We start from the raw sequence: 57,671 nt of genomic DNA on the forward strand, positions 1-57,671 counted from the left end.
AGAGTCTTTCGGCGAGATTGCGCCGCGCAGACGAATTGCGGGAAGCCGATCAGGCAATCAACCGCTTGATTCTTCTGATTGCCTTCTTCCATCCCGTCAGTGCAGTGGGTACGGATTGAGGGCTGCGCCTGATCCAGAAAACCTCATTCTGCGGTTCGAGTCTGAACCTGGTTCGACTGTCCGCAGCGGTGTAATAGTGGAATACCAGCGATTTGCGAGTGCGACGGACATCATTGATCGGACCGCCGCCGTGAAGCAAATGTGCGTGCCAGATGAACACGTCGCCTTTCTTCGCGGCGAAGCTTTGTTTCGTAAGCCCGCGCTCTTTCAACTGCGCGTCCATGTACGCGTGCCACGCGCCCATCTCTTCAGGGACCGAGTGATAGGTTCCGTTGCTGAATTTCCACTGCGGGATCAACTGGCTGCCCGGGTAGTATTCGAGCGGGCCGGCGTCTTCATGCACGTCTTCCAGCGCGACCCACGACGCGAGTAGATGTCCGTGCGTCTGGGGCGTCATATAGATCGCGTCGACGTGGGGCGGCTGGGCGCTTCCTTTTTCGAAATACAGGCTGTTGCAAAGCGCTATCGGCGTGCCCATGCAATCGGAAAGGATTTTCGCGAGATCGGTGTCGATCGCGATATCCCGCACTGCCGGTGTGTTTAGATAAAGGTCGTTGACTTTCATGCGCGTCGTGCGGATCTGCTCAGGCGTGAGGCTGGAGAGCAGCTTACGTTCGTTTGTGTCGAGAACGTCTACGACGACATCGCGTGGGCGCGCCGCGATTTTTGCTTTAACTGCCGCTTGCACCGCGTCGATACGTTGTTCGGCAAAGAATTTCGGAAGAACCAGAAATCCGTCCCGTTCGAAGGTGGCTTTGTAGTTGGTCATATGTGGATATTATTTTGTGGTCGCGCGCAGTTTACCCGATCCGGGCCGCGTCTGTCCGGGTGTGCAGGCGTGTCGTGAACGCTATTGGTTAATCGCGCCTGGCGCCAGATAAGCCGCTCGTGGCTACGTCATATTCCGGCGATTCGGCGGATATTTTCGTCTGTACGTGAGTTGCTAATTTTGAATTGTGACGGGCGTGTGGCAATTGGCAATTGACCAGATCGCGGGTATAGCGACGGACCGTATGGCGCCAACGAATCCGCGACGCTCGCAAAAAGAGGCCGCATGAAGCGGCCTCAAAAAGATTTGTCACTTCGCGAGGCTGATATTGCCGGTGACGTTGATACGCTGCGACGAATGCAGGCTACGGCGCGTTAGCGCCCGTGACCACCGCCTCCGCCGCCGTGTCCACCTCCATGCCCACCGCCGCGGCCGCCTTCCCAGCGTCCGCGCCCATGGTCCCATCCTCCATGGTGGTAGTCGCCGTGGTGGTAACCGCCGCCGCCACCACCGGCCCAGACATTGATAGTGCCATAGCCGTACGCCGGACCATAGTCCGGCCCGTAGGCGTATCCGGGATCGGCGTACCCGTAGCCGGCGGGATAGGCGACGCAACCCGATAAAACGGCCGCCAGACCAATGACTGCAATGAGCTTGAGCATGGTGTACCCCCTTAAAAGATCAGAGTGGGGACATGCGTCGAAGTTCGAGGGCAATTGTGTCCGCGGATTACCGCCTGTGAAGGCGCAGGCACGGACACTGCTGATATGTCAAAATTTTTCGGGACATTACAGTGCCGGCTCAAAAAATCGATTCGCTTACGTCGTTGCGGTTTTTTGCTGCGGGCATGGTGGTTGTTTTCCACACCCGCCGCGAATTCGGCTATTTCGGCCTCGCTGAACACCTGGCGCTCACGCAAGCCGTGTCCCTCTTTTTCGTTCTGTCTGGCTATATCCTCGCCCACACCCACAGAACGATCACCTCAAGGTCGGATCTCTACATCTTTTATATCAAGCGGTTGGCTAGGATTTGGCCTCTTCACCTCGTCGGCGCCGCGGCGGCAGCGTGGCTGATCCATTACGAGGGTGGGTCGGTTGGCAGCTCTGCGGCAATCCTCAACGTGCTGCTGCTGCATGCATGGTCACCCGACATCGCCACGTACTTCTCTTTGAATGGAGTCTCATGGAGCTTGTCCGATGAGGCCTTTTTCTATGCGGTTTTCCCATTGCTGATCTGGCGGGTGAATGCCACGTGGGCGGTCAAGCTCGCGGGAACGATACTCGTCACGGCTGCAATGCTGGTCGCCTTCGAGAACATGGGCCGCCCGCTTATGCTGTGGTCCGCGTACATTTCGCCGATAACCAGACTGAGCGAATTCATGATGGGCATCGCTGCCTATCAACTACGGGGCACACTTCGGAATGCCATTGAAGGTGGTTGGCGCGCGAGCGCGTTCGAGATCGGCGCTGTGCTGATTGCCGTGTCAGCGATCTGGGCAGCCGATCTCAGGGTTGTCTCGGATCTACCCTTCCCTCTGAGCAAGCCCGTTGCAATCTGGCTTTCCAATTGTGGTGCGGGTGTTCTGTTTGCTCTGCTGATAGCCGTGTTCGCGCTGGAAGACGGCGGCCTGTCTCGCCTTCTTCAAGCGCGGCTTCTCATTTATCTTGGTGAGATCAGCTTTGCTTTGTACGTGGTGCATCAACTCGTCTTGCGGTTTGCGGAGGACCACGGGTATATGGCGCAGAGCTACCCGGTTGCGGCCAAGGCTGCCTTGTACTGGTTGGCGGCTATCGCGGTCGCGGCAGCGGCTCATCATCTGATAGAGATTCCCGTCCAGAGACTGGTCTTGTCGCGGCTCGCAATCCGGCGCGGCGTGGTGGTGTAGGCGGCTATCGTCTGATTGTGTTCGGCGTGCGCGGGGTATGGATTGACGATGCCGCGGCGATTACTTTTCGACGATTGGTTCAAGTTCCCATTGACCGCCGAAGCGATGGATGATCCTGGCTTCATATTCCTCTTTCGTGTCCGAAGGTTCGGCCATTTTCAACACGCGATCCTTATGCATCCGCAGCGCTCATGTCCCGATGTGGTTTAAGAACGGAAAGAGGTTTTTTCGGTGGGCTGACGTAAATGTTTGGAACTGCTTTGATCAGAATACTTTTGGGCGCAGGCAGCGTGATGAAATCGATAGCAATGATAGACGCGAGCGTGATCGCGAGAATCAGTTTGCTGCGATGCAAATCGAGGCCGAGCGGCAAGGCAGGCCTGGCGTGCGGTAGCTAAGCGGCACTTCTGGGGATATCCGTACCGATATCCCCAACTAGTCGGGCTTGTGTTGGGCGAACGGGGGCAACGACGACAGCAAAAAGCCCCGCAGCGCAAGGCATACGGGGCTTTTCTGGGCAAATCTGGGTGACGCTGGGAAGCTTCTTGGTCCCCCTGACAGGAATCGAACCTGTATCTAGCGCTTAGGAGGCACTTGTTCTATCCATTGAACTACAGGGAGAGGACCAAACCGCAATAATCGCCGCAATCGCGCTGCCGGACAAGCTCCGCGAGGATCGGGAGCAGTCCGGATTCACCAGCGAGCGCAGAGTATATCAAACACGCCCGAACGCGAGGAGGGCTGCATTCGGACTGCATGCGCCACCCGAATCCCACAAACCAAACGGCCCAGCAAGCATATAGCCTGCTGGGCCGCGCGAACCGCCGGCTGCGCAAACCATCAACGCCGCGCTCCGGCAACCCGATCAGTGCGCCTCAGAACTCCACCACCGCAAATTCGGCTTTGCCCACGTCGCACAGCGGGCAGCGCCAGTCTTCGGGAATCGCGGCAAAGCGCGTGCCTGGCGCGATGCCTTCCTCTGGCAGGCCTTCTTCCTCGTTGTAGATCCAGCCGCAAATCAGGCAGACCCAGCTCTTATATTCAGTCACTTCAATTACTTCGCTCACGACGTACTCTTTTCCAGTTCAATGCAATGATCCGCCCAGTCTGCCCCTTTTTTGGGCGCGGCGGCGACCCGCAATATTACCGGAATTTGTCAATCCGGCAGAAAACTACCCACGCGGCAGCGCCGCAAACCGCCCGGCACGTCCGGGGATAAACTCGGAATCCAGTAGATGAACCGCGTCACACACTGCGTGTATGCTCTGATCCGCTGCTGATCCCTTGGACCGGCGCTCCGGGCGCCCCGCATGAATTGCGACGATCGGCCTCAGCCTACTGAGGGCGCCGTCGTCGCCAGCATGGCTCGCGCATGACTCTCGTTTCCCAACAAGGAGAAAAACGATGTTCAAAAACACATGGTTGGCCGGTACGGTACTGGCCGGATTGCTCGCCGTATCCGGCGTGGCGCAGGCGGCAAGCGTGTCGTTCGTCCAGCCGGCGGACGGCGCGACCGTCAGCAATCCCGTCCACGTCGTGTTCGGTGTCGACGGCATGAAGATCGCGCCGGCAGGCACGATGACGGAAGGCACGGGCCACCATCATCTGCTGGTGGACGGCAAGCCGCTGCCGAAGGGCGAGGTGATCCCCGCGAACGACAAGTCGCTGCACTTCGGCAAGGGCCAGACCGAGACCGATCTGACGCTGCCGCCGGGCGACCACACGCTGACGCTGCAATTCGGCGACGGCGCACATCGTTCGTATGGCCCGGAAATGAGCAAGACCATCACGGTGCACGTGAAGTAATCCGCCGCACGAGACGGCCGGGCGCGCGCGAAGGCGCTCCGGCCGGGCCAGCAGGCTTCTGCGCCATCCGCACCGGGTTTATCCGTGTCCGGCAAGCCAGCCATTCGGCCTATCTCTTCCGGCAGACAGGCAGCCGCCCCTGCGCCCGGTACAATGGGCAGTTCCGACTCATCGCTGTCTTCTCCAATTCTCCATGTCGCTTTACACCATTACCGGAGCCCAACTGGCCTTCGGTCACGTCGCGTTGCTCGATCACGCGGATTTTTCTCTCGAAGCGGGCGAGCGCGTCGGGCTGATCGGCCGCAACGGCGCGGGCAAGTCGTCGCTGCTGAAGATCGTCGCCGATCTGACCCGGCCTGACGACGGTCTCGTCACGCGCCAGCAGAACCTGACCACGGTTTACGTGCCGCAGGAGCCGGAGTTCGATACGGACGACACGGTGTTCGACGCGGTCGCCGCCGGCCTCACGCACGCTCGCGCGTTGCTGGACGAATACGACGCGGTCGCCAACCAGCTTGCCGACGAGCCGGAAGGCGCGGAGCACGACGCGCTGATGGCGCGCATGAACACGCTGCAATCGGCGCTGGACCATTCGGACGCCTGGAACTGGAGCACGCGCGTCGCAACCACGTTGCAGCAGATCGGTCTGAACGGCGAGGCGCGGGTGGGCTCGCTGTCGGGCGGCATGCAAAAGCGCGTCGCGCTGGCGCGCGCGCTGGTCGTGCAGCCCGACGTGCTGCTGCTCGACGAGCCGACCAACCACCTCGACTTCGACGGCATCCGCTGGCTCGAAGACCTGCTGGTTTCACTGCGCGCGGGCCTGCTCTTCATTACCCACGACCGGGCGTTTCTCGATCGCGTCGCCACGCGCATCGTCGAACTGGATCGCGGGCGTTTGCTGTCGTATCCGGGCAATTTCTCGGCTTACCAGACGCGCAAGGCGCAGCAGCTCGAAGTCGAGCAGGTGGAAGCGGCCAAGTTCGACAAGCTGCTCGCGCAGGAAGAAGTGTGGATTCGCAAGGGCGTCGAGGCGCGCCGCACGCGCAGCGTCGGCCGGATCGCGCGGCTCGTGGAAATGCGCAACCAGCGCGCGGAACGCCGCAACGTGCAGGGCAACGTCAAGCTCGACGTCGGCCAGGGCGAGAAGTCAGGCAAGATCGTCGCCGAATTGACCGACGTCACCAAACGCTACGGTTCGCGCACGGTGGTCGACAACTTCACGGCCACCGTCATGCGCGGCGACAAGATCGGCTTTGTCGGCCCGAACGGCGCGGGCAAAACCACACTGCTCAAGCTGATTCTCGGTGAATTGGCGCCGGACGAAGGCACGGTGCGTATTGGCACGAACCTGCAGGTCGCGTATTTCGACCAGATGCGCGCGCAGCTCGATCTGGAAAACAGCCTCGCCGACACCATCAGCCCGGGCAGCGAGTGGGTCGAAGTCAACGGCCAGAAGAAGCATGTCATGAGTTACCTCGGCGACTTCCTGTTCGCGCCGGAACGCGCGCGTTCGCCGGTCAAGTCGCTGTCGGGCGGCGAGCGTAACCGTCTGCTGCTCGCGCGCCTGTTCGCGCGCCCGGCCAACGTGCTGGTGCTGGACGAGCCGACCAACGACCTCGATATTCCCACGCTCGAACTGCTCGAAGAACTGCTCACGGAATACGACGGCACGGTGCTGCTGGTCAGCCACGATCGCGCGTTCCTGGACAACGTCGCGACGTCGGTGATCGCGTCGGAGGGGGGCGGCAAGTGGCGCGAGTACGTCGGCGGCTTTACCGACTGGCAGATCCAGCGCGACCGCTCGCAGCAGATGGCGCTGGACGCGCAGAAAGAAGCCGGCAAGGAAGCGGGCAAAGACGCGGCGCCGGGCAAAGACAGTTCCGCGGGCCGCAATACGCAACGCGCCGCGAAGCTGTCGTTCAAGGAGCAGCGCGAACTGGAGGCGCTGCCGGGGAAGATCGCCGCGCTCGAAGCGGAGCAGAAAACGATCGGCGCGCAACTCGCAGACGGCTCCGTGTTCGCCAAAGACGCGCAGGAAGGCACGCGCCTGACCGAACGCTACGCCGCGATCGACGAGGAACTGCTGATCGCGCTCGAGCGCTGGGACGAGCTGGAAAACCGCCGCAAGTGAGGCGCCGGCGCGGCGCGGGATCGAGCGGCGCCGCGGCCGCGCCTTATCCGGACGGCCAATCCCACGTGTCGTGAATTGCCGCGCGGATCGAAATCAGTAAAATACCCCGCGAACAGGCTTCCCCGGCGTTCGCACCGGCGTCGACGTTGCCCGCACTGGCTTCACGCAGGGCCGGCTTCGGGCCGCCGTCGAGCGCGCCACCGGGAAGCCATGCGACAAACAGCTTGCCCGCACCACGGGCACCCCACCTAACCCCATTGTTTCGTTTCGCTTTTTTTGAAAACTCAACGCATTGTCCACGGACCTGTCCACAGCTCCTGTGGACAACGATGAACCGACGCACCCGAGTCAACCATGTCTACGAAAAAGCCAAACGCCGCGTATAGCGAAGCGTCGATCAAGGTGTTGAAGGGTCTGGAGCCGGTCAAGCAACGGCCCGGCATGTACACCCGCACCGAGAATCCGCTGCACATCATTCAGGAAGTCATCGACAACGCGTCGGACGAGGCCCTCGGCGGTCACGGCCGGCAAATCACGGTCACGCTGCACGCGGACCATTCGGTCTCGGTGGAAGACGACGGCCGCGGCATCCCGTTCGGCCTGCATCCGGAAGAAGGCGTGCCGGTCGTCGAAATCGTTTTCACGCGCCTGCACGCGGGCGGCAAGTTCGATAAAGCCGCCGGCGGCGCGTACACGTTCTCGGGCGGCCTGCACGGCGTCGGCGTGTCGGTCACCAACGCGCTGTCCACGCGCCTCGACGTCACTGTGTGGCGCGAGGGCAAGGTCGCCGAGCTGAGTTTCGCCAATGGCGACGTCGCCAGGGAACTCGAAGTGCGCCCCGCCACGAAAGGCGACAAGAAGTCCGGTACGCGCGTCACCGCGTGGGCCAATCCGAAGTACTTCGATTCGCCGAACCTGCCGCTCGGCGAATTGCAGCGTCTGCTGCGCTCGAAAGCGGTGCTGTTGCCGGGCGTGGAAGTCACGCTGATCAACGAGAAAACCGGCGAACGGCAAAGCTGGAAATATGAAGACGGCCTGCGTGGCTATCTGCTCGAAGGCATGAACGGCAGCGATCTGCTGATTCCGCTGTTCGAGGGCGAGCGCTACGTCGAAAACTCGCGCGCGAGCGAAGAGACCTTCGCGGAAGGCGAGGGCGCCTCGTGGGTGGTTGCGTGGAGCGAGGAAGGCACGCTCATGCGCGAGTCGTACGTGAACCTGATTCCGACGCCCGCGGGCGGCACGCACGAATCCGGTTTGCGCGACGGGCTGTTCCAGGCGGTGAAGAGTTTTGTCGAATTGCATAACCTGCAGCCGAAGGGCGTCAAGTTGCTCGCTGAAGACGTGTTCGCGCGCGTGTCTTTCGTGCTGTCGGCCAAGGTGCTCGATCCGCAATTCCAAGGGCAGATCAAGGAACGCCTGAATAGCCGCGACGCGGTCAAACTGGTGTCGTCGTTCGCGCGTCCTGCGCTGGAGTTGTGGCTGAATCAGCACGTCGAGCTCGGCAAGAAACTCGCTGACCTCGTCATCAAGCAGGCGCAGGCGCGCACGCGTGCGGGGCAGAAGGTCGAGAAGCGCAAGAGCTCCGGCGTGGCCGTGTTGCCGGGCAAGCTGACCGATTGCGAATCGACGGAAATCGGCCGCAATGAACTGTTCCTCGTGGAGGGTGACTCGGCGGGCGGCTCCGCGAAGATGGGCCGCGACAAGGAATATCAGGCCATCCTGCCGCTGCGCGGCAAGGTGCTGAACACGTGGGAAACCGAGCGTGACCGGCTGTTCGCCAATAACGAAGTGCACGACATTTCGGTGGCGATCGGCGTCGATCCGCATAGCCCGGACGACAAGGTCGATCTGTCGAATCTGCGCTACGGCAAGATCTGCATTCTGTCGGACGCGGACGTCGACGGCTCGCACATTCAGGTGCTGCTGCTTACGCTGTTCTTCAAGCATTTCCCGCAGCTGATCGAACGCGGCCACGTGTGCGTGGCGCGACCGCCGCTGTTCCGGGTCGACGCACCCGCGCGCGGCAAGAAGCCGGCGCAGAAGCTGTATGCGCTCGACGAAGGCGAACTCGAAGCGATTCTCGACAAGCTGCGCAAAGACGGGGTGCGCGACACGCAGTGGTCGATCAGCCGCTTCAAGGGCTTGGGCGAAATGAGCGCGGAGCAGTTGTGGGATACCACGATGAACCCCGACACGCGGCGCCTGACCCCAGTGGCGCTCGGCGAGCTCGACTACGACGCCACGGTGGCGCGTATGACGATGCTGATGGGCAAGGGGGAAGCGGCGTCGCGGCGCAGCTGGCTGGAAGAAAAGGGCAACGAAGTGGAAGCGGATATCTGAGCGCGCGCATAGAGAATCACGCGCGCATGGATATTGAAAACGCACGGCAACTTCACGCCAAACACGGATACGGAATCTAGATGGACGACGATAACACTCTCGACCTTTTCACCGCGCCGCCACCTCCGGAAGGCGACTTTCTCACGCTCGGCAATTACGCGGAACGCGCGTATCTCGACTATGCGGTGAGCGTGGTCAAGGGCCGCGCGCTGCCGGATGTGTGCGACGGCCAGAAGCCGGTTCAGCGCCGCATCCTGTTCGCGATGAACGACATGGGCCTCTCCGACAACGCGAAGCCGGTCAAGTCCGCGCGCGTGGTCGGCGACGTGCTCGGTAAGTATCACCCGCACGGCGACCAGTCCGCGTACGACGCGCTGGTGCGTCTCGCGCAAGACTTCTCGATGCGCTATCCGCTGATCGACGGGCAGGGCAACTTCGGCTCGCGCGACGGCGACGGTGCGGCGGCCATGCGGTACACGGAAGCGCGCCTCACGCCGATCGCGAAACTGCTGCTCGATGAAATCAACCAGGGCACGGTCGATTTCATGAAGAACTACGACGGCGAGTTCGACGAGCCGAGGCTGCTGCCCGCGCGCTTGCCGTTCGTGCTGCTGAACGGCGCGTCCGGCATTGCGGTGGGTCTGGCCACGGAAATTCCGTCGCACAATCTGCGCGAAGTCGCGGCGGCCGCGGTTGCGATGATCCGCAATCCGAAGCTCCAGCACGCGGAATTGATGCAGTACATTCCCGGCCCCGACTTTCCGGGCGGCGGCCAGATCATCTCTAGCGAAGCGGAAATCTCCGCCGCCTACGAATCCGGCCGCGGCAGCCTGAAGGTGCGCGCGCGCTGGAAGATCGAAGAACTCGCGCGCGGCCAGTGGCAACTGGTCATCACCGAACTGCCGCCGAGCACGGCCGCACAGAAGGTGCTTGAGGAAATCGAAGAGCAGACCAATCCGAAGATCAAGCTCGGCAAGAAGACGCTCACGCCCGAACAGCTGCAGACCAAGCAGACCATGCTGGCGCTGCTCGACGCGGTGCGCGACGAGTCCGGCAAGGACGCGCCGGTGCGCCTCGTGTTCGAGCCGAAGTCGAGCCGTATCGATCAGACCGATTTCGTCAACACGTTGCTCGCGCACACGAGCCTCGAATCGAACGCCTCGCTGAATCTGGTGATGGTGGGCGGCGACGGCCGGCCGCGTCAGAAGGGCTTGAGCGAAATCCTGCACGAGTGGATCGCGTTCCGCTTCGCCACGGTGACGCGTCGCACGCGGCATCGCTTGAGCAAGGTCGACGACCGGATTCATATTCTCGAAGGCCGGATGATCGTCTTTTTGAATATCGACGAAGTCATCCGCATCATTCGCGAATCGGACGAACCGAAGGTCGCGTTGATGGCCGCGTTCGGCTTGTCGGATCGTCAGGCCGAAGACATTCTTGAAATCCGGCTGCGTCAACTGGCGCGGCTCGAGAAGATCAAGATCGAGAAGGAACTGGCCGAACTTAAAGACGAGAAGGCCAGGCTGGAAGAACTGCTCGGCAGCGAGTCGGCCATGAAGCGGCTGCTCATCAAGGAAATCGAAGGCGACGCCAAACAGTATGGCGACGAGCGCCGCACGCTTATCCAGCAGGAAAAGCGCGCAACGTTCGAAGCGCGCGTGGTCGACGAACCGGTCACGGTCGTGGTGTCGCAGAAGGGTTGGGTGCGCGCGCTGAAGGGCCACGGGCTCGACGCGGCGGGCTTCACGTTCAAGGCCGGCGACGGGCTCTACGCGGCGTTCCCGTGCCGCACGCCGGACACGCTGGTCGCGTGGGGCAGCAATGGCCGCGTCTATTCGGTGGCGGTCGCCATGCTGCCAGGCGGCCGCGGCGACGGTGTGCCGGTCACGTCGCTGATCGAACTGGAGTCGGGCAGCCATCTGATGCATTACTACGCTGCGTCCGCGGATCAGGCGTTGCTGCTCGCTTCGAGCAACGGCTTTGGCTTCATCGCCAAGGTCGGCGATATGGTGAGCCGCGTGAAGGCCGGCAAGTCGTTCATGACGATCGACGCCGGCGCTCAACCGCTCGCGCCGATGCCGATGCTGCCGGATGCGACGCACATTGCGTGTCTCTCCTCGAACGGGCGTCTGCTGGTGTTCGGCCTCGACGAGATGAAGACACTCTCGGGCGGCGGCCGCGGCGTCACGCTGATGGCGCTCGACGACAAGGAAACGCTGGTGCAGGCGCTCTCGATCAACAACGCGGGTGTGGTGTTGATCGGCACGCGCCGCGGCGGCCGTGTGGACGAAGAAAAGGTCAGCGGCGCCGCGCTCGCGCCGCATATCGGCAAGCGGGCGCGCAAGGGGCGCGCGCCTGAGAGCAAGATGAAGCTCGAAAGCATGCGTCCGGTGCTGGCCGTTTAACAAAGATTGACGTGGGAACACGGCAAGCGTCTGCTAGCATGCGGGACGCTTGCCGTGCGCAGTACGAAATCGGGGAGCCGCGTCGCCATTACGGTGGAGGTGCTGCGATAACAATTACAACGACGTGAGAGCCACGAGTGCAATGGAACTGCCTGCGGACCACGCGGTCGAACGTGCGCTCAGGAAAGCGCCGGGCCGCCAGGTTTGGGGGCATTCCATTCAATAGCCGCTGCCAGTATCACTCGTCATAAGCGGTGTGGCGTCGTCGGGAGAGGAAAACAACATGAACAAGGCTATCGAACTCGCACTCTTTCTGCATCTGCTCGCGGTTGCGGTGTGGGTAGGTGGAATGGTGTTCGCCCATTTCTGTCTGCGTCCGGCAATTGCCGATCTATCGCCTCAATTACGCCTGCCGCTGTGGGAATCGGTGTTCAGCCGCTTCTTCAATTGGGTCGCCGCCGCCGTGCTGGTGATTCTCCTCACCGGCGGATTCCTGCTGATGCAATTCGGCGGCGGCCACGCCACCTGGCCGCTGCATGCAATGGCGGGCCTCGGCATTGTGATGATGCTGATCTTCGGGCACATCCGCTTTGCGGTTTTTCCGCGCATCCGTCGTGCGGTGCAGGCGCAAAAATGGCCGGATGGCGCGCGCGCCGTCGGCACGATCCGTCGTCTGGTGTTGATCAATATCGTGCTCGGCGTGGTGACGATCGGCGTCGCGGTGCTGTCGCGCGGCTTCTGAGACCGCTGCGTCGTTTCAAGTCCGCCAGCCGCGTGGCGACATCGCCGCGCGGCATCCCATCAAGCGTTGTCGTTATCGTGTGCGGTGCCGCCGCCGTCTAGATCAGCGCGCCGTACGCGAACCACAACCCGCACACCACCGCCACCGTCCCGTACACCACGTACACGGGCACCTTCAGCTTGGCGAAGCACATGGCGGAGAACAGCGCGGTCATCAGATAGACCGGGCTGAACGGCACATGCGCGGCAATCCGAAGCACGGCCACCGCGAGAAACGCGGTAGTGACGGCGCGCAGGATCCGCATGCCATGCTCGAATCGCGGATTGGCCTTCAACTGATGCAGATGCCGTTGCGCGAGCACGACGAGGCAGCCCGACGGCACGAATAGCGCGAGCGTGGCAATCAGCGCGCCCGCCCAGCCGTCCACCAGATAGCCGAAGAACGGCACCACGTTCAACAGCGGTCCGGGCGACAACGGCGAGAGCGAAAACGCCAGGGTGAAGTCGTTATCGGAGACGCCGATCGCCGGCGTGACGAACAGCGTCTTGAGCACCGGCAACGCCGAGAAGCCGCCGCCGAACAACGTCATGCCGGCACCGGCGAGCCGTGGCCACAACAGCGCCAGGTCGTAGCGATGCGGCAGCGGCAGCGCGAACAACACCAGCAATGCGCACAAGGCGCTCAGCATCTGCCAGTCGCCGCGCGCGAACGACACGACAACGGGCGTGCTGCGCACCGGGCTCACCAGCCAGCCGGTGCCGAAGGCCGCCCCGAGCATGACCACATAAGCGGCCGGACTGCGCGCATAGAAGAGCGCGACACAACCGAGCACCGTCGCAATCCATTCGAGCTTGCCGCGCACCAGCGCGCGCGTCTGTTTGTACCAGGTGATGGCGATGAGCGTGGCCAGCACGACGCTGAAGTGATTGAGCAAGGTTTGCGAAGCGGCGGCGCGCACGAGCGGCGTGCGGTAGAAGATCGCGAACAGCGTCATCAGCATGAAAAAGGGCAGTACGCTCGCAATGCCCGCGATCCAGGCGCCGGCGCGTCCGCGCAACGAGTGCCCGAGTTGCACGGCGACGTTGCAGCCCACCGGACCGGGCACCATCCACGCCAGCGCGATCAGATCGGAGAACGCGACGCGCGAGAGACGGCCTTTGCGTTCGACATAATGGTTTTCAAGTTGCGCCATGAGAGCGAGTCCGCCCCATGACAACGCGGACAGGCCGAACACGACCCGGAACAGCGTCCATAGCGGTTCGCGTTCACCTCGTCTGGAAGCATCCTGGCTCGTGATCGTCTGCATGGCGCCACGAGCGCCCGGCAGGCGGGCGCCGTCCTTTGAGATCATCGTTGTGATTTGGCGCGACCACCGGGCGGCATCGCGCTGTGACCGGTACAGCGAGAATGTAGCCGGTTTGCGGCGCCGCGGGTAGATCATCCGTGACGACCTGCAAGGGCCGCTGTGTTCACGTGTTGGTGTTGACGCTGGTGGTGCTATCCGCGTCGCGCGCGGCCTGCCGGCTCGTGCCCGTCATGCCGCAGACGCCGAAGCGTTCCAGCAGCGCGGGAATCGCGTCCACCGGCACCGGACGCGAGAACAGGAAGCCCTGCGCCTCGATATGTCCGAGCGCGGCAAGCCAGGCAATCTGCTCTTCGGTCTCGGTGCCTTCGACCACCACCGTGAGCCCGAGCGAACGCGCCAGATTGACGATCGCGGTGACCATCACGCAGACGCTGCGGTCGCCCGGAATTGCCTGGATGAACGAACGGTCCACTTTCAGCGTGTCCACCGAGAAACGGTTCAGGTAGGACAGCGACGAATAACCGGTGCCGAAATCGTCGAGCGCGATGCGCACGCCGAGGCGCTTCAACGCGAAAATTTTCTCCGAGACGAGTTCGGGATATTCCATCATCGCCGTTTCGGTGATTTCCAGTTCGAGGCGGCGTGCGGAAATGCCGCTTTCCTCGATGGCGTGCGAGATGGTTTCGTACAAGTCGCCGCGCCAGAACTGCACCGCCGAAATGTTCACCGCGAGCGACAGCGTGTCGTAGCCTTGCTGCTGCCACAGCGCGAGCTGACGGCAGGCGGTCTCGATCACGAAGTCGCCGATCGGCACGATCAGGCCGGTGGATTCGGCGACCGGAATGAATTCGTTCGCCGGAATCAAACCGTGCTGTGGATGATTCCAGCGCACCAGCGCTTCGAAGCCGGTAATGCAGCGGCGTGTCAGATCGATCTTCGGCTGATAGGCGAGAAACAGTTGCCCTTCGGCGAGCGCCACGCGCAATTGCTGTTCCCACTTCATCAAATGATCGGCGCGATGCGACAGTTGCGGTGAATAGAACTGGTAGCAGTTCTTGCCCGCGTCTTTCGCGCTGTACATGGCGAGGTCGGCTTTTTTCAGCAGGTCGATTTCGCTTTCGTTGGCGACCGAGTACAGCGCAATGCCGATGCTCGCGTGCAGCACGAACGAACTGCCGCGTACTTCGAACGGTTTGGCGAACGCTTCGGCCGCGGCTTCGGCCAGCGTGACGGCACGCTTCTCGACGTCGTCGCCCTTGATCACGACCACGAACTCGTCGCCGCCGATGCGGCTCAGCGCGCCGCCGTCGGCCACCGCGATGGCGAGCCGCGAGGCCGTCATTTGCAGCACGATGTCGCCGGCGTTGTGGCCGAGCGTGTCGTTGACGGTCTTGAAGTTGTCGAGGTCGATAAAGAGGATCGCGAGGCGGCCGAGGTTGGCCGGTTGCGCGACGTCGTGCCGCAGGCTTTGCAGCGTGGCATAGCGATTACGCAGGCCGGTGAGCAGATCGTATTCGACCAGATGTGTCATTTCGCGCTCGCGACCGAGCAGCTTGCCGATCAGGCCGGTGGCCACGGCGAAGAAGCTCAGCATGGCGAGCGAGATGAACCCCGCCATTAGCAGATAGACATTGCGCGTGTGGTTGTAGTCGGCGAATTCTTCTGCTTGCGACAGACCCACCAGCACGCCGAGCGGATAACCGTCGATGTGCCGGTACGACACGATGCGCGTGACGTTGTCGATCGAATCGACATAGGTGCCCGACACGTGCTCCGAAGTCGGATACGAACCGCTCGCCGAGAAGGCGCCGCTCGCGGTGTCGGCGGTGCCGGTGCGCCTCGCCAGTACCGCGCCGCTGTCCGAAATCACCGCGATCACGCCTTCACGGCCGATGGCCGCGTTGTTGTAGAAGTCGGAGGTGAAATAGCTGGGGTCTTCGGACACCACCACCACGCCCGCGAACGAGCCGTCCGGATGATTCAGACGCCGCGTCATCTGCAAGGTCCAGTGACCGGACACGCGGCCGAGCACGGGTTTGCTGATATACAACTGGTCGTCGTTTTCGTGTTCGTGAACCTTGAAGTGTTCGCGGTCGGACAGATCGATGTGCCGGGGATTGAGTTCGGCCGTGTTGGCGATCAAGGTGCCGTGTTCGTCGATCAGCGACACCTGCACCAGCGTCTCGCTTTGCACGACGCCTTTTTCCACCGTGCTCGCGAGATCGAAATGATTCGGCGTCTTCTCGAACTCGAATTTGACGAAGCGGGTGATCTGGTCGACCTGATGAATCGCCTTGACCGTGTGCTGCTCCAGCGCTGCGGAAAGAATCGCGGCAGAGGCCATGGCTTCACGATACGTGGCTTCTTTCTCGACCGAGAGACGCGCGAAGATCACCGTCCAAAGCAGGATCAGGACCAGAACGCCGAGCGCGGGAATAGCGAGAAACGCGCGACGGCGCGACACTGCGGGATCGCGGCGGGGTTTGGCTTCGCGCTGGTCTGAGAAGCGGGACTGGCTCATCGGGCGGCCCGTGCCTGGGTGCCGGCCGGTAACAGGCGCGCGAGAATTGACTGCGCTGATTTCATGGGTGGCTGCATGGTGACCGAGGTGCCGGAACTGCTGCGCAGAAGAAGGAAGCGTGGCGCCGTGCCTGACCATCCGCAGGTCATCGCGTACGTTTCGATATTACTGAATGCCACTGGATTAAGGAAGGGTCCGGGCATCGGGTATACGCGGGCGCGACAAGCTGTCCCGTACGGCGGGTCTGGCAGCCGGCGTGGCCGGTCTTCAGGGGGTTGCCTCGCGGTCGTATTCGGGCATTTCATCGGCAATTGGCGCTCCGGCGTGCTGGCATTCAGGTGTGCCAGGCCTTTCCCAATGCGCCGCGCATTGAATGAAGCAAGCGATGCGGCGTTTTGTGGTCGAGCGTGGCGAGGCGGGGCTAACCCTGTTCTGCCTACGGTGGCGGGCCTGGGCTCATGCTCGGGCGAGGCCGGGCGCGCGCCGGTCAGGGCAGGCGGAACGTGCCGTCGATGATCGTCACCGACGGACCGCCAATCCACGTCTTGCCGCGTGCCCGAAGCGGATCTCCTTCGGGACGTGCATCGTCGTAGTGCACGCGAACCTGGCCGGCGCGGCCCAGCGCGGTGCCTTGACGCACTGAATAGCGCGCGCCAGGGCGCAACTGCTGTGCGCTCAACAGGCCCGCGAGCGCCGCATTGGCGCTGCCGGCCACAGGATCTTCACCAATGCCGAAGCTGCCCCCGGCCATCAGGCAGCGCACCTCGAAGGTGGCTGGGCCACCCGCATCATGCGGGCCATAGACGGCAAGTCCGTGGGTATTCACCGAACTCACCATGTCGGCGAGGGCGGCAGCATCGGGTTCGAGCGCGAGGCACTCACGCGCCGAATCGACGCGCACCACGAGCCACGGCGCACCATTGTCGACCGCGCAGGGCGTCGCGCTGAAATCGATCGATTCGCTACGCAAAGCCGTAGACAGCGCCGCGTAGCGATCCTCGGCAAGCGGCGTGACGCGCGCGGGCGGCGCGGCGAAGGCCCACGCGCCGTCCGCTTCAGGCAGTGCCTCGAGCTTGACGAGCCCCACGCCGCACTGCTGCACGAGCTTGCCGGCCTGCTTCGGCTGATAGCCGCTTTCGAGCAGCGCATGCGCGGTGCCGAGCGTCGGATGACCGGCGAACGGCAATTCGCCACGCGTGGTGAAGATGCGCACGCGGTAGTCGGCGGCCGGATCGCTGGGCTTCAACAGGAAGGTGGTTTCCGACAGATTGGTCCAATGGGCGATGGCCCGCATCTGATCGGTATCGAGGGCATCGGCATCGAACACGACGGCAAGCGGATTGCCCTTGAACGGCACCGACGTGAATACGTCGACCTGTTTGAAACGGACAGTATGGGCGGGCATGGGGCGCGGTCCAGCGAATCAAACGGATGGATAGTGTTGGCGGATTCTATCCGTTGACGACGGAACGAGCTACCTCGCCACAAATGCAAAACGCGCCGCGGGTGGTCGACACCTCGCGACGCGTTCTGAGCGCACCACGCCTGACTAACTGGCAGCCGTTGCAGGCTGCCCCGGTGATACGGCGTGCAGACTTCGGTACATTAGCCGACTTCAGCGATCAGCTCGATCTCGACACACGCGCCGAGCGGAATCTGCGCGACGCCGAATGCCGAGCGCGCATGCTTGCCGCGTTCACCGAACACATCGGCAATCAATTCCGACGCGCCGTTGGTGACCAGATGCTGTTCGGTGAATTCGAGCGTCGAGTTGACGAGACTCATCAGCTTGACGATGCGCGTGACGCGGTTCAGATCGCCCACATGCGCATGCAGCGTGGCAAGCAGGTCGATGGCGATGGAGCGCGCGGCAGCTTTGCCTTCCTCGGTGGTGAGGGTGGCGCCGAGCTTGCCGGCCCATACCTTGCCGTCCTTCTTCGCGATGTGCCCGGACAGGTACACCGTGTTGCCGCTTTGCGCGCTCATGACATAAGCGGCGGCCGGCGCGCCTGCGCTCGGCAATTCGATGCCCAGTTCCTTCAGCTTGTCGTACACGTTCGATTGAGCCATGTTGATTCCTTGGTCAGTAGTGGAGTTCGGTAGACGCGGGGCGGGCGAAGATCATGCAGAAAACGCTCAGATTTTCGCGCGGATCAGCGCGGCGAGACGCGACACGCCTTCGTCGATCCTGGCCGGCGGCACTGTGACGAACGACAGACGCAGCGTGTTGTGTTGCGCTTCATTCGCGAAGAAGGGGCCGCCCGGCACGAACGCGACGTTCTGCGCGACCGCTTCTTCGAGCAGTTTCATGCTGTCGATCTGCGCGGGCAGATTCACCCACACGAACATGCCGCCTTCCGGACGGTTCCAGCTTACGCCTTCCGGCATGTAGCGTTCGAGCGCGGCGAGCATCGCCGCGCACTGGTTGCGATACAGCTCGCGAATGGTCGGCACGTGCGTGTCGAGAAAGCCGTCCTTGATCACTTCGTACACGATGCGCTGGGTGAAGCTCGGCGTGTGCAGATCGGTGGCCTGCTTGGCTTGCACGAGTTTGAAGATCAGCTCTTCGGGCGCGATGATGTAGCCGACCCGCAGACCCGGCGCCAGCACCTTCGAGAACGAACCGAGATGGACGATATGGTCCGGCGCCATCGATAGCATGGTGGGCAGCGGTTCGCCCGCGTAGTCCAGCGCGCCGTACGGATCGTCTTCGATCACCGGGAACGGCGCGGTTTTCGCGAACTGGGCGAGCGCGCGGCGGCGTTCGATCGGCAGGCGGCGGCCGGTCGGATTCTGGAAATTGGGCTGTGCGTACAGCAGGCGCGCGCCGGCCGTCAGTTCGGGCGTGAGCGCTTCGGGAATGAGGCCGTGTTCGTCGGTCGGCACTTGCACGTAGCGCGGCTCGTACATCGAAAACGATTGCAGCGCGCCGAGGTAGGTCGGCGTTTCGACTAGCACCGGGCTGTCCGGGCACACCAGCACTTTACCGAGGAGGTCGAGCGCCTGTTGCGAGCCGGTGGTGATCAGCACCTGGCTTGCGCGAATCTGCGCGCCGTTGACCGAGTAGCGCTTCGCGATCCATTCCCGCAGCGGCGCAAAGCCTTCGGTCGCACTGTATTGCAGGGCGGCGGCCGGTTCGTCGCGCAGAATGCGGTCGGCCGCCGCGCGCATGCGTTCGGCCGGGAAGGTGGCCGGCGAGGGCAGGCCGCCCGCGAACGAAATGACTTCGGGCCGCTCCGTGACCTTCAGAATCTCGCGGATCGCCGAGCTCGTGAGCTTGCGTGCGCGTTCGGACAATTGCCACATGGGGGCTTTCAAGTCGCTTTGGTCCATGGTCTCCTCTGCTGGTACTGGAACCGGTCAAAACTTCAATTATCGCGCGAGTCGGCGACCCGCGCGCGCTGCTTATTTAAGGGTCCGTAGACCGTCGGGCGTTTCAAACTCGGCGACGAGGGCCGGCGCGCCATCCGTGGCCTGCAACTCGATCAGATGCGCCGCGCCGAGCCAGCGCAGTTGCGCCGCCAACGTGTCTGCCTGCGGGTGCACGCCCTTCAGGGCCGTCAGCGAAATGCCCGTTTCCGGCAACACCGTCGACGGATGCCGCACCGTGTCCCATTGAATCAGCGACGGCAGCACACCGTCGCCGCCGCCCTGCCAGGCGGGGAACGCGCCGTCGTCGGGCACGGTCAGGCTCCAGGTGAAATCGCCGCGCGTCATTGGAACCGCCGGGGGAATGCGCTGCGGATACTGCGCCTGCCACGTGGGGAGATGTTTCGGCCGCTCGACCCGCGCGACCCAGTGCGACAGATACGGGCCGTTTTCGAGCCGCGCTTGCGTGGCCGGGTCGTCGAGCGCGAACAGGCGGGCGCGCGGCGCGTTGTCTGTCGACGCCGCCAGCGGATCGACCGCGATCACTTCCAGATACACGCCGCCCCACAGGTTCAGGAGGCGGTTGTGCGTGCGCATCAGCGGATGCGCGCCGCCGCGGGCCGGCGCGACGCCGAGCGTGTCGGCGACGTACTGCGTGCCCTCGTCGAGGGTGAGGGCGGAAATCACGAGGTGATCAAGGCGAAGCGGGTGAGCAGTCATGACGGATCGGGGAAACGGTTCTCTGCGGTAAACCGGTACGTGCCGGGTGTGGCGGCAACGTTGCCGGGGCCGTAAGCATAACCGTTTGCCGGATCGGCGGGCCATGCGGATGGCGTTTCGGCAGGGTTTTGCCGGATGACGCGAAAGTATCGGCATAGATGTCAGAAGACCTGCCGCACTGCGTCCCATCCTTTGCTTATCTCAAATGTAGCGGCGCCGACCTGCACAGTAACGATACAATCGGTTCGATACTATTCGGTACAGTTGGAGCCTCCGTTATGTCCGTCCCGCTTGCCCAGATTCCCGCCCCGCACGACACGGCGTCGCTGACGCTGGTGGAGCAGCTCGTCCAGTGGGCGCGCCGCCGTATCGAGGAGCGCGTGTTCCGCCCCGGCATGCGCATGCCGTCGATCCGCAAGCTCGCGCTCGACAAGGGCGTGTCGCGCTTTACGGTGGTCGAGGCGTACGAACGGCTGGTGGCGCAGGGTTTTCTGGAGTCGCGGCGCGGTTCCGGATTCTATGTGCGCGAACGGCTGGCCGCCGCGGCCACCGCCGAGATTCATCCGCCTACCCAGGCGGCGGCGCCCGCCACCATCGACGTGGTCTGGCTGCTGCGCAACATGCTGCACACCGGCGCGCGTCCGGAGCGCAGTCCCGGCCTCGGTTATCTGCCGGCACGCTGGCTCGACGGCGACCTGATCACCAACGCGCTGCGCACCCTCGGCCGGCAAAGCGGCGCGCAGATGCTCGGCATCGGCACGCCGCAGGGCTTTTTGCCGTTGCGCCAGCAGTTGCAGACGCGGCTCGAAGAACTGGAGATCGGCGCTTCGCCGGATCAGATCGTAATGGTGTCCGGCATCACGCAGGCGATCGACCTGATCTCGCGCATCTACGTGAAACCGGGCGATGCCGTGATCGTCGGCGATCCGGCGTGGTTTCAGATGTTCGGGCGGTTCGCCTCGCAGGGCGCGCGGCTGGTGGGCATGCCGTACACGCCGGACGGCCCGGATCTCGACGCACTGGAGTCGCTCGTGCAAACGTGGCGGCCGAAAATGCTGGTGATCAACTCGGTGCTGCAGAACCCCACGGGCACGTCGCTCACGGCGGCCCAGGCGTTCCGCATTCTGCGTCTGGCCGAAGCGTACGATTTCATCGTCGTCGAGGACGATATTTACGGCGATCTGTGCCCGCCGAGCTATCCGGGCACGCGGCTCGCGAGCCTCGACCAGTTGAAGCGCGTGATTTACCTGGGCAGTTTTTCGAAGACGCTCGCGCCGAATCTGCGGGTCGGTTTCATTGCCTGCGCGCCTGACGTGGCGACGGCGGTCAGCGACCAGAAGATGCTGGTCGGCATGACGAGCCCGGAATTGAACGAGCGCGTGCTGTACAAGATCCTGACCGAGGGCCACTACCGGCGGCACGTCGAACGGCTGCGCGTGAGGCTCGACGGCGTGCGCGAGAAATCCGTGCGGATGCTGGAGAAGACCGGCCTGAAGCTGTTCCTGACACCGATGGCCGGCATGTTCCTGTGGGCCGACACTGGCGTCGATGCCGACGCGCTGGCGGCCGCCGGCCACGAAGCCGGTTTTCTGCTCACGCCCGGCAGCCTGTTCTCGCCGCAGCAGTCGCCGACCACCTGGATGCGCTTCAATATCGCCAATTGCGGTGATCCGGAGCTGGCAACGTTTCTGTGCCGTTATCTCGACGGCGTGGCGCGGCGCGCCTCTTGAAACCGCGCCGGCTTGCCCCCAATTAGGCGGACGATCCGGCGGCTACGGCTACGGCTACGGCTACGGCTACGGCTACGGCTACGGCTACGGCTACGGCTACGGCTACGGCTACGGCTACGGCTACGGCTACGGCTGGCGGCGGCCGGCCCACCGCCAGCCGACACGCCAGCGCTCAGGCCGCAACGAACGGCGCCGCGCCTTGACTTGAACCCCATTCGCAACAGAGAGGAAGTCCGACCATGGCACAAGAAACCATGAGCTTTCAGGCAGAAGTGAAACAGCTTCTGCATCTGATGATCCATTCGCTGTACAGCAACAAGGAAATTTTCCTGCGCGAGCTGATTTCGAATGCGTCCGACGCGGCCGACAAGCTGCGCTTCGAAGCGATCGAAAACAGCGCGTTGTACGAGAACGATCCGAACCTGCGGATTCGCGTGTCGTACGACAAGGACGCGCGCACCATCACGATCGACGACAACGGCATCGGCATGAGCCGCGACGAAGCGATCGCCAACCTCGGCACAATCGCGCGTTCGGGCACCAAGGAATTCTTCGGCAAGCTCTCCGGCGACCAGCAGAAAGACGCGGCGCTGATCGGCCAGTTCGGCGTGGGCTTTTATTCGGGCTTCATCGTCGCGGACAGGATCACCGTGGAAACGCGCCGTGCCGGTCTGCCGGCCTCTGAAGGCGTGCGCTGGGAAAGCGCGGGCGAGGGCGATTTCGCGGTCGAGCAGATCGAGCGCGCCGCACGCGGCACGACCATCACACTGCATCTGCGTGCCGATGAGGACGAACTGCTGTCGTCGCATCGTCTGAAATCGATCATTCAGAAGTACTCGGACCACGTCGCGCTGCCCATCCTGATGCAGAAGGAAGAGTGGGACGCGGAAAAGAGCGCGATGGTCACGAAAGACGAAGACGAGACCGTCAACCAGGCCAGCGCGCTGTGGACGCGTTCGAAGAACGACATCACCGACGAGCAGTACAAGCAGTTCTATCAGCACCTTTCGCACGATCATCAGGATCCGCTCACATGGACGCATAACCGCGTCGAAGGCCGCAGCGAGTACACGCAATTGCTGTACGTGCCGACCCACGCGCCGTTCGACATGTTCAACCGCGATCATCGCGGCGGCCTGAAGCTGTACGTGAAACGCGTGTTCATCATGGACGACGCCGAGCAGCTGCTGCCCGCGTATCTGCGTTTCGTGAAGGGCGTGGTCGATTCGGCCGATCTGCCGCTGAACGTGTCGCGCGAAATCCTCCAGGAAAGCCGCGACGTGAAGGCGATCCGCGAAGGCGTGACCAAGCGCGTGTTGTCGATGCTCGAAGATCTGGCCAATTCGGATAACGAGGCGGACAAGGAAAAGTACGCCGGTTTCTGGAAGGAATTCGGCCAGGTGCTGAAGGAAGGCATCGGCGAAGACTTCGCCAACCGCGAGCGGATCGCCAAACTCGTGCGCTTTGCGTCGACGCATACGGACACGCCTGAGCAGACCGTATCGCTCGCCGATTACGTGGCGCGTATGAAGCCCGAGCAGACCAAGATCTACTACGTCACCGCCGACACCTGGCAGGCCGCGACCCACAGCCCGCACCTCGAAGTGTTCCGCAAGAAGGGCGTGGAAGTGCTGCTGCTGACCGACCGCGTGGACGAGTGGATCCTGTCGTTCCTGAACGAGTTCGAAGGCAAGCCGCTGCAAAGCGTGGCGCGCGGCGATCTCGATCTGGGCGCGCTGAACGACGAAGAAAAAGAAGCGCAGGAAAAGGTCGGCGAAGAGTTCAAGCCGCTCGTCGAGAAGATGAAGGAAGCGCTGAAGGACAAGGCCAAGGACGTGCGCCTCACGTTCCGCCTGACCGATTCGCCGTCCTGTCTCGTTGCCGACGACGGCGAAATGAGCGGCTATCTGCAACGCATGCTGAAGGCTGCGGGTCAGCAGGCGCCGTCGTTTCATCCGATTCTCGAGGTGAATCCGGAGCACGCGCTGGTGAAGGGGCTGCATGCGGACAGCGCGAACTTCGACGACTGGTGCCATTTGCTGTTCGACCAGGCCTTGCTCGCCGAAGGTGGCGCGCTGGAAGACCCGGCGAGCTTCGTGAAGCGCACCAATGCGCTGCTGCTGGCGCGCGCAAACGAGGCATGAATCGCACCTGATTCTGCTGCGTCGCGCTGACGCTTGTGGTTGGGAAATGCGCTGCTCCGGCAGCGCATTTTTTTTGTCCGACGCGGCGGAGCCGAGGCCGCTTGGGTGGTCTCAGGTGGCGCGCTCAACGCGCGGGCGCCGATCCCTCCACATGACGCACTTGCGAGAGCACACAACCGGCCAGTTCCTTTGCCTCGTGACACGAAACATGATCGGCCAGCACTTTCGCCGCGAGACTGCCGATCGCCTTGCTGGTCTGTTTCGACGTGTGATGTTGCGCCAGTGCCGATCCTGCCAGTTCCTTCTCCAGTTGCGCGATGCCCGTGCGCCGCAACACCACAGCGGCCAGATGAGCGATGCGGTCGGACGTTTCCTTCAATTTTTCAGTATTCAAGCGTTGCTCCATACGGTGACGGGTTGATCTGGTCGACCGGCAGGGCCGTGCCCTTCGTCGACTGAAATTAATTATGGTTAACTAACTAAATAGAATCAACGGCATTAAATTGAGATTGGTTTGTGAGATGCAAACGCGCGGCTTTATCTTATGATCGCGCGTTTTTTATTCGGAGGCTTGAAGGATTGTTTGCAATCTTTAAGCATCGTAAGCACAGGATCTTATTTTTACGATTACGCGTTCGCGCGTAACCACCACGCTCCCGACTCCCATGTCCGATTCCGCTCTCGCTGTAACTCCCGATTCCGTTCATCTCCTGTGGTCGATTCTGCGCGAGCAGGGTTTCGATGCCGCCGCGCGCCGCGCCGTCGAGTTCGCCGCGACAGGTGTGACGTCGCAGTTGCACGCCGACCTGTGCGCGAGCGCGGAGCGTTTCGAGGAGGCCTATCACAGCGCGTCCCAGGCACTAGCGTGCTCGAACGGAGCGCGCCATGCGCGGGTGGCGCTCTTCGCCGACGCGCTCGGCCGCGCCGACGCCGCGCAGCGCAACAGCGAACTGGCGGTGGCCGCTCAGCCGCTGGAGTCGACGATCGACTGGGTGATCTGGCTGATCGACGGCTGCGGTGCGCAGTCGGCGGCCGCGCATATGCTGCGCGCCTATGAGCGTCGGGCGCCGTGGGACGCGCGCGCGCCGTGGTGCTTGTCGATCGCGCTGGCGGCGCTCACCGGGATGAACGCGCGTGCGGAGCGTCGCGCGGCGCTGCTGCGGGCGTATGCGCTCGACCCCGCGATCGACCCGGCTTTGCCGTTGCAACTCGCGTTGGCGTTCCGCGAGATTCGCGACTGGCCGACGGTGGAGCGCATCTGTCGCGAGAGCCTTGCCCGCAATCCCGCCGACGCGGAAATGGCGTGGCAACTCAGTCACGCGCAGTGGCAGTGCGGCGACGCGGCCGCCGCGGAAGTCACCATGCGCGCCGTGGATGCCGCCGCGCCCGGCAATGCCGACGTGCTGGCGGCAATCGGCATGTATCTCGGCGAGCAGGCGCGCTATGAGGACAGCGAAGCGGCGCTGGTGGCGTCGCTCGCGATCGATCCGTCAGGCATACAGGCCGCGGTCGATCTCGCCGACCTCGGGCTCAGGTGCGGCGCCTGGTCGAGCGCATGGCCGCGTTTCGAGGCGCGTCTTGCGCGCGAAGACCGCGAACAGAACAACGTCGTCAGCCTGATGGCGCGCTTGTGCCCGCGCTGGCATGGCGAAGCGCTCGGCGGCAGGACGCTGGTGGTGCACAGTGAGCAGGGCAGCGGCGACGACATCCAGATGGTCCGCTTCGTTCCGCAACTGGCAGCGCGCGTGCGCGACGAGGGCGGCCGTCTGGTGCTCGCCGTGCGTCGCGCGTTGCAACCGCTGTTTGCGCGGTTCTACGCGGATTGCGTGTCGATCGAAGACGGCCCGCTCGGCTTGCCCGACTATGCTTTGCCGATCATGAGCCTGCCGCTCGTGCTCGGCCTCCAGCCGCAGCAGGTTCGCGGCACGCCTTACCTGCGGGCCGATGCAACGAAGGCGGCGGCGTGGCGCGAACGGGTCGACGCAAGCGTGCCCGAAGCGAAGTGGCGAATCGGCCTCGTGTGGTCCGGCAGCGCCACGCACCGGCGCGACGCCAAACGGTCGATACCGCTTGCCGCACTGGCGCCGCTGCTGGCGCTCCCGGATGTCGTATTCCATCCGCTCACGCCCGGCCGCCGCGCCGATGTGACCGCGCTCGCCGCGCAGGGTTATCGCGTGTGCGATCTGAGCGGCGAATACGAGCACGGTTTCGACGACGTAGCGGCCCATCTTGCCGCACTGGATGCGCTGGTGACGATCGACAGCGCACCGTTGCATCTCGGCGGCGCGCTGGGGCATCGCGTGCTGGCGGTGCTCGATCACGTCTCGCACTGGTCCTGGGGCACCGAAGAGACGCAGCCCTGGTATGACTCCGTCGATCTGTTCCGGCAGCCGCAGCCCGCGCAGTGGACGCCGGTCGTCGAGCGGGTGGCCGCCCGTCTCACGGCGATGCTGGTGTCGGACCGAACCGCCTGAGCGGCGCAGGCGATTGCAGATTGAGCAACCCACGTAACCGATTGATTGATGTTGATGCACGAAACAGATTCACCATTGCGCACTTCCTTGTCCAACGACGTCGTCACGATCACCGCGCACGCCGACGTCTGCTTCGCCGCAGGGCGCCATCATGAAGCGATTGCCGCTTACGAGCGAGTCCTCGCGGAACAATCGCAAAACGTACACGCGCTCCACCGTCTCGGCCTCGCGTCATTTCGCGTCGATCGGCCCGAACGGTCGCGCGAGTATCTGGATCGGGCCTTGAACATTGCGCCCGAGCGCGCGGATATCTGGGAGCATCGCGGCCTGATTGCCGCGCTGGGCGGCGAGCTGATCGCCGCCGAAGCGTTCTACCATCGCGCCATGAGCCTGGGTGGCGGCACTGCGAGCCTGCATCGCAATCTGGGCGACTGTCTGAAGCTGTCGATGCGCCTTGCCGAGGCATGCCGGCACTATCTCGATGCGCTCGAACTCGAGCCGGCATTGCATCATGCCGTGCGCGCGCTTGCGCGAATCAGTACGGAACTCGATCGCCGCGAGGACGCAGCGGACTGCTGGCTACGCGCGTGGACACTCGACTCGACGCATCTGCCGGACGCGCTCGAACTGATCGCGGCGCTGTCCGCGGCGCAGCGTGATGCGGAGATCGACGACCTGCTCGCCGGGCTGCGCAGCCGTTTCGCCGCCGACGCGTCCGCGTTGCAACAGGTGGCTTATGCCCTGAACGGCGTGGAGCGTTTCAAGGACGCGGTGAGTGTCGCTCTTGAGGGCCTCGGCGTCGATCCGCACAACGGCTGGCTGCATCACAACGCGTCGTTTGCGTTCAACATGCTGGGCGAGTTCCGCGCCATGCATGCCCATGCCGTGGAAGCCGCGCGGCTGATGCCCGATCATCCGCTGATGCAATTCAATCTGGCTGCCGCCCAACTGCGCGCGGGCGATTTCCGAAGCGGCTGGAAGCAATACCGGTGGCATGAGGCATTGCCGGAAAATCGCGATCTGGCTCGCCCCGCTTATCCGGAGTGGCGGGGCGAGCCGGTGGCGGGGCGCCGCTTTCTGCTCGTCGGCGAGCAGGGGCTTGGCGATCAATTGCAGTTTCTGGGCATGGCCGACTGGCTGCATCGGCATGGCGCGCGGGTCGACGTCTGGGTCGAGGTGCCGCTGGGCGACGTGGCGCGTCTCGCGGCCGGTGTGCATGCCGCGTGGACCACCGCGCCGCCCGGACCGTACGACTACTGGTGCCGGATGCTCAGAATGCCGGAGCCCATGAAGCTGGATCTGCCGATGTTGCCGCTCGCCACGTCCTATCTGCGTGCGGCCCCGGCCCAGATGCAGCGTTGGCGCCGCCGTCTCGCCGCAATCGGTCCGGTAGATGCGCGCGGTCCGTTCAGAAAGCGCGTCGGCATTGTCTGGGCCGGCAATCCGGCTTACGGGCTCGATCGCTACCGGTCCATTCCGTTGCCCCAATGGCTGCCGGTTCTGGAGCAGACCGGCGTGAGATGGTTTTCGCTGCAAAAGGGCGACGCGCAGAACGAGGCGGCGGCGTGGCGCGCGGATATCGACATGCACAGGTTTGGGCCGGAGATCGGCACGTTCGCCGATACGCTGGCGATCGTGCAGTCGCTCGATCTGGTCATTACGGTGGATACCGCGATTGCCCATCTGGCTGGCGCGTGCGGCACGCCGGTCTGGGTGCTGGTACCCACGTTTACGGACTGGCGCTGGATGACGGAGCGTGACGATAGTCCGTGGTATCCGTCGGCGCGTCTGTTCAGGCAGCGCGAGCTGGGGCGGTGGGATCCGGTGCTCGAAGAAGTCGCACAAGCGTTGCGCGAGTTTGTCGCCGGCTGAAAATGAGGCGCGCTCAGGCGCGAGCTGAGCGGCGGAGAAGCGGAACTAACCGGGAGCGGCAGTCCAGTCGAGGTGCTTCGCGACCCGCGGCGTAGTGGACGGATTTTGCTGAAGGATAGAGCGTGCCCGGTGCGGAATGGTCCGACGTCCGCGCCGTTATAATCCGACACCATGTCTATCCGTTTCGTTGCCGCCGACGCCCACTGGCGCGTCGCTCCCTTGCCCGGCCTGAGCGCCGCGCAGAAAGACTGGCTGACCCGTGGTGGTTCACTGACCGCGCATCTGCGCGCGCTCGGCGCGGTCGCGGTTCGCGTGACGCGCGAAGGCGTCGCGCTGCCGTGGGCCGACGAGCACGCCGCGCTCGGCCTCGCGCCGCGTGTGCCGGTCTGGGTGCGCGAAGTCGTGCTCGCGGTCGACGGCGTGCCGTTCGTGGCGGCGCATAGCGTCGCGCCGCTCGCCGCGAGTGCCGGCGTGTGGCAGGCCATGCGGCGCTTGCGCACGCGGCCGCTGGCTGAACTGCTGTATAGCGACAGCAGCGTGGCGCGTTCGTCGCTGGTGAGCCGCAGGCTGACCGCGCGGCATCCGCTCTATCGCCTCGCGGCGTGCGCGATCGAGAGCCTGCCGCCGCACGCGCTGGTCGCGCGCCGCTCGGTGTTCGAGCGCCACGGCGCGCCCTTGATGGTGACCGAATGCATGCTGCCGGCGCTGTGGGCGCATCTGGCCACTGTGTCCGGGGCTGGCATATCAGGCGACTGGTCTGCGCATCCGCGCGTGCGCGAACACGGCCGTCCGCTCGAACACACCGCCTCGCGCGCGCATCCCGCCACGCGCGCGTCCGACGAGCAGCGCCGCTGATGCTGCGCGGCTTTCCTCCCGTCGTCGCCGCGGATACGCATACGCTGATTCTCGGCAGCTTTCCCGGCGAGGCGTCGCTGGCCGCGACGCAGTATTACGCGCATCCGCGCAACCAGTTCTGGCGGCTTCTCGGCACCGTGCTCGACGAGCCGCTCGCCGAACTCGGCTACACAGAGCGTCTGCGGCGCGTGCTGGCTCACGGCATCGGTGTGTGGGACGTGCTCGCCGCCTGCACGCGCGAAGGCAGTCTCGACGCGGCGATCCGCAATGCCAGCCCCAACGATTTCGCTTCATTGCGCGAGCACGCGCCGAAGCTCGCGAAAGTCTGCTTCAACGGCAAGACGGCGGGCCGCTTCGCGCCGGTGATCGGTGCGGCGGGCTACGTCACCCTGGTATTGCCTTCGTCGAGTCCGGCGAATGCTATGCTCTCCTTCGACCAAAAATTGCGTCTTTGGCGCGACATCCTTACATGACGAAATTGATCAAGCGCGCTTCGGCTGAAGCGCGCGCCTTCCGCAACCGTGACGCTGATGCCGCCGGCGGAAAACAGAAAACACAGAAAGAGCACCACGCCATGCGCAATAAAAAGCGCGCCTCGCTCGGCGACGATCTGCACGACGCGCCGCAAATCGAAGCGCCGCGCAAGCCTCGTTTCGCGCCGGTGACATTCTCGGAAGAGGGCGGCGTGCGCTTTCTGCATTTCGGCACGGAGTGGGTGCAAGGCGCCATGCGTCTGCGCAAGCCGGATCACATCGAACTGGAATACGCGGAGCAGATGATGGCCTGGCTGCTGTTCATCGAAACACCGAAGCGTATCGTCCAGCTCGGTCTGGGCGCCGCGGCGCTGACCAAGTTCGCGTACCGCTTCCTCAAGCGCGCGAAGGTCGAGGCGGTGGAAGTGAACCCGGCGGTCGTAGTGGCCGCGCGCACGATGTTCGAACTGCCGCACGACGACGCGCGGCTGACCGTGCATGAAGCCGATGCATGGGACTTCGTCAACGACCGCGCCAACCACGGCATGATCGGCGCGCTGCAGATCGACGTCTATGACGCGACCGCGCGCGGCCCGGTGCTCGACAGCGTGGGCTTTTATCGCGCGGTGCGCGCGTGTCTGACCGACGCGGGCGTGGTGACGGTGAACCTGTTCGGCGATCATCCGAGCTTCGTGCGCAACATGAAGCGCTTGAACGAAGCCTTCAACGGCCGCGTGGTCGCGCTGCCGGAAGTGCACGACGGCAACCGCATCGCGATCGCGTTTTCGGGGCCGCCGCTCGAGGTGCCGTTCACGGCGCTGCAAACGCGCGCGAAGCTGATCGAAACCGAACTCGGTCTGCCCGCGCGCAAGTGGATCAAGGGTTTGCAGGAATCGACCGGACAGACCGGCGCCTCGTTCTCGATCTGATTCCGGCGCCGAAGGTGGTTGGGCTCGCGTACGCCGGTGCGGCCCAAGGCAGCGCGCAGGCTCGATAGCCCCGCCTCGGCGCCGGGCGTCGTTGCGCCCGCGCGACGCTTGCGCGCGCCGCCATCCATCGCGCATCGAGCAGCCGGTCCGCGTCCATGCGACACAGGCCGGCCTCTCAGCCAGGCCGCGCGGCCTCTCACGTGCGCCGTCCCATTGCTTCGAACACGCCCGTTCGGACACCATCCCGCCGACCCCGAAAGCACGCTCGTGCTCGGGTCGTCCCTGCTTGACCGCGCGTTCGCGGCTCCTATACTCTTTCGGAGCTTTCGGGGCGCCCGTGGCCATCCGCCGTGGGTCCACCACCCGTCAAACACGGGCCAACATTTCAATAATAGGGAAGAGGAGACGTCATGGCTCACGACGCCGACGCGAACAAAGCCAGCAAGCACTGGCTCTGGTTGCTGCTGTTGCCCTGGATCGCGATGATCTGGGTGCCGTCATATAACAAGGTCGAACCGGTGCTGTTCGACTTTCCGTTCTTCTACTGGTATCAGCTCCTGTGGGTGCTGATCAGCGCGGTCATCACGGCGCTCGTGTACTTCAAGACCAAGACGCGCTCCAATGGCCGTCCGCAGGGGGGCGCACGATAATGAACGCCACAGCTACCTTCGTCTTCGTGCTGTTTTTCGTCGGCGTCACGATTCTCGGCTTTATCGCGGCCCACTGGCGGCGCGGCGATCTCGCGCATCTGGAAGAGTGGGGTCTCGGCGGCCGGCGCTTCGGCACCATCGTCACCTGGTTCCTGCTGGGCGGCGACCTGTACACCGCGTACACCTTCATCGCCGTGCCGGCGTTGGTATTCGGTGCGGGCGCAACCGGTTTCTTCGCGCTGCCGTACACGATCCTGATCTATCCGTTTGCGTTCGTCGTGTTCCCGAAACTGTGGAGCATCGCCAAACGTCAGGGCTACGTGACATCGGCGGACTTCGTGTCGGCGCGCTATGGCAGCCGCATGCTCGCTCTGGCGATCGCCGTGACCGGCATCGTCGCGACCATGCCGTACATCGCGTTGCAACTGGTCGGTATCGAAGTGGTGATCGGCGCGCTTGGTTTCGACACCAAGGGCTTTGTCGGCGACCTGCCGCTGATCATCGCGTTCGCGATTCTCGCGGCGTACACGTACACCTCGGGTTTGCGCGCGCCGGCCATGATCGCGGTGGTCAAAGACATCCTGATCTACATCACGATCTTCGCCGCGATCATTGTGATTCCGCCGCAGTTGGGCGGCTTCGGGCATATCTTCAGCGTGGTGCCGCCGGCCAAGCTGTTGCTGAAGGCGCCGGACGTGTCGAGCCTGAACGGCTACAGCGCGTACGCAACGCTCGCGGTGGGCTCGGCGCTCGCGCTGTTCCTGTATCCGCACTCGATCACGGCGGTGCTCTCGTCGAAGTCGGGTAACACGATTCGCCGCAATATGGCGATGCTGCCGGCTTACTCGCTGGTGCTCGGCCTGCTTGCGCTGCTCGGCTTCATGGCGCTTGCCTCGGGCGTGAAGGACATGCCGGAGTTCGCACCGTACTTCAAGGCGTTCGGCCCGAACTTCGCGGTGCCGGCGCTGTTCCTGCATTACTTCCCGTCGTGGTTCGTCGGCGTGGCGTTCGCGGCAATCGGCATCGGCGCGCTGGTGCCGGCGGCGATCATGTCGATCGCGGCCGCGAACCTGTACACGCGCAACATCCACAAGGAGTTCGTCAACCGCAACATGACGCATGAGCAGGAGACCAATGTCGCGAAGCTGGTCTCGCTGATCGTCAAGGTCGGCGCGGTGGCGTTCATTCTCGGCCTGCCGCTCACGTACGCGATTCAGTTGCAACTGCTCGGCGGTATCTGGATCATCCAGACGCTGCCGGCCATCGTGCTGGGTCTGTACACGCGCGTGCTCGACTATCGCGGCCTGCTGATCGGCTGGGCGGTCGGCATCGCAACCGGCACGTGGATGGCGATTTCGCTGAAGCTGGCCGGCTCGATCTTTACGATCCACCTGTTCGGCATGGCGATTCCGGGCTATGCGGCGGTATGGTCGCTGATCGTGAATCTGGTGGTGGCGGTGGTGGTGAGCCTGCTGGTGCGCGCGGCCGGCATGCAGCGCGCCGAAGACCGCACCCGCCCGGAAGACTATCTGGACGTGGTGGAAAGCTAGGCGCGCGCGACTTGCGTCGTCCCGCCTCAACGGGTTCGGGAGCCTGAAAACTACAGCGCCCGCAGACGAAGGTCTGCGGGCGTTTGTCTTGATAGCGTACTCCAGGGCAGGATAGCGAAACCGTCCTTTACAGCTTCGAGCGCGTCCGTATGGCTTCTGCCGATTCCCACACCTTGATTCCACGCCGCTCGGCGCTCAGCCGGATGGTTCGCGCGATTACCTCGCCTTACTACCGCTATCGCCACGCCAAGGTGCTGCACAGTCTGCGTGTCGGCCTGGCCATGCTGGTTTCGATTCTGGCGACCACGGGTATCGATATTCCGCATGGCATCTGGTCTTCGGTCACCTTGCTGGTGGTGATCGGCGGCTTGCAGCATCACGGCAACATCCGCAAGAAGGCGGCCGAACGGGCGGCGGGCACGCTGCTTGGGGCATCGATCGGGCTTGCGCTGATTCTCCTGCAAAACCTGACCGGTTCGCTGCCGCTCACCTATCTGCTAATGTCGATCGTCGCCGCCATCTGCGCGTGGTTTGCGATCGGCTCGTCGGGTTATATCGGGCTGTTGACGGCCATTACCATGTGTATCGTCGCGGGCCACGGCGACAACCTGATCGACGTCGGCCTGTGGCGCACGCTGAACGTGCTGATCGGCATTGTGATCGCGTTGGCGTTTTCGTTCGCGCTGCCGCTGCATGCCACCTATTCGTGGCGCTATGGCATCGCGGCCAATCTGCGCGAATGCGCACGCATCTACACGCGCCTGCTGGAGGGCGAGACGATCAGCGAGGAAGAGCAGGTCAAGCGTTTTCTCGCAATCAACAAGGGGCTCGTGCAATTGCGTTCGCTGATGCCATCGGTGGCGAAGGAAATCGATGTGCCGCAAGCGAAGCTCGAAGAGATTCAGCGGCTGCACCGCTCGGTGCTCAGTTCGCTGGAGTTGCTGGCCACCGGTCCGCTGATGCACGCCGACGCGGTGGCGCGGGCGGCGTATGCCGGGCAATGCGGCGCGGAGGTGAGCACCGTGCGCGCGATTTTGCTGGCGATGGCGCGCGCCCTGCGTTTTGGCCGGGCGACGCACTTCAGCATTCCGGCCGCGTTGCCGCTCGCGCAGAGGCACGCCGACGCGGCGCTCAAGCTGCCGGCCGAGTTTCAGGGACCGTATTGGCTCGGGCAGCGGCTTGCCGAACAGGTTGACCGGTTGCGCGAGTTGTTGCTGGAAACGGAGCCGAACTGGAACATCGAACGGCATTCGCGGGTTTTGGCGAAGGTTTAGGCTGACCGGCGCTGGCGAGGTGGCTGGACCAGGCGCGATAGTGGGAGCCGGACCGGGCGCGATTGGCCAACCTCGCCCAGACCGCACCGATTGCGATGAACTGCACCAGTCGCACCAACTGATCAACCACGACAAGCCTCGGCCCTCGCGGCGCGAGAGCGCCCGCCGCCGCGCGCTCAACCTTCCGGCAGCGTCACCATCCACATGAGATTGAAGCGGTCCACCACCATCCCGAAGCCCTTGCTCCAGAAGGTCGGCTGAAACGGCATCATCACCTGGCCGCCGTCGGCGAGGGCATTGAAGTACTTTTCGGCGCAGGCCGTGTCGTCGGCTGTCAGCGACAGGCTGAAACCGCTCATCGGGCCGACGGCGGGATCGCAATGGCCGTCGGAGGCCATCCAGTCGGTCGAGCCCATCCGCACGTTGGCGTGCATGATTTTTTCTTCGAGGCCGGGGCGCGGCTGGTTCTGCGGATCGGGCGGCGCCTCCTTGTAGCGCATCTTGAACGTTACCTGGGCGCCGAGCTTCGCGCAGTAGTAATCGAGCGCTTCTTCGCAACGCCCGTTGAAAAATACGTAAGGTTGGACCTGCATGATCGTCTCCCGGAATAAAGGTCAGCGGCGGCGCTATCCCCGGAACAGGGCGGCGGGAGAGCGCTCGTGCAAACGATTGTAGGCGCCCGTCGGGAGGCAATTGTGACTATGTGTCATGGAGGCGGGCGACGGTTCTCACCGCCGGACGCGGCTCTCCAAACCCTCCAGAACACCGCGAGTAAACGGCGCGCGGCCCTGAACCGTGCGATCCAGGGCCGCGAGTTTCGAGCGCGGGCGTTGAGCGCCGCGAGGCGGGCTTAGCGCAGCGCGTCGATCAGCTTTTCCAGCTTGATTGCGTCCGCTGCGAAGGCGCGGATACCTTCGGCGAGCTTTTCGGTTGCCATCGCTTCGTCGTTGACGAGGAAACGGAACGACGACTCGTCGACCGGCACACGCTCGATATCCGATTCTTTGGCGATATCCGGCGACAGCTTGCGCTCCACCTTCTCGGTGCTGTCATGCAGCTTTTGCAGCAGATCCGGGCTGATGGTCAGCAGATCGCAGCCGGCCAGTTCCAGAATCTGGCCCGGCGTGCGGAAGCTCGCGCCCATCACCTCGGTTTTGTAGCCGAACTTCTTGTAGTACGCGTAGATGCGGCGCACGGATTTGACGCCCGGATCGTTGGCGCCGCCGTCTTTCGCTTCGTCCCACGCGCTGCCGGCGTTTTTCTTGTACCAGTCGTAAATCCGGCCGACGAACGGCGAGATCAACTGCGCACCCGCTTCGGCGCAGGCGGCGGCCTGGGCGAGCGAGAACAGCAGCGTCATGTTGCAGTGAATGCCTTCCTTCTGCAGCACTTCCGCCGCGCGAATGCCTTCCCACGTGGAGGCGAGCTTGATCAGCACGCGCTCCCGGCCGATGCCGTGTTCTTTGTACAGCGCGATCAGTTCGCGGCCCTTGGCGATCGAGCCTTCTGTGTCGAACGACAGGCGCGCATCGACTTCGGTCGAGACACGGCCTGGAATGATCTTGAGAATTTCGGTGCCGAATGCGATCAGCAACTGGTCGATGATTGCGCCGACCGGCTTCGACGCGTGCGCCTTGACGGTCTTTTCCAGCAACGGCTTGTAGTCGTCTTTCTGCACCGCTTTAAGGATCAGCGACGGATTGGTGGTGGCGTCTTGCGGCTTGTACTGGGCCAGCTGCTGGAAGTCGCCGGTATCGGCCACGACAGTGGTGTATTGCTTGAGTTGGTCGAGTGCGGTTGTCATGTTCGGGCCTTCAGGGCGCGCGTGCGCCGTGGTTCAGGAGAAATGAGATTGCCGCCGGCCTGCAAGGCAAACCAGGCCCGGCGGCCGCGGGTCACGCTGCAGCACTGCCCGCCATGTTGCCGGGAAACGCTGCCGAATGCTTCTATTCTATGGCGATCGCCTGATGCAGTGTTGACACTTGCCCGTGGCGATCCGTTCACACGGATTTCGAGCGGCAATTTTTCCGCCGACGATATCCGGGCATCGGCAGACATTGCCGGAACTTACAGCCGCAGCGCCGCGGTCCTTCAGGCGCGCCGCGCGGTCAAGACCACTTGCGTCAGCACGCCCGCCACCAGCCCCCAGAATGCCGAGCCGATGGAGAGCAGCGTCAGCCCTGAAGCGGTCACCATGAACGTGACCAGCGCCGCCTCGCGCTGCTTCACGTCCTGCATGGCGTTGGTGAGGCCGCCCATGATCGAGCCGAACAGCGCCAGCGCCGCGACGGAAACCACCAGCGCCTGGGGCAAGGCCGCGAACAGCGCGGCGATGGTCGCGCCGAAAATGCCGGCGATCAGATAGAAGATGCCGCACCAGACTGCGGCGGTATAACGCTTGTCGCGGTTTTCGTGCGCTTCGGGACCGGTGCAGATCGCCGCGGTGATCGCCGCAAGATTGATGCCGTGCGAGCCGAACGGCGCGAGCAGCAGCGAAGCGATGCCGGTGGTCGAAATCAGCGGCGCGGAGGGCGTGGTGTAGCCGTCCGCGCGCAGCACGGCCATACCCGGCACGTTCTGCGAGGCCATCGCGACGACAAAGAGCGGAATCCCGATGCTGACGCTGGCCGCCACCGAAAACGCCGGCATCGTGAATACCGGATGCGCTAGCGCGACGTGAAAGTGGCTGAAGTCGAGCAGCCCGAGCGCGCCGGCGGCGGCCGTGCCGACGATCAGCGTCGTCACGATCGCATAGCGCGGCGCGAGCCGTTTGACGATCAGATAGGTGAAGAACATGGTCAGCACGAGCGCGGTCTGGAACTGCGCGGCGCGGAAAATCTCGATGCCGATCTCGAACAGGATGCCCGCCAGCAAGGCCGAGGCGATGCCGGCCGGAATCCTCTTCATCAGCGCATCGAACCAGCCGGTCAGGCCGACCACGGTGAGCAGCAGCGCGCAGACGATAAACGCGCCGATCGCCACCGCATACGGCACCTGCGGCAGCGAGGCCACCAGCAGCGCCGCGCCGGGCGTAGACCATGCGATCACGATCGGCGCGCGGAATCGCAGCGAGAGGCCGATCGTGCACACGGCCATGCCGATCGAGAGCGCCCAGATCCACGACGAAATCTGCGCATCGGTCAGATGCGCGGCCTGGCCCGCCTGGAACATCAGCACGAGCGAACTGGTGTAGCCGGTCATCATCGCGACGAAACCGGCGACGATGGCGGACAGCGAAGTGTCGGCGAAGGGATTCAGGCGTCCGGGCGGCGTTGCGGCAGGGGACAATTCGGGCGATGACGACGGACTCATGCAGAAGCTTTCTTATGGTTGAAGGTAAAGCGTGAACGTGATCGGACTATTTGCTCAGCATGCGCATGGCGGTTTCGAGGCCGGCGAGCGTGAGCGGATACATGCGGTGACCGAGCACTTCGCGGATCGCGCTGACCGACTGCCGGTACGCCCACAAGCCTTCCGGCTCGGGATTGAGCCACGCGTGATGCGGGAAATGATCGGCGAGGCGGCGCAGCCATACCGCGCCGGCTTCGGCGTTGTTGTACTCCACCGAGCCGCCCGGCTGCAGCACTTCATACGGGCTCATGGTCGCGTCGCCGACGAAGATCAGCTTGTAGTCGGGCGTGAATTTGTGCAGCACGTCCCACGTCGGCATGCGCTCGGCGTGACGGCGGCGATTGTTCTTCCACAGGAAGTCGTACACGCAGTTGTGGAAGTAGTAGAACTCGAGATGCTTGAACTCGGCTTTCGCGGCGGAGAACAGCTCTTCGGTGCGCTTGATGTGGTCGTCCATCGAGCCGCCCACGTCGAGCAGCATCAGCACTTTCACCTTGTTGTGCCGCTCGGGCACCATCTTCAGGTCGAGCCAGCCGGCATTCGCGGCGGTGCTGCGGATCGTGTCGGGCAGGTCGAGCTCTTCGGCGGCGCCTTCGCGGGCGAAACGGCGCAAGCGGCGCAGCGCGACCTTGATGTTGCGCGTGCCGATTTCCACCTGGTCGTCGTAATCGCGATAGGCGCGGGCGTCCCAGACCTTCACCGCCGTGCGGTTGCCCGCCGCGTCGCCGCCGATGCGCACGCCTTCGGGGTTATAGCCGCCATTGCCGAACGGCGACGTGCCGCCCGTGCCGATCCATTTGTTGCCGCCTTCGTGGCGCTCTTTCTGTTCGTCGAACAGTTCCTTCAGGCGCTCCATGAGCTTGTCGAGGCCGCCCATTGCTTCGATCTGCGCTTTTTCTTCCGGCGAGAGATCGCGTTGCAGCTTCTTCTTCAGCCAGTCGAGCGGGACGTCGAAAGCGAGCTCCGAGGCTTGCGCGACGCCGTTGAAATACGCGCCGAACGCCTGGTCGAACTTGTCGAAATATTGCTCATCCTTGACCAGCGTCATGCGCGCGAGATAGTAAAACTCGTCGAGCGACGGCGCGATCACGTTGGCTTTGAGCGCATCGAGCAGCGTCAGGTATTCCTTCACCGACACCGGCAGCTTGGCGGCGCGCAGCGAGTAGAAGAAGTCGATCAGCATGCTGGGTCCTGTGCGGCGGCGGGTGGTCGGTGTGGCGCGCTGTTCGATGGCGGCCTCGCGGCGGCGACCCGGCGCTCAGTCAATGATCGGTCGACGCCCGGTCAACCGATCAACCATCAATCAACGGTTATTGCGGTTCATGAAGATCAGCCGCTCGAACAGGCTCACGTCCTGCTCGTTCTTCAGCAGCGCGCCGTGCAGCGGCGGAATGATCTGCTTCTGGTCGGACGAGCGCAGCGCTTCGGGCGGAATGTCTTCGGCAAGCAGCAGCTTGAGCCAGTCGAGCAGTTCCGAGGTGGACGGCTTCTTCTTCAATCCGGCGACGTTGCGCAGTTCGAAAAAGCTCTGCATGGCGGCCGCGAGCAGTTCCTTCTTGATGCCGGGATAATGCACCTCGACGATCTGCTGCATGGTGACCGGATCGGGGAACTTGATGTAGTGAAAGAAGCAGCGGCGCAAAAACGCGTCGGGCAGTTCCTTCTCGTTGTTCGACGTGATGATCACGAGCGGGCGCTGTTTCGCGCGGATCAGCTCGTGCGTCTCGTACACGTAGAACTCCATGCGGTCGAGTTCGCGCAGCAGGTCGTTCGGGAATTCGATATCGGCCTTGTCGATCTCGTCGATCAGCAGCACGGTTTGCTCCTCCGACTCGAACGACTGCCACAGCACACCCTTGACGATGTAGTTGCGGATGTCCTTGACGCGCTCGTCGCCGAGTTGCGAATCGCGCAGGCGCGACACCGCGTCGTACTCGTAAAGACCCTGCTGCGCCTTGGTGGTGGACTTGATGTGCCACTGCAGGAGCGGCATGCCGAGCGCGGCGGCGACCTCTTCGGCGAGCATGGTTTTGCCCGTGCCGGGTTCGCCCTTGATCAGCAACGGGCGCTTGAGCGTCATCGCGGCGTTGACCGCGAGCTTGAGGTCGTCGGTGGCGACGTACTGCGATGAGCCTTCGAAACGCATGGCGAGATGCTCTTTTTCGGGGAAAAAACCCAGTATAAGTCAGAAGACCTGTTGGCCTGAAACCGGCTCGCGTAAGGTGTCACCCGCGCCGTTGCAGGGCGCGGCAGGCGCGTACACGGCGCTGGCGGGCGGCCCGGATGCTCGGCCGGCGGACCCGGCGGGCGGTCACGCCGGGTGATCAGGCTGTCGCAGCGTTGAATGCGGTGTTGAACCGCCGCGCCGGACCGGCACGCGACGGCAGCCGCCCCGCCTTGCGGAGCAGGCGCGGCGGAGCAAAACGGCGCTAGGCGTGGTTTTGCGACGGGCGGATGGGCCGCCGGCCCCGCGCGGTGGACGTTTGGCGCGGCGTCGCGGTACAATTAGCCCGATTTTTTTGGCCTGCGTGGCTACCCTATAAGAATAACGGCGCGGGCCGTTGCCTTTTTGGTCGCCCGTTTCCCCTCAAGCCAGGTTACATGCTATGAATAAATTCGTTGGCAAACACGTCGTGATCGCAGCGCTGTCGGTGCTCGCGGGCTATGCGGCCAGTGCGCAGGCAGCGGATGTCGTCGGCAACGCTAAGGCGGGCCAGGGCAAGGTCGCGATGTGTATCGGCTGCCACGGCATTCCTGAATACCGCACGGCTTACCCTGAGGTCTACCGCGTGCCGATGCTCGGCGGCCAGAACCAGGCGTACCTCGAAAACGCCCTGCACGGCTACAAGAAGGGCGACCGTCATTTCGAAACAATGCGCGCCATCACCGCGTCGCTGTCGGATCAGGATATCGCCGACATCGCCGCCTACTACGCCGCACAAAATTCCTCTTCGAAAAGCAATCCCGACAAGTGATCGGCTGCGGTCATCCATCCAGTCACTCGGCTATTAAATTCGCGGGATAGGAGAATTCATGAATAAGCCCCAACAGGCACTCCACACGGTGTTCAAGGCTGCATGCGCGTCGGCGGCAATGATCGGTCTGATTGCAGCGAACCTCGCGCACGCCGCAGACGCCGGCAACGGCAAGGTGCTGGCGGACAGCCACAACTGCGCGGCTTGCCACGGCGTGAACCTGAACAAGCCGGTGAGCCCGGAGTATCCGAAGCTTGCCGGTCAGCATTCCGATTACGTCTACTGGTCGTTGCGTCAATACCAGATGGGCAACGGCAACCCGCACTTCGGTCGCAACAACGCGATCATGCAGGCGCAGGTGCAAAGCCTGTCGCAAAGCGACATGAAAGACATCGCCGCTTATGTCGAATCGCTGAACGGCGATCTGGTGCAGAAGAAGTAAGCGAGTCGCTCGGTTCTCGTGCTGCTTTCGGATTGAACAACACCCCGCTTCGGCGGGGTGTTGTGCTTTTGGGGTGGTGCTTTTGGGGTGGTGCTTTTGCGATGTGATTCGCCGGTTCGGTGCCGGTTTCAGTCACGTGTGGCGCGCCGTTCGATGCGCTGCAGATACGCGTCCGTGTCCGGCGGCGTGCCGGTGCGCTGCGCTTCCCAGATGGTTTCGCCCAGGCAATCCATGATGGCGTGCTGCGCCTCGTGGGTCGAGCCGAGGCGTGCGGCGAGCCGTTCATGTGCCGCGCGAATGCCGGGCGGCTGGTCGATCGACAACTGTTCGGTAATGGCCAGATGCATGGACAGATGCAGGAACGGGTTGGTCTGGCCGCGTTCGGGCGAGTAGTCCTGCGCCTGCGCTGCTTCGCCATCGGTCAGGTCGGCGTGGTATTCGGGATGCTCGACGATCCAGTCGGCGGCGATTGCCTCCAGCGGCGTGAGAATTTCGCCTTGACGCTGCTTGCGCCAGGTGTCGATGAAGAAGAGACGGACTTCGTCGCGGCTGGGATTGAACATCGTGGGACCGGTGCGTTGAGTGGGGGCGTGCGGCGTAAGCCTGTAAAGCGTCAGCCCGTGAAGTGGGCGAGGCAGGCCGCCATTTTACGCCGGGGTGGCGCGGGCTGCTGGCGGCGTGGCGGCATTGATTGACGCACCGGTCTCGCTTACAGATCCGGCGCTGGCGTTTTCGGCCGGAACTCGCACAGCGGCTCGATCACGCAATGCCAGCATTCGGGCCGGCGCGCCTTGCACACATAACGGCCGTGCAGGATCAGCCAGTGGTGCGCATCCTGCTTGAACTCGGCGGGGGTGAATTTCTCCAGTGCCGCTTCGACCGCGCGAACGTCTTTACCGGGCGCGAGACCGGTTCGATTCGCAACCCGAAAGATGTGCGTGTCGACCGCGATAGTCGGATGACCGAACGCCGTATTCAAAATCACATTGGCCGTTTTGCGGCCGACGCCGGGCAGACTTTCGAGCGCTTCGCGATCCTCGGGCACTTCGCCACCGTACTGGTCGAGCAGAATGCGGCAGGTCGCAATGACGTTCTTCGCCTTGGTGCGATAAAGGCCGATCGTCTTGATGTAGCCGGCCACGCCTTCTTCGCCGAGATCGAAAACCTTCTGCGGCGTGTTCGCAACCGGGAACATCTTGCGCATGGCTTTGTTGACCGACACGTCGGTGGCCTGCGCGGAGAGCAGCACGGCGATCAGCAGTTCGAACGGAGTGGTGTACTCGAGCTCGGTGGTTGGATGCGGATTGAGACTCTTGAGCGTCTCGTAGATGGCGCGGCGTTTGTTCGCGTTCATACTCGGCGTGAAGGTGGGGTTAGCGCTTGTCGGACGGCGTGCCCGTGTCGTCCGCGGCAAGTCCGAGACGGCGGCGGCGTGCTTCGGCGGCGTCGATCTGGGCTTGCACGTCGGCGCTCACATGCTCGGTGTTCAGCGGGGCCTGGCCTTTGGCGGCCAGTTCTTCCTTCTTCTTGCGGGCGCGTTCGAGCGCGGCCTGGATGATCGCGCGTTTCTTTGCTTCGGCGTCCTCCACGGCGGGCGCGGCCGATGGCGCCGCGGCGCCGGCTTGCGTTGTTTCGGTAACCTGAGCAGCAGGACTGCTGCCTGCCCGCCGCGCCGCAACACGTGCCTCGGCGGCCTCGCGTTCGCGTGCGAGACGCGCTTCGCGCCGGTCATGGCGTTCGCGCGCGGCGTCGGCCTGGGGCTGGCTCCACGCGTCCCAGCCGGTCGCCTGGCCGGTGACGGGCGGCAACGCAATACAGTCGACCGGGCAGGGCGGCACGCACAGGTCGCAGCCGGTGCAGAGTTCGGCGATGACCGTATGCATCTGTTTCGGTGCGCCAACGATTGCATCGACGGGACAGGCCTGCATGCACAACGTGCAGCCGATGCAAACCTGTTCGTCGATAACCGCCAACGGACGCGGCCGTTCGACGCCGTTGGCGGAATTGAGCGGAATCACCGGCTTGCCGAGCAGGGCGGCGAGCCGGGCGATGCCTTCGGCGCCGCCCGGCGGGCATTGATTGTAGTTGGCCGCGCCGCTTGCAACGGCTTCGGCATAGGGGCGGCATGCGGGGTAGCCGCACTTGGTGCATTGCGTCTGGGGGAGCAGATCTTCGACGCGGTCTGCGAGTGTTTTGGTATCTGTCACGGTCACGACGTGGGGCTTTGGCTTGCGGCCGCACAGCTTGAACTAAATAGCACATTATCGCCGATTTCCCCAATTGCCATCCGCAATCCATGTGCCATAATCGAAGCGCTTTTTCGAAAGACCGCAGAAGGGTATTCCCCCAACCAGCCCGTTCAGTGCTGTCGGTGCAAGGCCCGAGGAGAGGCCGGCGGCACGATCCGGATAACGCGGCTCACGAAGACGATGCCACCATGAATCAGCCGAAAATCAAAAGAGATCCTGAAGGCACCCGGCGCCGCATTCTGCTTGCGGCGGCCGAAGAGTTTGCAAATGGTGGGCTATTCGGCGCGCGCGTCGATCAGATCGCCCGCCGCGCGGAAACGAATGAGCGCATGCTCTATTACTACTTCGGTAGCAAGGAGCAGCTTTTTACCGCCGTACTCGAGCACGCGTTCAGCGCGCTCAATGAAGCGGAGCGCACGCTCGAACTCAATGGCATTGCCCCGGTCGAGGCGATTACGCGTCTCGCGCATTTTGTTTGGGATTACTACCGCGATCATCCAGAGTTACTGCGTCTCATCAACAATGAGAATCTGCATGAAGCACGCTACATGCAGAAATCCACGCGCATTCGCGAAATGATCTCGCCGATCGTTGCCACGCTCGGCGGTATTCTTGAGCGAGGTCAACGCGCGGGGCTGTTTCGTACCAACGTCGATCCGCTGCGTTTCTATGTCACGCTGTCCGGCATGGGCTACTACATCGTGTCGAACCGCTTCACGCTCGAAGCCACACTCGGTCGCGATTTCAGCAGCGCGAGCGAGCGCAGCGAAGTGGTTCAGATGAACACGGAGTTGCTGCTCGCGTACCTGCTGCGGAAATAGGTCGCATCGCCCGTTGCACGTCGAGGCTTCGGGATCCTCATAAACGACAACGGCCTCCGAAGAGGCCGTTGTTGTCGACTGGCTGTGCGCGGCGCTCAGGCTTCGACTTTTTCCTTCACAACCTTCGGCGCCTTGTTGTGCTCGAGGATGAAGTCGCGCAACTGCGGATAGATGATGGTGCGCCAGCGGCGTCCCGAGAAAATGCCGTAGTGCCCGCACTTTTCCGCCGTGAAGTGACGCTTGTCTTTCTCCGGAATGCCTGTGCACAGTTCGTGCGCGGCATAGGTCTGGCCGTCGCCGGAGATGTCGTCCAGCTCGCCTTCGATCGTGAAGAGCGCGGTCTTCGAGATGTCCTGCGGCTTCACCCGTTCGCCGGCGACGTCCCACGTGCCGTCGGCCAGGCGGAATTCCTGGAACACGACGCGGATCGTGTCGAGATAGTAGTCCGCGTCCATGTCGAGCACCGCGTTGTATTCGTCGTAGAAGCGGCGGTGCGCTTCCGCGTCGTCTTCGTCGCCGCGCAGCAGGCTCTGGTAGAAATCCCAGTGCGACGCCGCGTGACGTTCCGGATTCATTGCCACAAAACCGGTGTGTTGCAGAAAGCCCGGGTAAACCTTGCGGCCTACACCCGGATAGTTCGGCGGCACCGTGAAGATCACGTTGTTCTCGAACCACTCGTACGAATGCTGCGTGGCGAGCGAGTTGACCGAAGTCGGGCTCTTGCGCGCGTCGATCGGGCCGCCCATCATCGTCATGGTGCGCGGCGTGTCTTCGCCGCGGCTCGCCAGCAGCGAAATGGCGGCGAGCACGGGCACGGTGGGCTGGCACACCGAGATCACGTGCAGATTCTTCGCGCCGATGTGGCGGATGAATTCCTGAATGTAGGCGACGTAATCGTCCAGATGAAACTCGCCGGCTTCGAGCGGCACCATGCGTGCGTCGATCCAGTCGGTCAGGTAGACCTTGTGGTCTTGCAGCAACGTGCGCACTGTGTCGCGCAGCAGCGTGGCGTGGTGTCCCGACAACGGTGCGCACACCAGCACGATCGGCTCATCTTTCAATTGGGTAACAGCGTCGCTGTCGTCTGCGAAACGCTTGAAGCGCATCAGGCGGCAAAACGGCTTCTCGATGATCGTCTGTTCGATGATCGGGATGTTGTGACCGTCTTTGACAATCTGATGAAGATTGAACTCAGGCTTTTCGTAATCTTTACCCAGCCGGTAGAGCAGTTCGTAACCGGCTGAAAGGCGCGTGGCGCCCGGCACATAGGCCAGGGGGCTAGCGGGATTCGCGAAAGATTTGGAGGCGGCCTGGGCCCAGGCGGTGAGGGGGCTCAACATAGCCCGCTGGAATTCGTGCAGTTGGTAGAGCATAGGTGCTCCGTTTAAGCGGTTCGCATGGGGCTTCGCAAACACGCGCATGGCGTTGCGGCAGGCCAAATTGGTTGTGGGCACATTGTTTTTCGGCCGACAGTCTGATCGATCATATCGAACTAAGCGTACTTGTGCAATGCAGCAATTTGCGCGCGGCTCGCACGCAAACTGTCATTAAATCATGCTACTGGCGATGTTGCCGCGCCGCTATCCGGGGTTGCCGCAGCATCAAGTTCGGTGGATCCGGTGCCGTTATGGGGCGGTTGCCCGGCCACCTGCGCCATCGCCTGTTCGTGTTTCATCAGGTTCAGGCCGGTGTGCACGAGGGCCACGTGCGAAAACGCCTGCGGAAAATTGCCGACCAGGCGCTTCGCACCCGGATCGTATTCTTCCGCGAGCAAACCGACGTCGTTGCATAGCGCGAGCAGCTGTTCGTACATCGCGATTGCTTCGTCGAGGCGGCCTTGCAGCGCCAGGTTGTCCACCATCCAGAACGAACACGCGAGAAACGTGCCTTCCCCCGGCGGCAGGCCGTCGTCGTATTCGGTGGTGCGGTAGCGCATCACGAACCCGTCGCGCATCAGATCCCTCTCGATTGCCGCCACCGTGCCTTTCACGCGCGGATCGCGCGGCGGCAGGAATCCCACCAGCGGCATCAACAGCACGCTCGCGTCGAGCTGGTCGGTGCCGTAGCACTGCGAGAACGCGTTGAGCTCGGGATTCCACGCCTTTTCGCAGACTTCCGCGTGGATTTGCGCGCGGGTGGCGCGCCATTCGTCGAGCGGGCCGTCGAGCTTGAACATTTCCGCCGACCTGATCGCGCGGTCGTAGGCGACCCACGCCATTACCTTCGAGAAGGTGAAGTGCTGACGGCCGCCGCGCGTTTCCCAGATGCCTTCGTCGGGTTCCCGCCAGATCGTGTCGAGATGGGAGAGGAGCGCGCGCTGGACGTTCCACGCGGTGTCGTCCGCCTGCAGGCCGCCTACCCGCGCGAGATGCAGCGCATTCATCACTTCGCCGTAGACGTCGAGCTGGCGTTGGCCGACCGCGTTATTGCCGACGCGCACCGGTTTCGCGTCCTGATACCCCGGCAGCCAGTCGAGTTCGAATTCGGGCAAGCGCCGCTCGCCCGCGATGCCGTACATGATCTGCAACTGATCGGGCGCGCCGGCCATCACGCGGCCGAGCCAGGAGCGCCACGCGCGCGCTTCGTCGTAGTAGCCGCCGCGCATCATCGCGAGCAGGGTGATCGTGGCGTCGCGCAGCCAGCAGTAGCGGTAATCCCAGTTGCGGGTGCCGCCGAGCTGTTCCGGCAGCGAGGTCGTGGGCGCGGCGACGATGCCGCCGGTCGGCTCGTAGGCAAGTGCCTTGAGCGTGATCAGCGAACGGCGGATCGGCTCCGCCCAGCGTCCTTCCACCGTGCCGCGCGCCGACCATTCGAGCCAGTAATTCTCGGTGCGCGCCAGCGACGTGTGCGGGTCGCGCGCCGGCGGAATGCGCAGATGCGAGGGCGAATAGGCCAGCGAAAACGGCACCCGCTCGCCCTCGCTGACGGTGAACTCCGCGATCGTCTTCATGTCCTCGCCACGCAACTGGACCGGTGTGCGCAATACGGCAGTGTCCGGTCCGACGATCGCCTTGATGCCGCTGTCGTGCTTGAGGCGGTCAACCCAGGGAATCGAGAAGCCATAATCGAAGCGCAGCACCAGTTCCATCTTCATGCGCACCGTGCCGCGTTTGCCGACCACAACCCGCACCAGTTCCGACCAGCCGTTGCCCGGCGGCATGAAGTCGATCAGCGTGACGGCGCCCTCGGGCGTTTCGAAATGGGTTTCGAGGATCAGCGTTTCGCCCCGGTAATTGCGGGTGACGGTCGGCGGCGTGTCCGAGACGGGCGAGATCAGCCAGCGGCCGTTGTCGGGCGTGCCGAGCAGGGCGGCGAAGCAGGCGCCGGAGTCGAAGCGCGGCCAGCAGAGCCAGTCGATGGAGCCCTCGCGGGAGATGAGCGCGGCCGTGTGGCCGTCGCCGACGAGCGCATAGTCTTCGATGTGTGCGGGCATGGGGAGCGAGTCAGAGTGGCGCGCGGCGAGGTGCGCCGCGCGTGGTTTCGTTGTTTCTACCGGACTCGCGCAATGCGCTTTGGTTCACCACGCAATGCCGCGAAACGCGAGTTGGTAATCTGTCAAACCAATGCCTACAATCAGATTTCAAGCCGACGCCCGGAGCTTTCCGGATGATGGACCGGCCCCGCCCATGGCGTGTACCCACGCCGTTTCCGAGGACCAAAGCTATGCTGAACCCGTCGAAATCCGATTGCATCACGATTCTCTCGGCCGCCAGCGAACTTGCCGACGATTCGATGTTGCCGCTCGATCACGGCCGTCTGGGCCTGAGCCGCAACGGCATGCTGGCCGCCGCCGCCTTTCTGGTCGAACGGGCTTGCTTCCGGCGTTATCAGGAAGGCGAGGGCAATTATGCCGTGGGTGCACTGTCGTTGCAGGGGCGGCTGCGGCTCGACCAGCTTTCGAACGGCTGACCAGCGGCGCTTCGCGCTCGCAGCGTGGTTGTCCAATGGTTGCCGGACGATTGCCGCAGCGCACCGACCGCCAACCGACTTCTTGCCTGCGGCGAGGGTGCACCGCTTCGCCGCGCCACCACGTTTTATCGCCTGCTTCGACTTCACGGCCAACGGCGTGCGTGACGCTTCGTCACGCCTCGTGTCCGGCCGCGGTTCAGGATGGCGCCGGGCCGCTACCGCGCCCGGCCGTGTGTCCCATGCTGCCTGAACCAAGTGCCGCCGGCCCTCAGAAGTGCGACGACCCCACGCCGAAGATCCCGATGATGCCGATGATGATCAGATAGAGCGCGACGATGTAGTTCAACAGGCGCGGCATGACGAGAATCAGAATACCGGCGATCAACGAAACCAGCGGGCCCAGACTGAGTGTGACGTTCATGAAGACTCCGTGAGTGAGACGCGATTGAAAAAATGCCCTGTCAGGCGGGACGATTGCTACCGCATGCTGCGCAGTGCCTGCTCGCCGGATACCTGCAGACGGGATTCGCGGCATGATCCGACACAACGCTTTTATACTTCTTTCGATAACAACAACGCTCGACCGATTGCGCGGCAGACCAGCGACACCCTTATAACCGGTTCAACCAGATAACGAATGAGGAGGAGGTCATATGCTTCGTCGTCACCGGGCCGCGATGCGTGCCGTTGCGAGTTCTCAACTGCTTTCTGCTGATTGCACTTCAATGCGCGCGGGGCAGGCTGCTCCATTACGCTCCGCCCGCTCGATAATAAAAGGTTTCGTGCTCATGGTCTCGATTGTTGCTTCGCATGCGTTTGCGCAAGATTCCGGCCCGGTCCCCGCCGACGGCGTCTATGACATGCTGGTCGGCACTTATACCGGAGGCAAGAGCGAAGGCTTGTACGTCTATCGCTTCGACACGAAGACCGGCGAAGCGACGCGGGTATCGGTCGCGCAGACGGTCAACCCGTCGTATCTCGTGGTGAGCCGCGACCGGCGCTTCGTCTATGCCGTCAACGAATTGCCCGGCGACAACGGGCCGGCCTCGCAGCGCGGCGGCATCAGCGCGTTTCGTTTCGACGCCGCGAGCGGCCAGTTGAGCTTCCTCAACAAGGTGTCGGCGGATGGCAATGATCCTTGCTATCTGAGCCTGTCGCCGGACGGCAAATATCTGCTGAGCGCAAACTACTCGGTGGCGGCCGACCCGGGCGGCAGCTTTGCGGTGTTCCCGTTGCAGGCCGACGGCCAGGTCGGCGCGTCGGTACTCACGGTGCATCACGAGGGCGGTGGTCCGGTGAAGGGCCGCCAGGACAATTCGCATGTTCACTCCACGGTGTTCTCGCCGGACGGCCGCTACCTGTTCGCGCAGGATCTCGGCGCGGACAAACTGTACTCGTACCGCTACACGCCCGATGGCAGCCGCGGCCTGTTCGGCCCGACCGACTGGCGCTACACCCAGGAGAAAGCCGGCACGGGTCCGCGCCACCTGGTGTTCGGCGCGGACGGCAAGCACGCCTATCTGACGAGCGAACTGGCCGGCACCGTCAGCACGTTCAATTACAACGACGGCAAGCTCACGCAGGTGCAGACGCTTTCGCTGACCGAACCCGGTTTCAAGGGCGCGGTGGGCGGCTCGGCGATCCACCTGTCGCCGGATGGGCGCTTTCTGTACGCCTCCAATCGCGGCGACGCGAACGACATCGTGATCTTTTCGGTCGACCCTGCCAACGGACATCTCAAGAAGATCGGGCATCAATCGAGCCTCGGCAAATCGCCGCGCGAATTCGCGATCGACCCGACCGGCAACTGGCTGATCGTCGGCAACCAGAACAGCGACACCGTGTATGTGTTCAGGCGCGACCAGCAGAGCGGTCTGCTCGAAGCGAATCCGAAGCGGATCGAGATCGGCTCGCCGGTGGATTTCAAGCTGGTCTCGCCGTCGTAAGCGACGACGAAACGTGCGATGTGACCGCGCGCGCGGGATGAAAAAACGGGCCGCTTGAACAACAGGCGGCCCATTTTTCTGCGGCGGGTTTTACGCGGGCGATGGCTCTCGATAGCCGCTTATTCCGCCGGCCCGGGCGCCAGCACTTCGCGGCTGCCGTTGATGCCCATCGCGGATACGAGACCCGCGGTTTCCATCTGCTCGACGAGACGCGCCGCGCGGTTGTAACCGATGCGCAACTGCCGCTGCACCGACGAGATCGACGCGCGCCGCGTGCGCACCACGAAGGCGACGGCTTCGTCGTAGAGCGGATCGGCTTCCGCGTCCGGCGCTTCGCCGAACAGATCCTGCGCCGCGCCGCCTTCGGTGGCCGGGCCGTCCAGAATGCCTTCCTCGTACTGCGGCTCGCCGAACTGCTTCAGATACTCGACGATCCGATGCACTTCCTCGTCGGCGACGAACGCGCCGTGCACCCGTTGCGGATAGCCCGTGCCGGGCGGCAGGAACAGCATGTCGCCCTGGCCGAGCAGCGACTCGGCGCCCATCTGATCGAGAATCGTGCGCGAGTCGATCTTCGACGACACCTGGAACGCCACGCGCGTCGGAATGTTCGCCTTGATGAGGCCGGTGATCACGTCCACCGAAGGACGCTGCGTCGCCAGAATCAGGTGGATGCCGGCAGCGCGCGCCTTCTGCGCAAGCCGTGCGATCAGCTCTTCGATCTTCTTGCCGGCCACCATCATCAGGTCGGCCAGTTCGTCGATCACGACCACGATCAGCGGCAGCGGCGCGAGCGGCTCGGGCGCTTCAGGCGTCAGCGAGAACGGATTGCCGAGCTTCTTGCCCTTGGCTTCGGTGTCGCGGATTTTCTGGTTGAAGCCGGCCAGATTGCGCACGCCGACCGCCGACATCAGGCGGTAGCGTTTTTCCATTTCGCCGACACACCAGTTCAGCGCGTTGGCGGCCAGCTTCATGTCGGTGACGACCGGCGCGAGCAGATGCGGAATGCCCTCGTAGACCGAGAGCTCCAGCATCTTCGGATCGATCATGATGAGGCGCACTTCTTCGGGCGTCGCCTTGTAGAGCAGCGAGCAGATCATCGCGTTGATCGCCACCGACTTGCCCGAACCGGTCGTGCCGGCGACCAGCATGTGCGGCGCCTTGGCCAGATCGGCGACCACCGGATGGCCGGTAATGTCCTTGCCCATGGCGAGCGTCAGTTGCGAATGCGAATTCTGATAGACGCTCGCTTCGAGAATTTCGGATAGGCGGATCGTCTGACGCTTGGCGTTCGGCAACTCGAGGCCCATGCAGGTCTTGCCGGGAATCGTCTCGACCACGCGGATGGATGTCAGGCCGAGGCCGCGCGACAGATCCTTCATCAGACCGACGATCTGGCTGCCGCGCACGCCGAGCGCCGGCTCGACTTCGAAGCGCGTGATGACCGGGCCGGCCGACGCGCCGACGACCGTGACCGGCACCTTGAATTCCTGCAGACGTTGTTCGATCAGCAGGCCGGTTTCGATCAGCTTTTCTTCGGAGACCGGTTGGACGTCGATGTCCGCGGGCGCGAGCAGATCGAGCGTGGGCAGTTCGACCATCGACGCCGCGGGCGCGCGGAATTCGAAGCCGTTGGCGGGGCTGTGGCCGCGCAGCGGCGGACGTTGGACGGCGGGTTCGACGGGTTCCGTGGATGCGGTTGCGGGACCGTTCGGTGCGGCCGGGGGTGTTGCGGCGAGCGGGACTGCGGTGAGCGGTGCCGATGCTGCCGGTGAGATCGCGGTTTCGTTGGGAAGGTCTTCTACGGCGACCGGTTCGTCGGCGACGACATCGGACGCGAGGGGCGCGGCGTGAAACGCAAAGCCCGGAAAGCGAACCACGTTCGATGCGTGCTGCGCGATGTCGGGCGGTGCAGCGGTGGTTGTGTTTGCCGCGGGCGGAGTGGTGGACGAGTCCGACGCGTGCGGCACGATGTCTCGCGGCGGCACTGCGGTCGCCGCGGTCGCTGTGTTTGCAGCTTGCGCACCGGTTAGCAAGCCCGATGCTTCGGATGCGTCCGGCAGGGCAGGGGAGTCCACCGTTTCCGTTTCGACCTGTACTGCGGATTCGTCCGGTTGCGCGACGCCCGGCGAAGGCGTGACGTCGTGCGTGTGGACAACTGCACTCGACGCAGCGACGCTGCCGACAGCCGGCCCGCTCAACGACGAAGGCGCATGTTGCGGCAAGACGGCATCAAGCTCGGCTTCCCAAGGCACAAGTGTTTTATCGATCACGACTTCCGCGACCGGCGCAGGCGCAGCGGCTTGCGGCTCGATAACCGATGCGGTTTCTTTCACCTGTTCGGCGATCGCAGAAGCAGTCGGCGCCTCGGTAATCTTCGGCGCGATGACTTCCAATTGATCCGCCGGCTGGCTGAGCGTCGGCGCGACTTCGGCGCCCAGGCTTGCGTGGCTGTCGGCGAGAGGTGTCGACTGCACGGAATCGTCTTCGAACGGCGATGCATCCGGGTCTGCTTCGCTTGCGTGCAACTGCGCCGCGAAGATCTGGAACGGCGTAGGCGTCGCGACCGGTGGCACATACTGCGATGCAGGTGCAGGCTCCACTACCGGTGCCGCCGTCAACGGCGGCCGAATGATCGGCGGCTCGATCGGCCATTGCACGGCGGGCTCGTGGCCAGCCTCCAGCGGTGCATCCAACGAGGCTTCCATCCGCGGCGAATCGACCGGCGTCTTTACCGGGCTTCCGGCCCACCCACTTTCGACAACTTTCCCCGAAGACACCGGCGCATCCAGCGTCAAAGGCGTTTCAACCGCGTCCGTTCGCGGCACATCCACCCTCGATTGCAGTCCCTCGAAAGATGGCACGTCGTCGGGTGCGCTCGCGACCTTCGCGGTCTCCGCGCCGCTGCTGCGCGCGAGACTGACCCCGGCAAGGTCGGTCCAGCGGGCGGCGTTTTCCGCGATGCTGCGCAGCGTCTCCTGCACACTGGCGGGTGGCGCTTCTTTCTGTGTCGTGGGCATCGGCCGCGTGTAACTGGGCGGCTGACGTGTTGCCTGCGTCGGCGTGACGTCGCTCGAATGCGAGGCGGGCGAGAAAGCTTGCAGAGGCGCCGCCGTGCGATTGACGGAAGACACCGGGGCGGTCGTGCCTTTGGCGGTCGTCGACGGACGGCCCGCGCCGGTCGTGTTCCCCGTAGCACCCGTAGCCGTGTGCGAGGCCGCGCCCGGCACGGCACGCGCCGTTGCCGTGGTGTGATTAGCTGGTGCTGCACGAGCTACTTGCGCTGTCTTAACCGCCGTAGCTGCTCCCGCAGCACCCGCGGCGCTCGCAGTACTCGCCGCGCCCGCAGCACGCGCAACACCCGCAACAGCGAAGCCCGCGCCTGAAGCCAGTCCCGCAGCGCCCCCCGACGATCCCACCGGCCGCTGCTCGCCTGCCGAACGACGTCCAACCTGCAATGCGCTGTCGCGAGCCGCGGCGCCGGATACACCCGATCCCGCCATCGAACCCGCTGCCGGCGCAGCCGCGCGCGGCCCGGCGTCGCGCAGCCAGCCAGCCGGCGCGACCGGCTCGGCCGGCATCCACGCAGCTTTGTCCGCGTTAAGTGGTTGCGTTTGCATCGGTACATGCCGCGGCGGTGTCGTCGCGGCGCCAGTGCGCAGCACCGGCTCGGCCTGCGTCGCCTGGCTGCGCGGCGTTGCCGCCCCAGTGCGCCAGCTCGCGCCTGCACCACGCGCCGCCGCGTCCTTGCCCGCGGCTGCCGCCGCAGCGCCCGACGCCGCGTCGCGTCCGCGTGCCGGCGGCCGCCAGACCGTGGGCCGCGCATAACGTCCGTTGGTTTTGGGTGCCATCGTATTGGTGGACGGTGAAACGTGCGACGGCAAACCGTCGTCGGCGCTGCGATGACGGCGCGCTTCCTCGTCGCGTTTGGCGAGGCTGCGCGATAGGCCGAGGCCGAACGCGCCGTCGGCCCATGCAGCAAAATCGCGCCAGCGGAAATCGAGCAGCCAGGGCAGGCTGACGAGCAGCAGCGCGAGCGCCGCCAGCGGCGTGCCGATATGCCCGAGCAGACGGCCGAAACCCGCGGCCAGCGCATGGCCGAAGCCATTCACGCCGGCCACATCGATCAGCGACGCCTCGAGCGTGCAGCTCGCCACCAGCACGCAGACGAAGCCGAGCCAGAGCCGGATCGTGCCGGGCCCGCGCAGACCCGCGCCGCCCGGCAGCGCCGACTTCACGAGACGCCACAAAAGAGGAATGAACCAGACGGCCGACCCGCCGAACCAGCCGAAAACTACCGTGTGCATACTAGACATCAACGAATGACGGACGCGCGCAAACGCGGTCTGTCGGGTTTAAACCGGCGAAGCCCGATGCTTCGAAGGCAGACGCAAGTATGCTTGCGTCCAGCTGGAAAGCAGACCGGCGTGCGGTCCGCCGTCGGTGAAATACAACGGCTGTCGGGACCGCCTTCACCTGTCATGCGGACCGTCCCGAGCGCGGCGCGCGCCGCAGGCAGGTTCGCCCATCAGCGCGCTTTGCCACCGGGCGGGCGATCCGCGTGCTGCTCATTTCGTCCTCATTGGGTGCTGCGGTCGAAGGTCAGCGTGTCGCCGTTGTCGAGCACCAGTTGCATCTGCTGCGGCGCGCGCATCTGCACGCCGGTGCGATCGATGTGCGTGAGCGCGTTCAGATACGCGCCTTCGATCTGCCCGCCCGGCGTCATGCACGCCATGCGCGTGCCGCCCAGCGTGCCGAAGCTCAGCTGGCCGTCTTTTAGCGCATACGAGCCCATGTAGCGGTTGCAGCCGGAAAAGCCGCTGGCGTGCCGTTGACCGGTCGAGGTGGAAAGCGTGAGCGTGATCGGCGCGCCCTGGTCGGCGGACGGGATCGCGCGCGCCGTGCCGTCCGCCTGTTTCCACGCGCTCAGCACCCAGCTGGTGTCGTCGAGCAGTTGGGTGGCGGCGGGATTGAATGGATCGGGCGCGACGGCTTCCGAGTCGGGGTGTTTCGGGATCGCGCAGGCGCTCAACAGCGCGGCGACGCTCAACGCGGCGAGGGCAGTGCGCAGATACGGGGTGAAGCGCGCAACACGTCGCGCGGAGGAGCTTTGGAGCATGGCGTCGTTCCTCTTCAAACTGGCGAAGGCGTAAGGGTAACGCACTAAGCTCGCCGCACGCGAGAGCATTGGCGTGCCACGCGCTTATTCAGGCCGCGGCGCGTTGTGCGTCGCAGTTGTGTGCAATCGTGCGCCGCCGTCGCCCTGCACGCGCGGATCGGGACGCGTCCTCGCGCAAGGTGCGGCGAGGGGTCCGCATGTTAACATCGTGTTCTACCCAATCCCACCCTCATCCGACTTTTATCTGGAGACCCCATGCAGATCGGCCAACGGATCGGCACGCCCCTTTCTGAATCCGCCACGCGTGTCATGCTGCTCGGCGCCGGCGAGCTCGGCAAGGAGGTGATCATCGCGCTGCAGCGGCTGGGCGTCGAAGTGATCGCCGTCGACCGTTACCCGAATGCGCCGGGCCACCAGGTGGCGCACCGCGCGCATGTGATCGACATGACCAATCGCGCCGCGTTGCGCGCGCTGGTCGAACAGGAGCGCCCGCATCTGATCGTCCCCGAGATCGAGGCGATCGCGACGGACGAACTCGCCGCCATAGAAAGCGCCGGTCTCGCCGAAGTGATCCCGACCGCGCGCGCCACGCAGCTCACCATGAACCGCGAAGGCATCCGCCGTCTCGCCGCTGAGGAACTCGGCCTGCCGACCTCGCCGTACGCGTTCGCCGATTCGCTCGACGAACTGCGCGCGGGCATCGCCAAAGTCGGCTATCCGTGCGTGGTGAAGCCGGTCATGTCGTCATCGGGCAAGGGCCAGTCGGTGCTGCGCAGCGACGCCGACGTCGAACCCGCATGGCAATACGCGATGGCCGGAGGCCGCGTGAATCACGGCCGTGTGATCGTCGAAGGCTTTATCGACTTCGAATACGAAATCACCCAGTTGACCGTGCGCGCCATCAACCCGGCGAGCGGCGAAGTCAGCACGTATTTCTGCGACCCGATCGGCCACGTGCAGGTAGCGGGCGACTATGTCGAATCGTGGCAGCCGCAGCCCATGAGCCCGCTCGCGCTGGAACGTTCGCGTGAAGTGGCGCACAAGGTGACGGCCGCGCTCGGCGGGCGCGGCCTGTTCGGCGTGGAACTTTTCGTGCGCGGCGATGACGTATGGTTTTCGGAAGTGAGTCCGCGCCCGCACGACACGGGTCTCGTCACGCTGTGCTCGCAGCGCTTTTCGGAATTCGAACTGCATGCGCGCGCGATCCTCGGTTTGCCGGTGGATACGTCGCTGCGGGCGCCGGGTGCGTCAGCGGTGATTTACGGCGGGCTCGACGAGGCCGGCATTGCGTTCGAAGGCGTCGCTGCGGCGTTGGCAGTGCCGAACGCGGACCTGCGCCTGTTCGGCAAGCCGGAGAGCTTCGTCAAGCGCCGCATGGGCGTGGCGCTCGCCACCGGCGAGACCACCGACGAAGCCCGCTCGCGCGCGAAGCAGGCCGCGGCGGCGGTGCGGCCGGTGTCGGCGAAATAGGCCGGCGAAATAGGCCGGCGAGACGCACCGGGAAGCGCAGTGACGAACGGCCACGCGTTGCCCGTCCCGCGCGCCCGGCATAATCGCCGCGCGCAATCCGGCTGATTGGACTCGTCGGGCTCATCGAAGCTCATTGAAGTAGAGGTGCGTATGGCGCTGGAAATCCGCAACAACACGCGGCGCGGTTTGGGCGGCCGTCTCGGCGCACTCGGCGTGCTGTTCGCGCTGTGTGCCGGGTTGACGGGATGCGGCCTCGCAGCCGCGCCGTGTCGGGTCGCTTCGGCCGGCCTGAAAATCGTGCCGCTGGTCGGGCACGTGGCCGCCGCGCCGACCGATGCCTGCGCCGACGTGATCGATCCATGATCGATCCGTCGTCCGTCCTGGGCTGCGGCCCGAGGCGCGACATGCCGCGCGCCGTCCGTGTTTGACCGGCAGCAACGATCGAGGCATCTCATGAAGAAATGGCTGGTTGCGGTAATCACGGCGGCGGGTTTTGCGGCGCTATACGGCAGTGCGTGGGCCGCGCCGTTGCAGTTCTCGGAGATTCAGGCCAAAAACCGGCAGACGCACAAATACACCTGTGCGACCGGCAAGATCCTGCAGGTCACTTACTGGAACACGGCGAACGGCCAGAGCTTCGCGCTCGTGCCGGTGAAGGGCAAGCAGATGCTGTTCGTCAACACCCTGTCGGCCTCCGGCGCGAAATATCAGGCCGGCAGCTACACATGGTGGACCAAGGGGCCGCGCGCCGACCTGTATGACGCAATGGACGGCGAAAACGCACCGCCCATGCTGTCGGACTGCGTGACCATCAATCGCTGAGCGCGATGCGGCGGCTCTTTCCACCTGTGCCGCCGCCTGTCTCGTCACGCTTCTGCCGCGCGGCATCGGTCGCCCGCGCACATCATTTCCGTTCGAGTAGTAAGCTGTCGCGCATGGCATTCGCCGCGCGCTCGCGTGATGCCATGCAGCCATGCCGGGCGGCGTCCGCGTGGCTGTCGTCGTCTTCGATCGTCCGTTTCCGGACCCCGGCGCCGGGGTTGCGGCCCGCGTCCGTATCATCAAGCGAGACCCTCAATGAAAGCATCGGACCTGTTCGTCAAATCGCTGGAAGCCGAAGGTGTCGAGTATGTGTTCGGCATTCCCGGTGAAGAAAACCTCGATCTGCTCGAATCGCTGCGCCGCTCGAAAATCCGTCTGATCCTCACGCGCCACGAACAGGCGGCCGGTTTCATGGCCGCCACGTACGGGCGTCTCACCGGCCGCATCGGCGTATGTCTGGCCACCCTCGGCCCGGGCGCGACCAACCTCGTGACCGCCGCGG

At 64.0% G+C, this 57,671-nt stretch carries 48 protein-coding genes and 1 tRNA gene (1 of these 49 only partly in view); 25 read left to right on the forward strand and 24 right to left on the reverse strand.

The genetic code is table 11. The features are described from left to right. Positions 1-49 precede the first annotated feature (49 nt). Positions 50-889: a phytanoyl-CoA dioxygenase family protein gene (locus tag PDMSB3_RS05390; protein ID WP_165185338.1), complete on the reverse strand. Its 840-nt coding sequence runs from the start codon at positions 887-889 to the stop codon at positions 50-52. A gap of 364 nt (positions 890-1,253) precedes the next feature. Next, entirely contained in the window at positions 1,254-1,424 is a 171-nt protein-coding gene (locus tag PDMSB3_RS38410; protein ID WP_157187664.1) for a hypothetical protein, read from the reverse strand. 258 nt (positions 1,425-1,682) lie between these two features. On the opposite strand from PDMSB3_RS38410, the gene PDMSB3_RS05400 reads away from it, so the two are divergent. Next, on the forward strand, positions 1,683-2,774 hold the full coding sequence (locus PDMSB3_RS05400; RefSeq protein WP_007175788.1) for an acyltransferase family protein: 1,092 nt from the start codon (positions 1,683-1,685) through the stop codon (positions 2,772-2,774). Between the two features lie 546 nt (positions 2,775-3,320). On the opposite strand, the gene PDMSB3_RS05405 is transcribed toward PDMSB3_RS05400, so the two are convergent. Both PDMSB3_RS05405 and PDMSB3_RS05410 read right to left on the reverse strand, forming a co-directional pair. Further along, positions 3,321-3,395 (reverse strand) — tRNA-Arg (locus PDMSB3_RS05405). A 254-nt stretch (positions 3,396-3,649) separates the two neighbouring features. Beyond that, positions 3,650-3,841, reverse strand: a complete 192-nt coding sequence (locus tag PDMSB3_RS05410) for a rubredoxin (protein ID WP_007175738.1) — start codon at positions 3,839-3,841, stop codon at positions 3,650-3,652. Between the two features lie 337 nt (positions 3,842-4,178). Between PDMSB3_RS05410 and PDMSB3_RS05415 the strand changes: the two genes are divergently transcribed. The 5 genes from PDMSB3_RS05415 (at position 4,179) to PDMSB3_RS05435 (ending at position 12,198) form a co-directional block, all read left to right on the forward strand. Next, complete coding sequence (locus PDMSB3_RS05415) at positions 4,179-4,580, forward strand: DUF4399 domain-containing protein (protein WP_007175737.1); 402 nt, start codon at positions 4,179-4,181, stop codon at positions 4,578-4,580. A gap of 193 nt (positions 4,581-4,773) precedes the next feature. Beyond that, the gene (locus tag PDMSB3_RS05420; protein WP_007175736.1) at positions 4,774-6,711 is read left to right on the forward strand and encodes an ATP-binding cassette domain-containing protein; all 1,938 of its coding nucleotides are present in this window, start codon (positions 4,774-4,776) and stop codon (positions 6,709-6,711) included. Positions 6,712-7,065: 354 nt separating this feature from the next. Continuing rightward, entirely contained in the window at positions 7,066-9,051 is a 1,986-nt protein-coding gene (locus PDMSB3_RS05425; protein ID WP_007175735.1) for a DNA topoisomerase IV subunit B, read from the forward strand. A gap of 80 nt (positions 9,052-9,131) precedes the next feature. Further along, positions 9,132-11,456: a DNA topoisomerase IV subunit A gene (parC, locus tag PDMSB3_RS05430; protein ID WP_165185341.1), complete on the forward strand. Its 2,325-nt coding sequence runs from the start codon at positions 9,132-9,134 to the stop codon at positions 11,454-11,456. Positions 11,457-11,739: 283 nt separating this feature from the next. After that, positions 11,740-12,198, forward strand: coding sequence for a CopD family protein (locus PDMSB3_RS05435; RefSeq protein ID WP_007175733.1), 459 nt, complete (start codon positions 11,740-11,742; stop codon positions 12,196-12,198). Between the two features lie 97 nt (positions 12,199-12,295). Here the strand turns inward: PDMSB3_RS05435 and PDMSB3_RS05440 are convergent, their stop codons facing one another. The 6 genes from PDMSB3_RS05440 to PDMSB3_RS05465 all read right to left on the reverse strand — a co-directional run bounded on the left by PDMSB3_RS05440 (position 12,296) and on the right by PDMSB3_RS05465 (position 20,114). Beyond that, positions 12,296-13,504, reverse strand: a complete 1,209-nt coding sequence (locus PDMSB3_RS05440; RefSeq protein ID WP_035516944.1) for a chromate transporter — start codon at positions 13,502-13,504, stop codon at positions 12,296-12,298. Between the two features lie 163 nt (positions 13,505-13,667). Next, on the reverse strand, positions 13,668-16,025 hold the full coding sequence (locus tag PDMSB3_RS05445; protein ID WP_165185344.1) for a bifunctional diguanylate cyclase/phosphodiesterase: 2,358 nt from the start codon (positions 16,023-16,025) through the stop codon (positions 13,668-13,670). Positions 16,026-16,512: 487 nt separating this feature from the next. Continuing rightward, positions 16,513-17,430: a PhzF family phenazine biosynthesis protein gene (locus tag PDMSB3_RS05450; RefSeq protein WP_165185346.1), complete on the reverse strand. Its 918-nt coding sequence runs from the start codon at positions 17,428-17,430 to the stop codon at positions 16,513-16,515. 200 nt (positions 17,431-17,630) lie between these two features. Beyond that, on the reverse strand, positions 17,631-18,095 hold the full coding sequence (locus tag PDMSB3_RS05455; RefSeq protein ID WP_007175729.1) for a RidA family protein: 465 nt from the start codon (positions 18,093-18,095) through the stop codon (positions 17,631-17,633). A gap of 66 nt (positions 18,096-18,161) precedes the next feature. After that, positions 18,162-19,358 (reverse strand): aminotransferase-like domain-containing protein, encoded by a 1,197-nt coding sequence (locus tag PDMSB3_RS05460; RefSeq protein WP_007175728.1) that lies wholly within the window; start codon positions 19,356-19,358, stop codon positions 18,162-18,164. A 72-nt stretch (positions 19,359-19,430) separates the two neighbouring features. Continuing rightward, positions 19,431-20,114, reverse strand: a complete 684-nt coding sequence (locus tag PDMSB3_RS05465; protein WP_165185347.1) for a VOC family protein — start codon at positions 20,112-20,114, stop codon at positions 19,431-19,433. A gap of 278 nt (positions 20,115-20,392) precedes the next feature. On the opposite strand from PDMSB3_RS05465, the gene PDMSB3_RS05470 reads away from it, so the two are divergent. Both PDMSB3_RS05470 and htpG read left to right on the forward strand, forming a co-directional pair. Beyond that, positions 20,393-21,844 (forward strand): aminotransferase-like domain-containing protein, encoded by a 1,452-nt coding sequence (locus tag PDMSB3_RS05470; RefSeq protein ID WP_007175726.1) that lies wholly within the window; start codon positions 20,393-20,395, stop codon positions 21,842-21,844. Positions 21,845-22,083: 239 nt separating this feature from the next. Then, the gene (htpG, locus tag PDMSB3_RS05480) at positions 22,084-23,988 is read left to right on the forward strand and encodes a molecular chaperone HtpG (RefSeq protein WP_007175725.1); all 1,905 of its coding nucleotides are present in this window, start codon (positions 22,084-22,086) and stop codon (positions 23,986-23,988) included. 124 nt (positions 23,989-24,112) lie between these two features. Here the strand turns inward: htpG and PDMSB3_RS05485 are convergent, their stop codons facing one another. Next, positions 24,113-24,394, reverse strand: coding sequence for a hypothetical protein (locus PDMSB3_RS05485; protein ID WP_007175724.1), 282 nt, complete (start codon positions 24,392-24,394; stop codon positions 24,113-24,115). Between the two features lie 259 nt (positions 24,395-24,653). Between PDMSB3_RS05485 and PDMSB3_RS05490 the strand changes: the two genes are divergently transcribed. From PDMSB3_RS05490 to PDMSB3_RS05525, 8 genes are all read left to right on the forward strand, one after another. Beyond that, the gene (locus PDMSB3_RS05490; RefSeq protein WP_165185348.1) at positions 24,654-26,462 is read left to right on the forward strand and encodes a tetratricopeptide repeat protein; all 1,809 of its coding nucleotides are present in this window, start codon (positions 24,654-24,656) and stop codon (positions 26,460-26,462) included. A 48-nt stretch (positions 26,463-26,510) separates the two neighbouring features. Further along, positions 26,511-28,334, forward strand: coding sequence for a tetratricopeptide repeat protein (locus PDMSB3_RS05495; protein WP_007175722.1), 1,824 nt, complete (start codon positions 26,511-26,513; stop codon positions 28,332-28,334). A gap of 171 nt (positions 28,335-28,505) precedes the next feature. Continuing rightward, positions 28,506-29,189: a chorismate--pyruvate lyase family protein gene (locus tag PDMSB3_RS05500; protein ID WP_007175721.1), complete on the forward strand. Its 684-nt coding sequence runs from the start codon at positions 28,506-28,508 to the stop codon at positions 29,187-29,189. Next, on the forward strand, positions 29,189-29,662 hold the full coding sequence (locus PDMSB3_RS05505; RefSeq protein WP_007175720.1) for a DNA-deoxyinosine glycosylase: 474 nt from the start codon (positions 29,189-29,191) through the stop codon (positions 29,660-29,662). The genes PDMSB3_RS05500 and PDMSB3_RS05505 overlap by 1 nt, the downstream gene beginning before the upstream one ends. Beyond that, entirely contained in the window at positions 29,659-30,591 is a 933-nt protein-coding gene (locus tag PDMSB3_RS05510; protein ID WP_165185349.1) for a class I SAM-dependent methyltransferase, read from the forward strand. Before PDMSB3_RS05505 ends, PDMSB3_RS05510 begins: the two co-directional genes overlap by 4 nt. Positions 30,592-31,001: 410 nt before the next feature. After that, positions 31,002-31,241, forward strand: coding sequence for a DUF3311 domain-containing protein (locus PDMSB3_RS05515; protein ID WP_007175718.1), 240 nt, complete (start codon positions 31,002-31,004; stop codon positions 31,239-31,241). Continuing rightward, positions 31,241-32,791: a monocarboxylate uptake permease MctP gene (mctP, locus tag PDMSB3_RS05520; protein ID WP_007175717.1), complete on the forward strand. Its 1,551-nt coding sequence runs from the start codon at positions 31,241-31,243 to the stop codon at positions 32,789-32,791. Before PDMSB3_RS05515 ends, mctP begins: the two co-directional genes overlap by 1 nt. A gap of 149 nt (positions 32,792-32,940) precedes the next feature. Next, a complete protein-coding gene (locus PDMSB3_RS05525; protein ID WP_197740214.1) occupies positions 32,941-34,065 on the forward strand; it encodes an FUSC family protein in 1,125 nt (374 codons plus the stop codon). A gap of 176 nt (positions 34,066-34,241) precedes the next feature. On the opposite strand, the gene PDMSB3_RS05530 is transcribed toward PDMSB3_RS05525, so the two are convergent. From PDMSB3_RS05530 to PDMSB3_RS05550, 5 genes are all read right to left on the reverse strand, one after another. After that, a complete protein-coding gene (locus PDMSB3_RS05530) occupies positions 34,242-34,658 on the reverse strand; it encodes a VOC family protein (protein ID WP_007175715.1) in 417 nt (138 codons plus the stop codon). 257 nt (positions 34,659-34,915) lie between these two features. Beyond that, positions 34,916-35,869: a transaldolase gene (gene tal / locus PDMSB3_RS05535; RefSeq protein WP_007175714.1), complete on the reverse strand. Its 954-nt coding sequence runs from the start codon at positions 35,867-35,869 to the stop codon at positions 34,916-34,918. Positions 35,870-36,156: 287 nt separating this feature from the next. Continuing rightward, positions 36,157-37,377, reverse strand: coding sequence for a benzoate/H(+) symporter BenE family transporter (locus tag PDMSB3_RS05540; protein ID WP_007175713.1), 1,221 nt, complete (start codon positions 37,375-37,377; stop codon positions 36,157-36,159). 46 nt (positions 37,378-37,423) lie between these two features. Continuing rightward, entirely contained in the window at positions 37,424-38,599 is a 1,176-nt protein-coding gene (locus tag PDMSB3_RS05545) for a vWA domain-containing protein (protein ID WP_007175712.1), read from the reverse strand. A gap of 120 nt (positions 38,600-38,719) precedes the next feature. Then, positions 38,720-39,562 carry an AAA family ATPase gene (locus tag PDMSB3_RS05550; RefSeq protein ID WP_007175711.1) on the reverse strand — a complete coding sequence of 281 codons (843 nt, stop codon included), beginning with the start codon at positions 39,560-39,562 and terminating at the stop codon, positions 38,720-38,722. Positions 39,563-40,022: 460 nt separating this feature from the next. Here PDMSB3_RS05550 and PDMSB3_RS05555 point away from each other — a divergent pair, with 460 nt between their 5' ends. Continuing rightward, on the forward strand, positions 40,023-40,391 hold the full coding sequence (locus tag PDMSB3_RS05555; RefSeq protein WP_007175710.1) for a c-type cytochrome: 369 nt from the start codon (positions 40,023-40,025) through the stop codon (positions 40,389-40,391). A gap of 58 nt (positions 40,392-40,449) precedes the next feature. Then, on the forward strand, positions 40,450-40,833 hold the full coding sequence (locus PDMSB3_RS05560; RefSeq protein ID WP_007175709.1) for a c-type cytochrome: 384 nt from the start codon (positions 40,450-40,452) through the stop codon (positions 40,831-40,833). Positions 40,834-40,961: 128 nt separating this feature from the next. On the opposite strand, the gene PDMSB3_RS05565 is transcribed toward PDMSB3_RS05560, so the two are convergent. The 3 genes from PDMSB3_RS05565 to rsxB form a co-directional block, all read right to left on the reverse strand. Continuing rightward, complete coding sequence (locus tag PDMSB3_RS05565) at positions 40,962-41,396, reverse strand: DUF1841 family protein (RefSeq protein ID WP_007175708.1); 435 nt, start codon at positions 41,394-41,396, stop codon at positions 40,962-40,964. 146 nt (positions 41,397-41,542) lie between these two features. Next, positions 41,543-42,187 carry an endonuclease III gene (nth, locus tag PDMSB3_RS05570; RefSeq protein WP_007175707.1) on the reverse strand — a complete coding sequence of 215 codons (645 nt, stop codon included), beginning with the start codon at positions 42,185-42,187 and terminating at the stop codon, positions 41,543-41,545. 19 nt (positions 42,188-42,206) lie between these two features. After that, positions 42,207-43,046, reverse strand: coding sequence for an electron transport complex subunit RsxB (rsxB, locus tag PDMSB3_RS05575; protein ID WP_007175706.1), 840 nt, complete (start codon positions 43,044-43,046; stop codon positions 42,207-42,209). Positions 43,047-43,270: 224 nt separating this feature from the next. Here rsxB and PDMSB3_RS05580 point away from each other — a divergent pair, with 224 nt between their 5' ends. Further along, a complete protein-coding gene (locus tag PDMSB3_RS05580) occupies positions 43,271-43,903 on the forward strand; it encodes a TetR/AcrR family transcriptional regulator (RefSeq protein WP_035516348.1) in 633 nt (210 codons plus the stop codon). A gap of 95 nt (positions 43,904-43,998) precedes the next feature. On the opposite strand, the gene PDMSB3_RS05585 is transcribed toward PDMSB3_RS05580, so the two are convergent. Both PDMSB3_RS05585 and PDMSB3_RS05590 read right to left on the reverse strand, forming a co-directional pair. Next, a complete protein-coding gene (locus PDMSB3_RS05585) occupies positions 43,999-45,276 on the reverse strand; it encodes a polyhydroxyalkanoate depolymerase (RefSeq protein WP_007175704.1) in 1,278 nt (425 codons plus the stop codon). Positions 45,277-45,455: 179 nt separating this feature from the next. Next, a complete protein-coding gene (locus PDMSB3_RS05590) occupies positions 45,456-47,336 on the reverse strand; it encodes a glycoside hydrolase family 15 protein (protein ID WP_165185350.1) in 1,881 nt (626 codons plus the stop codon). 230 nt (positions 47,337-47,566) lie between these two features. On the opposite strand from PDMSB3_RS05590, the gene PDMSB3_RS05595 reads away from it, so the two are divergent. Next, positions 47,567-47,812, forward strand: a complete 246-nt coding sequence (locus tag PDMSB3_RS05595) for a hypothetical protein (protein ID WP_007175702.1) — start codon at positions 47,567-47,569, stop codon at positions 47,810-47,812. A gap of 268 nt (positions 47,813-48,080) precedes the next feature. Here PDMSB3_RS05595 and PDMSB3_RS05600 read toward each other — a convergent pair whose 3' ends face one another. Then, positions 48,081-48,233 carry a DUF3096 domain-containing protein gene (locus PDMSB3_RS05600; RefSeq protein ID WP_007175701.1) on the reverse strand — a complete coding sequence of 51 codons (153 nt, stop codon included), beginning with the start codon at positions 48,231-48,233 and terminating at the stop codon, positions 48,081-48,083. Between the two features lie 232 nt (positions 48,234-48,465). Here PDMSB3_RS05600 and PDMSB3_RS05605 point away from each other — a divergent pair, with 232 nt between their 5' ends. Next, entirely contained in the window at positions 48,466-49,758 is a 1,293-nt protein-coding gene (locus tag PDMSB3_RS05605) for a lactonase family protein (protein WP_165185351.1), read from the forward strand. Positions 49,759-49,877: 119 nt separating this feature from the next. On the opposite strand, the gene PDMSB3_RS37645 is transcribed toward PDMSB3_RS05605, so the two are convergent. Further along, positions 49,878-54,065: a DNA translocase FtsK gene (locus PDMSB3_RS37645; protein WP_007175699.1), complete on the reverse strand. Its 4,188-nt coding sequence runs from the start codon at positions 54,063-54,065 to the stop codon at positions 49,878-49,880. Positions 54,066-54,337: 272 nt separating this feature from the next. Further along, a complete protein-coding gene (locus PDMSB3_RS05625; protein WP_007175698.1) occupies positions 54,338-54,877 on the reverse strand; it encodes an META domain-containing protein in 540 nt (179 codons plus the stop codon). A 255-nt stretch (positions 54,878-55,132) separates the two neighbouring features. Between PDMSB3_RS05625 and purT the strand changes: the two genes are divergently transcribed. The 4 genes from purT to PDMSB3_RS05645 form a co-directional block, all read left to right on the forward strand. Further along, positions 55,133-56,347 (forward strand): formate-dependent phosphoribosylglycinamide formyltransferase, encoded by a 1,215-nt coding sequence (gene purT / locus PDMSB3_RS05630; protein WP_007175697.1) that lies wholly within the window; start codon positions 55,133-55,135, stop codon positions 56,345-56,347. Positions 56,348-56,497: 150 nt separating this feature from the next. Further along, entirely contained in the window at positions 56,498-56,710 is a 213-nt protein-coding gene (locus tag PDMSB3_RS05635; RefSeq protein ID WP_007175696.1) for a DUF6726 family protein, read from the forward strand. A 90-nt stretch (positions 56,711-56,800) separates the two neighbouring features. Continuing rightward, entirely contained in the window at positions 56,801-57,169 is a 369-nt protein-coding gene (locus PDMSB3_RS05640; RefSeq protein ID WP_007175695.1) for an MliC family protein, read from the forward strand. A 255-nt stretch (positions 57,170-57,424) separates the two neighbouring features. After that, positions 57,425-57,671, forward strand: partial view of an acetolactate synthase large subunit gene (locus tag PDMSB3_RS05645; protein WP_007175694.1) — the 5' end (the start) only. The gene runs 1,406 nt beyond the window's last position; the window shows 247 of its 1,653 coding nt (coding positions 1-247); its start codon is at positions 57,425-57,427; its stop codon lies off the right edge, out of view.

It is taken from the genome of Paraburkholderia dioscoreae, from assembly GCF_902459535.1.
GTDB lineage: Bacteria > Pseudomonadota > Gammaproteobacteria > Burkholderiales > Burkholderiaceae > Paraburkholderia > Paraburkholderia dioscoreae.

Coding starts and splice junctions, on each gene's coding strand:
- PDMSB3_RS05585 (WP_007175704.1), bottom strand. CDS start 45,276: ATGCTCTACCAACTGCACGAATTCCAGCGGGCTATGTTGAGCCCCCTC.
- PDMSB3_RS05465 (WP_165185347.1), bottom strand. CDS start 20,114: ATGACTGCTCACCCGCTTCGCCTTGATCACCTCGTGATTTCCGCCCTC.
- PDMSB3_RS05600 (WP_007175701.1), bottom strand. CDS start 48,233: ATGAACGTCACACTCAGTCTGGGCCCGCTGGTTTCGTTGATCGCCGGT.
- PDMSB3_RS05460 (WP_007175728.1), bottom strand. CDS start 19,358: ATGGACCAAAGCGACTTGAAAGCCCCCATGTGGCAATTGTCCGAACGC.
- PDMSB3_RS05415 (WP_007175737.1), top strand. CDS start 4,179: ATGTTCAAAAACACATGGTTGGCCGGTACGGTACTGGCCGGATTGCTC.
- PDMSB3_RS05640 (WP_007175695.1), top strand. CDS start 56,801: ATGAAGAAATGGCTGGTTGCGGTAATCACGGCGGCGGGTTTTGCGGCG.
- PDMSB3_RS05390 (WP_165185338.1), bottom strand. CDS start 889: ATGACCAACTACAAAGCCACCTTCGAACGGGACGGATTTCTGGTTCTT.
- PDMSB3_RS05550 (WP_007175711.1), bottom strand. CDS start 39,562: ATGCGTTTCGAAGGCTCATCGCAGTACGTCGCCACCGACGACCTCAAG.
- PDMSB3_RS05590 (WP_165185350.1), bottom strand. CDS start 47,336: ATGCCCGCACACATCGAAGACTATGCGCTCGTCGGCGACGGCCACACG.
- htpG (WP_007175725.1), top strand. CDS start 22,084: ATGGCACAAGAAACCATGAGCTTTCAGGCAGAAGTGAAACAGCTTCTG.
- PDMSB3_RS05505 (WP_007175720.1), top strand. CDS start 29,189: ATGCTGCGCGGCTTTCCTCCCGTCGTCGCCGCGGATACGCATACGCTG.
- PDMSB3_RS05625 (WP_007175698.1), bottom strand. CDS start 54,877: ATGCTCCAAAGCTCCTCCGCGCGACGTGTTGCGCGCTTCACCCCGTAT.
- PDMSB3_RS05515 (WP_007175718.1), top strand. CDS start 31,002: ATGGCTCACGACGCCGACGCGAACAAAGCCAGCAAGCACTGGCTCTGG.
- PDMSB3_RS05540 (WP_007175713.1), bottom strand. CDS start 37,377: ATGAGTCCGTCGTCATCGCCCGAATTGTCCCCTGCCGCAACGCCGCCC.
- purT (WP_007175697.1), top strand. CDS start 55,133: ATGCAGATCGGCCAACGGATCGGCACGCCCCTTTCTGAATCCGCCACG.
- PDMSB3_RS05435 (WP_007175733.1), top strand. CDS start 11,740: ATGAACAAGGCTATCGAACTCGCACTCTTTCTGCATCTGCTCGCGGTT.
- nth (WP_007175707.1), bottom strand. CDS start 42,187: ATGAACGCGAACAAACGCCGCGCCATCTACGAGACGCTCAAGAGTCTC.
- PDMSB3_RS05510 (WP_165185349.1), top strand. CDS start 29,659: ATGACGAAATTGATCAAGCGCGCTTCGGCTGAAGCGCGCGCCTTCCGC.
- PDMSB3_RS05440 (WP_035516944.1), bottom strand. CDS start 13,504: ATGCAGACGATCACGAGCCAGGATGCTTCCAGACGAGGTGAACGCGAA.
- PDMSB3_RS05525 (WP_197740214.1), top strand. CDS start 32,941: ATGGCTTCTGCCGATTCCCACACCTTGATTCCACGCCGCTCGGCGCTC.
- PDMSB3_RS05595 (WP_007175702.1), top strand. CDS start 47,567: ATGCTGAACCCGTCGAAATCCGATTGCATCACGATTCTCTCGGCCGCC.
- mctP (WP_007175717.1), top strand. CDS start 31,241: ATGAACGCCACAGCTACCTTCGTCTTCGTGCTGTTTTTCGTCGGCGTC.
- PDMSB3_RS05560 (WP_007175709.1), top strand. CDS start 40,450: ATGAATAAGCCCCAACAGGCACTCCACACGGTGTTCAAGGCTGCATGC.
- PDMSB3_RS05445 (WP_165185344.1), bottom strand. CDS start 16,025: ATGAGCCAGTCCCGCTTCTCAGACCAGCGCGAAGCCAAACCCCGCCGC.
- tal (WP_007175714.1), bottom strand. CDS start 35,869: ATGACAACCGCACTCGACCAACTCAAGCAATACACCACTGTCGTGGCC.
- PDMSB3_RS05565 (WP_007175708.1), bottom strand. CDS start 41,396: ATGTTCAATCCCAGCCGCGACGAAGTCCGTCTCTTCTTCATCGACACC.
- PDMSB3_RS05605 (WP_165185351.1), top strand. CDS start 48,466: ATGCTTCGTCGTCACCGGGCCGCGATGCGTGCCGTTGCGAGTTCTCAA.
- PDMSB3_RS05450 (WP_165185346.1), bottom strand. CDS start 17,430: ATGCCCGCCCATACTGTCCGTTTCAAACAGGTCGACGTATTCACGTCG.
- PDMSB3_RS37645 (WP_007175699.1), bottom strand. CDS start 54,065: ATGCACACGGTAGTTTTCGGCTGGTTCGGCGGGTCGGCCGTCTGGTTC.
- PDMSB3_RS05545 (WP_007175712.1), bottom strand. CDS start 38,599: ATGCTGATCGACTTCTTCTACTCGCTGCGCGCCGCCAAGCTGCCGGTG.
- PDMSB3_RS05490 (WP_165185348.1), top strand. CDS start 24,654: ATGTCCGATTCCGCTCTCGCTGTAACTCCCGATTCCGTTCATCTCCTG.
- parC (WP_165185341.1), top strand. CDS start 9,132: ATGGACGACGATAACACTCTCGACCTTTTCACCGCGCCGCCACCTCCG.
- PDMSB3_RS05530 (WP_007175715.1), bottom strand. CDS start 34,658: ATGCAGGTCCAACCTTACGTATTTTTCAACGGGCGTTGCGAAGAAGCG.
- PDMSB3_RS05485 (WP_007175724.1), bottom strand. CDS start 24,394: ATGGAGCAACGCTTGAATACTGAAAAATTGAAGGAAACGTCCGACCGC.
- PDMSB3_RS05470 (WP_007175726.1), top strand. CDS start 20,393: ATGTCCGTCCCGCTTGCCCAGATTCCCGCCCCGCACGACACGGCGTCG.
- PDMSB3_RS05635 (WP_007175696.1), top strand. CDS start 56,498: ATGGCGCTGGAAATCCGCAACAACACGCGGCGCGGTTTGGGCGGCCGT.
- PDMSB3_RS05500 (WP_007175721.1), top strand. CDS start 28,506: ATGTCTATCCGTTTCGTTGCCGCCGACGCCCACTGGCGCGTCGCTCCC.
- PDMSB3_RS05455 (WP_007175729.1), bottom strand. CDS start 18,095: ATGGCTCAATCGAACGTGTACGACAAGCTGAAGGAACTGGGCATCGAA.
- PDMSB3_RS38410 (WP_157187664.1), bottom strand. CDS start 1,424: ATGGCACTATCAATGTCTGGGCCGGTGGTGGCGGCGGCGGTTACCACC.
- PDMSB3_RS05495 (WP_007175722.1), top strand. CDS start 26,511: ATGTTGATGCACGAAACAGATTCACCATTGCGCACTTCCTTGTCCAAC.
- PDMSB3_RS05425 (WP_007175735.1), top strand. CDS start 7,066: ATGTCTACGAAAAAGCCAAACGCCGCGTATAGCGAAGCGTCGATCAAG.
- PDMSB3_RS05420 (WP_007175736.1), top strand. CDS start 4,774: ATGTCGCTTTACACCATTACCGGAGCCCAACTGGCCTTCGGTCACGTC.
- PDMSB3_RS05555 (WP_007175710.1), top strand. CDS start 40,023: ATGAATAAATTCGTTGGCAAACACGTCGTGATCGCAGCGCTGTCGGTG.
- PDMSB3_RS05580 (WP_035516348.1), top strand. CDS start 43,271: ATGAATCAGCCGAAAATCAAAAGAGATCCTGAAGGCACCCGGCGCCGC.